We start from the raw sequence: 42,415 nt of genomic DNA on the forward strand, positions 1-42,415 counted from the left end.
GTGTGGGGTTTCCCCATGTGAAAGTAGGTCACTGCCAGGCTTCGAATCAGACCCTGTCCGAATGGACGGGGTTTTTTACATCCTGCTCAGGTGGTCATAAATTTATTTAAAAGTTTATGCCTGGTGGCCATAGCGCTGTGGAACCACCTGATACCATGTCGAACTCAGACGTGAAACGCAGTTGCGCTGATGATAGTGTGGAGTTTCTCCATGTGAAAGTAAGACACCGCCAGGCTTCTATTGAGAACCCCTATCCGATGGATAGGGGTTTTTTTATGCCTATAGATCCCTTCTTAAGCATTTTAACTAGTTAGTTAACTTGTTCTTTTATCTATTCATAATTGTTGAAAAATATAAGTTAAATTTATATTTATTGTTCATCAATGCACTTATTTATTGCGATTTGTTCAATTTTGAACCATATAATTTACTCTTTTTTCATTCATTCCCTGCCTTAGTAACGAAACAGCCTCAATATGAGTATTTGGTATGTGTCTTGCTCTTGTTATTGCCAATGGAAATTATGATGAGCTCGCAGCTGTTTAAATTTTCTGGATTTATTTCAGTCGATTAACTTTTGTAAGTTCGTCGTTGGTTTGTTGGCTCAACAGCGAGGATGTCCAGATGAAATCAATATGTATTGCGAGCATTTCGATGCAAGCGGTCTATGACAAAGAGCAAAACTGCGCAGCAATTCTAAGCAGATTGGATGAGGCAAAGGACAAAGGTGCGCAACTGGTGGTTTTCCCTGAGCAGATCTTGCAAGGGTATCTCACTGATACATTATCGCTTAATTTTGATAATGTGCGTTGGCAATTTGAGCAAGCTGAAGTGATATCTAATGGTTCTGCTATTACGCAAATCACTGAACGTGTCAAAACGCTTGGTCTGTACTGTGTAGTTGGTTTGACTGAGCGTCACCCTGATTACCCACAGGTGCTGTTTAATAGCGTCGTCCTATTGGGGCCAGAGGGGGAAGTGGGCCGCTATCGTAAGGTCCATCAGCCTGGTGATGAAAAGCACGTCTATTACCCTGGCGATAATTTCCCGGTGTTTGATACGCCCTTAGGCCGTATCGGCATGTTGATCTGTTATGACAAGGTCTTTCCAGAGAGCACGCGTGAATTAGCCCTCAAAGGGGCTGAGATCATGATTATGCCAACGGCTTGGGCGCTCGCCCGTGACAGTGACGACCCTAACGAGGATTCAATGGTGGATAGTTACACCTTGTTTGGTCGCGTAAGGGCTCTGGAAAATCAGTGCTGGATGGTTGAGTCAAATCACTTTGGCCATCACGGCAATCTCGACTATCACGGTCACAGCCGCATTATTAATCCGCTAGGTAAGATTGTCGCATGCACCGGATATAGCGAAGGGATGGCACTGGCTGAAGTCAATATTCGCCAAGCTATCACACAAGCGCGAAGCACCGACTATATCGGATACAACTTTCTCAAAGATTATGTGCCAGTTCAGGCTCATCCCTCGGTACTCACCGTACGTTCACATCACGCAAAACAATATGGAGAGCAATATGACGAAGGTGCTTGAAGCGATTAACATCCACAAAAGCTATGACGCGGATACGGGGCCGGTAAATGTTTTAAAAGGGCTAAATTTTCATGCTGATACAAATGAATTTATCTCGTTTGTAGGCCCTAGTGGCTGTGGTAAATCAACGCTGTTTAATATTATCACAGGTCTCTTGAGCCCCGATGAAGGCCATGTTCTGATTAATAATCGCGAAACTACCGGCTCCCCTAGTGAACATCTCGGCTATGTTCTGCAAAAAGACTTGTTGTTTCCGTGGCGCAGCGTGATGGAGAACGTCATTTTAGGGCTTGAAGTTCGCGGCGTCAGTAAAAAGAAGGCGCATGAGCAAGCTGGCGAGCTTTTTAAAACCTATCATCTTGAAGGGTATGAAAATAAATACCCTTCACAGCTTTCTGGTGGAATGAGACAGCGCGTTGCTCTGATGCGCACGATGGTGACCCGCCCGGACATCATTCTGATGGATGAAGCCTATAAAGCGCTGGATTACCCGCTAAAAATCTCTCTTGAAACCGAACTTTTAAAGGTGGTCAAAGAGCAGAAAAAAACCGTAGTTTTCATCACTCATGATATCGAAGAAGCTGTGACGTTGTCTGATCGAGTCTATGTCATGAAAGCCCATCCTGGTGAGATTGTTCAAGAGATCCATATCGATTTACAAACTGATGCGCGAGATATCCCTCAGCGGCGCTTATCGCCTCGATTTAATGAATATTATGAACAGATCTGGCGCAGCATCGGTACTGCGCCATTGCCAGCTGCTTAATTGAAAGGGAGGTTATATGAGCACTATATCCAAGTTAAGTCAGTCGCAGCTAGCGGCAAAAAAGGTAAAAAAACCGCTTTTATACTCACCGAAAACTCGCTTGTATGTGTTGTTGGTGCTGCAAATATCGATTGTGGTGATTTTGCTCGCGGCTTGGGAAATTGGCGTTCGCCAAGGAAGTATCAGCAAGTTTCTATTTGCTAGTCCTAGCATGGTTTGGGATGTGTTAGTGCAGCGTTTTCAATCTGGTGAATTGTTCAGTGATATCTGGATCACTGCCCGCGAAACTATCTACGGATTTTTAATCGGTGCCGTTGGTGGGTCAGCCCTTGGGCTACTGCTGTGGTATTCCAAGTTTATTTCTGATTTATCAGCACCCTTCATTGCGGCCATCGGTTCAATTCCGGTATTGGCGATCGCTCCGATCACCATTATTTGGTTTGGCACAGAGATGACATCAAAAGTCATGATTGTTGCCTTTTCGTGCATCGTTATTTCATTGACGACTTCCTATAAAGGAGCGCTTCGCACGGACCCTGATTTAATTAACCTGCTGCGCTCTTTTGATGCCTCTCGCTCCACTATTTTTCGCAAGCTCGTTGTTCCATCGGCAATGTTATGGGTCATCTCGGGACTGCGACTGAACGTTGGTTTTGCTTTGGTTGGGGCGATTGTCGGGGAATATATCTCCTCTGATGCTGGAGTCGGTCACATGATTCTACTCGGCAGTTCGAACTTTAGTATGAATATCGTATTAGCTGGCGTCATGCTTGTGATGCTGATGATGTTGTTTTTTAACGGACTCGTTGCGCTATTGGAGCGCACGCTTCTCTCTTGGGAAAGGGCAAAAAAATGAACAAAGTGAAATTATTCAAAACAACTGCAATTTGTTTAGCGTTGGGAATTAGTGCCCAATCTCATGGTGCCGAGCTTGCTAAGGTGACGATTAATCAGGCATTTCAATCACTGTTGTATCTTCCTCTTTATGTGGCAAAAGATGAGGGATTTTTTAAACAACAAGGAGTTGACGTCAAAATTAGCACCGGTGGCGGTGGTGCCCAGTCTTGGGCCGCCGTGATTGGTGGGTCAGCGGATTTCTCGATTCAAGACCCAGTGTTTGTGCCTAAATCGCGCGAGATGGGAGCCGATGGTGTAGTGGTCGCTGCGGTGCAAAATGCCCCGACAGTGTTCATTTTTGGTAAAGATGGCACGTCTTTACAAAATAACCTCAAGGCACTTGCAGGTAAACGCGTCGTTACTAGTCCACAGCCAGATACGACTTGGGCATTTATGAGTTATCTGACTAAACAAAAAGGGATTAAAAACGTTAAGTTTGTGCATGTACCAATTGGCAATGAAATTCCCGCTGTCGCAGCTGGGCGCGCTGACTATGCGTTGGCTGTAGAGCCACAGGTTTCTCAAGCTGAAGAGTTAAATAAATTACCGATTGTCTATTCTTTCTCGGCCAATAAAGATTGGTTCCCCTTTGCGTTTTCCAGCTTAACCACCACCAACGGTTATTTGGCTAAGCATCCCAAACGAGCTCAGGCGGTTGTAACAGCGTTTGAGCAAGCATCGCAGTTTATCTATAAAGATACCGATAAAGCGATTGCCATCGCGGATAAATATTTCTCAAATCTGCCTAAAGATATCGTGCGTCAGGCGGTCATGCGAAATGTGAAAGCCAAAGGTTATCCAGAGCATGTGTTGGTGACCAAAGAGTCTTGGGACCACAACATGAATATTGCCGCTTACGCCAAAAATATTAAAGGCTATCCAACCAAAGCAACATCTTGGAAGAACAATGTGAACACTGCTTTAGCTGAAAAAGCTGAGCAAATTGTTGATGGCAAATAAGCTGAGGCGGGAATACCCGCCTTTTTTATAGAAGGCAAAAATGATGGATATCAAAACTCGATTGGCAATGATTGATGCTGATGAGCGCTATCAACAAAGTGTTCAGAATGTTCTTGAACAGTGGACGATTCGCTTCGATGCACTCAATAGCTGGGCAAAAGAAAAATTAACGCCAACAGTTGCACCGGTAAGTATTCGTGTTTCGCCGCTAAAAAGCGTTCAGCGGGAGTCGGAAGATGAAAAATAACATCTTAACGCTGTCGATTGCGCAAATAGCCAAAAAGTTGCGAAGCCGAGAGTTAAGCTCAGTCGATGTGGTCAAAGCGTGTCTTGCGCAGGCTGAAAAAACAACTCATCTTAATGCTTGGAATAGCTTGTATAGCGAGCAAGCTCTCTCTCAAGCCAGTGCATGGCAAAGCCTGTTAGATAGTGGCATTGATTTGGGGCCGCTGCAGGGAATACCTATCGGACTCAAAGCAAATATTGATGTTGCAGGTCACACAATGCATGCGGGCAGTCAGTTGCTTAGTGACAATATTGCCTCTGCCAACGCATCTGTTACCACACGTTTGCAACGCGCTGGAGCCATTATTTTAGGCACGACCAATATGCATGAATTTGCTTGGGGTGGAACGACTGATAATCCGCATTATGGCGCAACGAGTAACCCTTGGAATGATGCTCATATTCCCGCAGGTTCCAGTGGTGGCTCTGGCGTTGCCAGTGCTGTTCGCAGTGCCCTTGCGACACTAGGAACGGACACGGGAGGATCGGTTCGTTTACCAGCATCTATGAATGGGGTCACGGGACTTCGTCCTGGCATTGGTCAAATTCCCACCGATGGTGTATTCCCGCTGGCTTGGACAATGGACACAGTCGGCCCATTGGCTCCTTCTGCACAAGAGTGTGCGCTTGTTTATTCAGTCTTAAGTGCCAAACAGCCACCGAAACAGGTTAAGCCGTTAAACCAACTCAAAGTTGGATTATTGTCTGGCTATGCAACTGAAGTTTTACAGCCAGATGTTCGCGATGCCTATCAGCTGACCATTCGCCAATGGCAAGCGCTTGGTGCGCAGATGGTTGAGCTTGATCTTGACGGGCTTGATTATGCTGTGGACGCCGCCATTACCATTGATGCTGCTGAACCTTCTGCTATCCATTGGCAATGGGTTAAAGAAAAAGGCGAGCTTTATGGGGATGATGTTCGAGCATTGTTGCTTGCGGGCGGCGGCATTAGCGCCGTGGAATATCTGCAGGCGCAGCGCTATAGAAGTTATCTGCGTGAGCAATTTTTGGCAGCCTTTGCCAAGGTTGATGCTATTTTAATGCCGATGATCCCATTTACTGCACCCGTTAAAGGCGCCACCAGTATTGATGTAGGAAATTCTCAACTGAGTGTACTGAGCGGCAATATGCGCTTTACTAGCTTGCCGAGCATGAGCGCCATGCCGGGCGCGAGTTTCCCGGTGGGTTGTGATAGTGAAGGGCTCCCGATTGGAATGCAATTGATGGGCACTGATCACAGCGAATTTGAGCTATTAGCTTGGATTGGCGAGTATCAAGACGTTCATCCTTACCACCAAGTTCGCCCGGCTGTTGCCCAATTATAGCGCTTAAATACAGCCCGCTTTTTGTAAAATGGCGATTTCATCGATAGTGTCAATTTGCTCGGGAGATAAAAACTCCCGTGCATAATCTAGATAGATTTGCTCTCGTACGAATTGCTCAAAGATATCGCTATCTAAATGCTCATCTGAGACCATCTGCGCCATAATATTGAGCGATTCGCTTAAGTATTTCATGGCGTGATAAGGCCGGTCTTGAGCGGTCAGCGCTTCAAATACATCGGCGATGGCAATCACTCGGTCAGAAATGGTGAGTCGTTCAGCGGATAATTTGCGTGGATATCCTTGTCCATTTACTTTTTCATGATGATTTCCTGCTAAATCAGGAACTCTTTCCAGCTCCTGTGGCAATGGCAGCGAGCTGAGCATCACAATGGTTTGGACAATGTGGTTATTAATCAAAAAGCGCTCTTCTTCACTGAGTGTTCCCCTTTGAATAGCAAGGTTATGCAGCTCTCCTAAGTTGTAGCGATAACGGGGCAGTTGCATATCGAATCCCCAGTGATTTTCTGGATTATCTTTTTCTACTGGTGGAATTTGAGTTCCCCATTCAATTAAATCTTGTGGACGGTCCATCAGTAACTGCTCCACCGCTGGCAGTGATTGTGGTTGCTCATCCATTCGTGCGCGTTCAATTTCGGATAATCCCAACTGATTATCAAAATGACGCAGCCAAGTTTGTTGGGCGATAGCGTCAAGTTTAGAAAGTTTGTGGGGGTCTAACTGCTCTTGGCCTAAATTGAGTGTGGCAATGAGGGCAAATTGCTCTTGTAGCTCTTTTTGGCGGGTAATGAGCTGCTGTGTCAGTGTTGCTTGTGACTCCGTTTGATAATAAAGCTGTTGCCAATAGCGAAGCTGCGCATCTTGATAAAGCACCTCAAAGCGGGTGCGGACTTCATGAATTCGGTTATAAATTGTCTCCAATTTAGTCGCTTTATCAACGACATGTTCGGGAATGGTGATTTTGCCGCAGTCATGCAACCATGCTGCAATCTGAAACTCACGTTGCTGGGTTTCAGTTAGTTTAAATGGGGCAAATACGCCCTGATCGCTTTGTTCTAGTTTGGTTAAAATCATCTGCGAGAGCATTGGCACCCGGCGACAATGGCCGCCGGTATAAGGCGATTTGGTATCAATGGCTTGTGCTAGCAGCTGAATAATGGCATCGATTAATTTGCTCTGACTTTCAACGTGCATTTGGGTTTCAATAGCCAGTGCCGCAGCGGCAGAAGTCTGCTCAATAAAGTGTTTTAAGGCCTGATAATGCTGCGCTTTTAGGGGTGGAAATTGCAGAATAAAGTACCCTAGCAGTTGTCCTTGTCGTCCCATCAAAGCGGTGGTGATAAGTTGCGAGTCTTGCTTTGCAAACAAAGCCGTTAACTGCTCAGTGATCTGTTCAGTTTGTTGGCTATTTAGAACAATTTTTTCTGGAGCAGATGACGTGGTTTGTTCAGCAAGTTCCAAGGCACTTTGAGCTTTGTTATAGCGATAGACAATGGTGGCTTGAGTGTTGAGCATCTGGCTCAGATCTTGGGTGACGTGATGAAGCAAATTCTGATAGTTTTTCTCGGTCGCCAAGGTTTGGGCAATCAGCTGAAAATGACGAATCGCATTGGTCATTTTATTAATCAAAGTGGCAAGTTCGGAAAATTCGGCAATTGGCGAATGAGTGGGCAACGGAGTGCTAAAATCAAACGTTCGCAAAGCATCGATTCTCAGTGCTAACTGTTGCAACGGTTTTACAACCCATTGCCCCAAAAGCCATCCCAGCCAGATTAATAGCAAAGCTAACGCAATAGAGATCCACAACTGAACTTGCATCTGCTCCATCGTGCCCGCCAAAATGACCTGTTTAGGCTGAATAAATAGCAGTGACCAGTGGCTAAATAGGTGGGGAGTCATCTTAAGTTTCAAACCATACCAGCTCTGATTGGCAATTTTTTGGGTAACGAACTGATTCTCTGGCGTAGTGGCAGCGGCTAATTGGGTTAAGAACTTATCCTGTGGTGACTGATTCACTATTTTATAGCGATTGCTTTGATTGGAGAGCCCTAAAAATCGATGATGCTGGTCAATCAATGCCAGCTGCGTTTGGTCATTAGGCCGCAGTTCGCGCAGCGATTGTGAGAGTAGCGATAGAGACTCGTCGGCGGCAATGATGGCGCCACTTGGAGTTTTGAGTGCGAAGGTCACTCCGAGCTCTTTGGTCGTATAAAATGTATAAGGCTCAGTAATAACAAACTGCTGGCTTTTTTGCGCTTGAGTAAACCAATTACGAGTGCGCGGATCAAAGCGATAATCAGGCATCGGTCGTTTGGCTTGCCAGAGCGTTTGTGGGTCGTAATCTTGCCAATAACTTTGTTCAATCGCGTTATCTTTGCGCTCAATGACCTGCAGGCGTAGACAACCGACTTTATGCTCAGCGCATAAACGGCGCAGCATAATAAAATCGCCATTGGGGTAGCCGATATAAAATGAGCTGGCCAGTGGGTTATTATCAAGTGCCTGCACTAAGCTTTTGACACGTTCTAAGCGTTTATCCATGGGTAAATCTGATTGAATCGGATCAAGGCTGAGCAGACGCAATGTATTCATCAACATCTGATTGTGTTGTTCAAATGTTCCGGTGATGGTTTGCGCAATGAGCTGAGCTCGTTGCTGCGCGGTTATTAAAGCGCGGGAGCTTTGCGAAAAATAGCTTTGGCTAATCAAAATGGCTGAGAGCAACACCATCGATAATGAGATAACCAGGCTAACCAATGTTTGTAGCCGAATGGTACGTGGTTTATTCATAGATTTCGCTTGATATTGGAAAAGGGCTATTAACGACCGATATCTATAAGCATAGTCAGAGTTAACTTATTCTGATAACTATAATTTTGCCGAATTTGTGGCATATGCTGCGATTGCTAAGGAGCTGATCTGTACAGTTATCCTTTTAGCGTGCTGATGTCTTCTTTATACTGGCATTAGAGAAATTATTTTGAGGTGACAATGGACGATTATATTGACTTGATTCGAGCCGCTCATTTGGCTAGCGCTTATCCTCGAGAGCTGCCTAGCGACGATCAAATCGTTGAAGTCGAAGAGCAGGTTTTAATGCCACTTCCGGACGACTTGCGCGCTTTTTTATTGACTGTGAGTGATGTGATTTGTGGGGCATTAGAGCCTGTAACCGCGGCCGATCCGAATGAAAATACCTATCTGCCAGAGGTCGCGGCAATTGCTTGGGATCAAGGATTGCCTCGTTTCTTGCTGCCAATTTGCGCTTATGCGGGTGGCTATTATTACATCGACCCTGATGGTGGTGTAGGATGTTGGAGTGAGGGAGAGCCTGAAGAAGGTGAAGTGCAGTGGCCAAATATCTGGGAATGGGCCACTGAAATCTGGGTGAACAGTTAAACTTAGCTTCTTCACAACACTAATTAAAATGCCGCAATCTAGGGGGTGTTGATCTTTGGTGGTTGAATTTTGTTCAAATTAAATGCATTTTGAACGCGGCGCATTTTGTGTCGCTTAATGAGTTAAGCAAGCAGGGTGCAACAAAGTTCAGGATGCGTTTAAATGAACCCGAAGGGCAGTATCTGAGAGGAATTTATCCAGCGTTAAACGTTTTTTGTGCAGACCTACACGGCACAACGTTTATCTGCCTAAATTCCTCTCAGATTGCTGCAAAACTAATCACAAAAGGTTAACAGCCCCTGGTAACAAGCCGCGGCTTCAAAATAAATCATTCTGGGGTTTTCTATGACTAAACGCATTTTAGCGTTGCTGTTAGTCACAATGACGTTGTTGTGTGTCTCAACGAGCGCAAGTGCTCGCAAATTTGGCGGCGGCCACTCTTGGGGACACAGTTATCATACCAGCCGTTCTTATGGGCATTCTTATTCTGGCTCTTCTTCCAGTTATGGCTCTCGTAGCCGACTGGGATTTGGCCATGGTTTCTTAGGTGGGATGGTCACGGGTGGAATTTTAGGGTCACTCTTTGGTCATCACGGTTATGGCTATGGTGGTGGCGGATTCGGCTTTGGCAGCTTAATTCTGTGGGCGCTAATTATTTGGCTTGCTTGGCGATTTTTCCGCAAGCGAAGTGGGCAATCTGGCTCTGTGGGGTCGATGTTTAATTCTCGCTCTCAGTCATCAGCTAGCTTTGATCTGCCGCCAGGGTTTGATGTAAATAACTTTTTAGAAGGGGCGAAACACCACTATCATGTGATTCAGACGGCGTGGAACCATAATGACTTGGCCACATTGCGCCAATATTTAATTCCTGAGCTGTATCAGCAGATGGCTAACGAGCGAGCCAAATTTGGCACTGCGCCAATGAATGATCGGATTTTGTACGTTGATGCAACACTGGTCAGAGCTGAGCAGCCTGCGAACATGCAGCAGTTAAGTGTTCATTTTGCTGGCCAATATGTAACTGATGATGGTCGCCAAGCTAAGATTGATGAAATCTGGCACCTGTGTCTTGACACGTCTCGACCTAACAACAATTGGTTGATTGAAGGGATTGATGAGCGAAGCGAGCAATAGCCAAGCGCAATCAAAGAGTGAACATTACCGCCAGAAGTTTTATCTGGTCATCAATAGTATTCCACAAGGCAAAGTGCTCACCTATGGGCAGGTTGCGCAAATGGCTGGTTACCCGCGGATGGCGCGCGCGGTCGGACGCGCTTTAAAAGAGCTGCCTAAGGGCAGCCAATTGCCTTGGTTTCGGGTCATTAATGCCAAAGGGGAGCTCTCTTTTGCGTTGCAAAGCGCTTCTTATCAGCGCCAGCGTCAAGCGCTTGAAGCCGAAGGCGTGGTGTTCATTGGCCATAAAATTTCCCTTAAAGACTATCGCTGGAATGGCGATTAACCTCACAAATTTCGAATATTAAAAGTTGTATTTTCGGTTTTCCCGATGATCATTGAAGAAAGTGCCGAATTGAGCTTTTGCTGGATCCTCCTAAACTTAGTGTGACTATCTCTTTTAGGTGGAAAACTTGATGACCCTCAAACGTATTTCAAGCCTGTTTATCATTGCATTGGCAGTGCTGACGTTATCTTTGGATGCGAGCGCTCGTAAATTTGGCGGCGGAAAGTCGTTTGGTAAAAGCTATCGCACGGCCCCTCAGCAAACTCTCTCTCAACGTCAGAGTACGCAGCAACCTGGCCAAACGGCAGCCAATAGCCCTCGCCGTACGGGCATGATGGGCGGCTTATTGGGCGGTTTGCTCGCAGGTGGTTTATTTGCGTGGTTGCTCGGCAGCGGTGCTTTTCAAGGGCTGCAGATGATGGATGTGTTGATCCTAGCGGTGATAGCGTTCATCGGGTTTCGAATTTTGCGTGGCATCATGCAAGCTAAAGCGATGAATACCGCACAAAGCCCTGCGAATGCTCAATATCGACAAAATTCACAGCCGTTTGAAAATGCAACAAGCACAGGGCATAGTCAAAAGAGTTCCAATCAGGCTGAGAATGATGCTGATTTTGTTCCTTTTGATCTTCCCCAAGGGTTTGATGTTAGTGAATTTTTAGAAGGTGCGCGCGGGCATTACAACATTTTGCAAACCGCTTGGAACCAGAACGATCTGGCTAAAATTCGCGAATACATGGCCCCTGAATTGTATCGGGAGCTGGTGGATGAGCGCGCCAAATTAGGCTCAGAGGTGCTTAATAATCAGGTCTTGTATGTCGATGCGAGCTTGGTTCGTGCTCAGCACAATGCCAATGTTACTCAGGTGAGTGTCCATTTCAGAGGAAAATACAGCGATACCCAAAATCATGAGCATTTGATTGATGAGATCTGGCATTTGCGCCGGGATCTCGATACAGTCAATGCAGACTGGTTGATTGAAGGTATTGAAGAGCGCGGTGACTGATACGTTATCACCAACTTGGTCAGTGTATCTGATTCGGACGGTAAGCAATTCACTTTATACCGGCGTGACCACCGATGTGGCTCGCCGGTTTGTTGAGCATCAAAATGGCCGCAGTGGCGCTAAATATTTGCGCGGTAAAGGCCCTCTCACTCTGGTTTATCATGCCCCTTGTCAAAGCAAGCGGCGCGCTTTTCAATGGGAATTTTTCATTAAGCGCTGGCCGAAATCAACCAAAGAGGCTCTGGTGAGCAGTCAGCTCCCTTTAGCCGTTTTTGCAAGTCAATTTGGCCTGTCAATGAAGTTTTCATGAGCGCTTTGTTATAAACTGATAGACAGGCTTAATTATTAGGTGTTTGTCATGTTAGAACTAGCGCAGTGGGAATCTCAGTTTGAGGCATTTGTTGCAGCCCAAGTCAAAGCTGATCCTGGCCATGATCTATCGCATATCCGGCGAGTTGTCGCGACCACAAAACAGTTATCTGAACGTGCTGATGCGGATATGAATATTGCTCTGCCAGCAGCTTGGCTACATGATTGTGTGGTGGTGGGTAAATCTGACCCATTGCGAGCGCAAGCATCTCGATTATCTGCGCAGCGTGCGCGAGCCCAGCTCATCAGCTGGTATTATCCAAGCCAATACATTGAGCCGATTTGCCATGCAATTGAAGCGCATAGCTTTAGTGCCAATATCGAGCCTGTGACGCTTGAGGCGAAAATAGTTCAAGACGCCGACCGACTCGATGCCCTAGGCGCTATTGGTATTGCACGTTGTTTTGCCGTCGGTGGTAGCTTGCAGCGGCCTATTTATATTGAGTCAGACCCTTTTTGTGAAAACCGTAAAGCCAATGATCAGCAAGCTAGCCTCGACCATTTTTACCAAAAATTACTGAATTTACCGCAAACTTTATCCAGTGAAGTTGGGCGTCAGGAAGGTCTGAGACGAGTTAAATTTATGCGCGTCTTTTTAGAACAACTGCGCGCGGAGCTTGCCAATGAGCAGGTAGCAGCAACATCGAATCAGTTCAGCGGTCATCAATAGTAACCAGTTACGAGGATTTATGTGGTTTCAAACAGAAATTCAGCTTAAACCCCGTCATCGGGGATGCCATTTAATTACCAGTGAAGTGATAGAGCAATTGCCACTTCATAACATTAAGGTTGGTTTAGTTCATTTATTGCTGCAACACACATCCGCTGGATTAACGTTAAATGAAAATGCTGACCCAACGGTGCGCTCAGACTTTGAGACAGTCATGAATCATCTGGTACCGGAAGGTGAGGCTTATTATCAGCACACTCTGGAAGGGGATGATGATATGCCCGCACATATTAAAAGCAGCTTATTTGGTGTGAGTTTGACGCTTCCTATCGGTAATGGCCGTCTGCTGCTTGGCACTTGGCAGGGTATTTATTTAGGCGAGTTTCGCAATTATGGTGGCGCCCGACGTATTATGGCCACGGTTCAGGGCGAGCCTGACTAACTTCGAATGATTCATAAGATGAATACCAGATCTGGCTATTTATCATAGGTTAATTACTGTGCAATCTGTTATTATCAAAACCATCTGCGTAAGAGCGCTATATCAGGTTATGTTGATGTCTAGAAAAGGATGGGGTGATGAATAAACCGCGAGTGTTGTTGACTGAAGACTCTGCATCACTGGCGGCAATGTATCAGGCCTATCTGCGTGATGAGCTCATTGAGCTGGAGCATGTTGATTCTGGTGCTAAAACGCTCGACTACTTGGGGCGTCAATGGCCGGATGTATTGTTGCTGGATCTGATGCTGCCTGATATGGATGGCATGGACATTCTCCAGCAGATTTATGAGCAAGGGCTCAACTGCTCGGTGGTGATCATTACCGCCCATGGCTCGGTTGATAAAGCCGTGGATGCAATGCGCTTTGGCGCGAGCGATTTTCTCTCCAAACCATTTGATGCCAAACGCCTGAAGGTGACTCTAGCCAATACCTTAAAAATGCGCCGTTTGAATCAACTGGTGCATGGCGCGCACGAAAATGACAGGGAAAATTACTTTGATTTTGTTGGCAACAGTTTAGCCATGCAGCGTGTTTATCGCGTTATTGAAAGTGCTGCTAATAGTAAGGCGACTATTTTTATAACCGGCGAAAGTGGCACCGGTAAAGAGCTTTGTGCGAGCGCCGTGCATCAAGCGAGTGGCCGCAAAGATGCTCCATTTATCGCGCTAAACTGTGCGGCAATTCCAAAAGAGCTGATGGAAAGCGAGATTTTCGGTCATCTTAAAGGCGCTTTTACGGGTGCGGTAAGCGATCGCAAAGGTGCGGCGCGTTTAGCAGATTCCGGTACGCTATTTTTAGATGAAGTCTGCGAAATGGATTTAGAGCTGCAAAGTAAATTGCTGCGTTTTATCCAAACCGGGTCATTTCAGCCAGTCGGCAGCAGCCAGACAGAAAAAGTCGATGTGCGATTTATCTGCGCGACCAATCGTGACCCACTAGAAGAGGTTCGCCAAGGGCGTTTTCGTGAAGATCTCTACTATCGACTGCATGTTATTCCCATCTCTTTGCCACCGCTTCGCGAACGTGATGATGATGTATTGCTGATCGCTGAATACTTGCTCTCTCGGGTTAGCAAGGAAGAAGGGCGGCATTTTCGCGGATTTGATAAAAAAGCCCAACAAACGCTGCGCAATTATGAATGGCCCGGTAATGTTCGCCAGCTTGAAAACGTTATTCGCAACACGGTGGTGTTAAATGAAGGCGAATGGGTCAGCCGAGCCATGTTGCCCCCGCCGTTGAATGATTTGCAGCCGATGCTCAATACCTTTAAACACTCAGAGCAACCGGCCGAACCAATCACTGCTATCGAGCCTCTGTGGAAGCAGGAGCGGCATGCCATCGAACAGGCTATCGAATTTTGTAATGGTAATATACCCAAAGCTGCTTCGTTACTGGAAGTTAGCCCATCAACTTTGTACCGTAAATTACAAAGTTGGGAAAATCAGGTGTGAATATTGCTTAGATTGCCTCTTTAGGCTTCAAATGGATTTTTTATGCAGCCATTACTTTGTGAAAAAACTCTGCAACAGTTAGCTGATGATATTGGCTCTGAATTGTTGCCCGAACTATTTAATGTCTTTATTGAAGAAAATTCACCGCAACTGGCATCGCTTAAAAGTGATAGTAACAGCTGGGATTTATCACAACTGCAATCGCTCTCCCATACCCTTAAAAGCAGTGCCGCCAGTTATGGCGGATTGCGCCTAGCCGAGCTTGCCACGCAGCTTGATCTGGCCTGTAAATTATCTGATAAAGCAGCTGCACAATCTCTATTACCCGAGTTTATCGACGTCTATACTCAGACTTTGGAAGTCATTAAACAGCGTTACTGAGTATGCCAGAAATGAAAATAGCAACGGCCTTTTCGGTTGCCAATCAGACTCAAAAGGCCTGTTGTGAAGTTATTACCTCCCTGAAACAACAGCTTTGTGGCCCTGCTGACTTTATTGTCTGTTACTATTCTGCAAGTTATCAATATTCGCAAATTGCGAAAAATTTGCAATTTGCATTTTTATCAATACCGATTATTGCTTGTAGTAGTTGCCGTGGTGTTTTTACGCAAGCCGGATTTCATAGTAATGACGGGGCTGGTCTGGCTTTATGGGCAATTAACGATAAATCTGGCAGTTATGGCACGGGTCTTGAATATATAGAAAAAGACAGTGATACAGCGTCGATTCGCCAAGCGAGTCAAAAAGCATTATTACAAGCACTCGATGACGCAAATCGTCCTGGGGAGTTACCTGAGCTAATTTGGCTGCATTCATCTCCAGGATATGAAGAACAAACGATTGCTGCGCTAGAAGAGCTTGTCGGTGGACAAGTGCCAATCGTTGGAGGAAGCGCAGCGGATCAGTCTAATTCGGGACATTGGAGTTTGTTTACTCAAACTGCAATGGCCACACAGGGTGTAGCAGTGGCGGCACTGTTTCCAGGGGGGGAGATCGGCTATTCGTTTCATAGTGGGTATGTAACGAGTCGAGCCCTGGGAATAGTGACCGCCAGCCATCGTCGCACGATCCAGTCTATCGATTCTCGGCCAGCAGCTGATGTTTATTTTGAAGCAATTGGGGCTGACCCTCACCAGGTAGATTCAAGCTCAATACTTCAATTAAGTGCTTTTTATCCGATTGGCCGTTTAGCCGGACATTTGGACAATTTGCCATTTTATCAACTTGCTCACCCAAGCGCAGTCACGGATGATGGTGGCCTTAAGTTATTCGCAGACGTTCATTGCGGCGATCAGCTTTTCCTGATGCAAGGCTCGAAAGAAAGTTTAATTCGCCGTGGTGGGCGAGTCACTCAAATGAGTCTAACGGAACCTTTTTCGCGTCAGAAGCCGATTGGTGCGTTAATTATTTATTGTGCTGGGTGCATGCTCGCTATTGAGCACGATATTGAGGAAGTGGTGGCCAGTGTTCGCAGCTCACTAGGTGAGCAATTACCGTTTATCGGTGCGTTTACATATGGTGAACAGGGACATTTTATTACCGGTAAAAATGGTCATGGTAATCTAATGAGTTCAGCGGTGGTTTTTTATCAGCGAGAGCGCACATGAATGAGCATCCTTTCTTAGAAGAAAATATGCGAGAGTCGCTTGAGACGTTAACCCAAAAGACGCAGCAAGAACGACAAAGACGTATCGATACTGAGCTGATTTTACAGGGAAATCATCGCCTTTCTTTGGCTAAAGAGCCTGCTCAAGCCTGGCAAATCTTTCTTAAATTATTACGCCAATTCTTTGATTATCAGCATGCTTTTATCTGGCGCTGTTCAAAAGAAGGTTCATGGCAGTTATTTTGGCATGATCTTCCTGAGCCGCATCTTGCTCAAACACTGAGTTGGCAACCGCATAAGTGGACGCAGCGGCTGCTTGATGGTGAAGTGAGTGTGATGTTTGCACCAGGCCAAGTCTGTGAATTTCGTGAACTTCCTGAGTCACTTCATGTGCATTTTACTTCAGCATTAGGCTGCGCCCTGCAAGGGGAAGTCAATCATTGGTTATTAGTGCTGGGGGACTCGCATCATGGCCAGTTCGGGCCTTATCACCGTCAACTTCTCAAAAGGTTGCGCCCACTGCTGCGCCAACAGCTTGTTAATCTTGAGTATCAAGCACATTTAAAGGCAATGGTCGCCCAGCGAACGGAAGCATTGCTGCGCTCCGAGCAGCGGTTTAAAAGTTTCGCTCAAACCGCATCTGACTGGTTTTGGGAAACTGATGAACAGCTGCGTTTTATCTATATTTCTTCAGGGTTAGGCGCTGAAAGTCAGCCAATTTATAGTTACTTGCTTGGCCAATCGTTGTTATCCCTAAATATTGCTGCCGCATCGAAGACTTGCCCTGTGCGGCTCAATCAGCAACTCAATCGACGAGAACCTATTCACAATGTCGATTTTGCGATTACTGATGATGCGAAAGAACCGTTCTGGGGGGCGCTAAGTGGTGAACCCTATTATGATGCGCAGGGTGTTTTTATGGGATATCGAGGAAGCGTTCGCGATATTACCCAAGAGCGAGCCGACCGCATTGCGCTGCGTACAGCCAAAGAAGATGCGGAAAAAGCCAACCATGCAAAATCTGACTTTCTAGCGATGATGAGCCATGAGATTCGCACTCCCATGAATGCTATTGTGGGGATGGTTGAGTTATTGCGTGAAGAACACATTTCAGAGCAATCGCAAACGCTACTTAACAATGCGCACAATGCGTCACGCCTGTTATTAAATGTGATTAGCGATGTGTTGGATATCTCTAAACTTGAAGCAGGGCGCTTGGAGCTTGAGCAACAGAGCTTTTTGTTTCGCCAGGTGATTGAACAGGTTTATGGCCAATTGTTGCCCAGTGCCGACGCTAAACAGATTAGTCTTCGCTATGAGACCGATGAATGTGTCGACCACTATCTAGTTGGCGATCCGCATCGATTGGCGCAGATATTGATGAATCTTGTCGCCAATGGTATTAAATTTACCGAAAAAGGTTATGTTTTAATTCGCCTACATGATGTTGGTTGTGATGAGCAAACGTGCCAATTACAACTTGAGGTGAATGATACTGGGATTGGCATTGATGAAACTGATTTTTCGGTGTTATTTGAACCGTTTCGCCAGTTGAGTCAGAGCCACGCTCGCCAATTCGGTGGCACTGGCTTAGGACTATCAATTGTTAAGCGGCTGGTGGATGCGATGCAAGGGCAAATTGAGGTCGATAGCCGTCTCGGTGAGGGAACTTCATTTCGGATCCGCTTAGCGCTACCCAAAGCACCAGCAAAGAGCTATTTTGATGAGCAAAACCCGGCATTATCACAAGTCCGTAAACTGAATATTCTGGTAATTGAAGATAGCCCTTCTAATCAATTGGTTATTCGGCTGATGCTGGAGAAACTTGGTCATCAAGTGTGGATAGCCGATGACGGCCATCAGGCTTTAAATGTGCCGGATATTGAAAATATAAACCTGATTTTCATGGACTTGCAAATGCCTGGTATTGATGGCTATCAGACCACACAGTTGCTGCGCCAGCGTCATATTGACTGTCCTATTATTGCTTTGACCGCTAATGTTCAAGAGCGTGAACGTTGTTTGGCCTGTGGGATGAATGAGTTGTTAAGTAAACCTGTTCGTCGCCAAGAATTAGCCGAACTGCTCCACCAATTCTTTTAAAACCATCCACATTAAGTTGCATGCTCGGCTTGTGGATGGGCCGAATCCTTCATTTACATTAAAATGTTAATTTTATGTAAAGTTAATAAATTCCCCTTCTAACTTCTGCTTGCCATTAATGACCTAAAAAATCGTTAGAGCTTAAAAAAGTCCTGGTAAGTCGGCTCGTTCTGAAAATATTAACTAAACTGTTACTAATATCTGTTGTTTGTCTGTTGATCTGGATAAATGCTTAGCCCAACGCAAACGAAGGGATCCTATCTGTACCCGTCCAATGTGTTTTTAATGCTTATTTTTTAGTCAATTATCCAACCTGAAATTTATATAATACTTTTTGTTTTAATTAATTGAGCTGTAAATATTTAAGCCGTTAAATAACTGTGATTTGATTGTTTGTTTTTGTATTTTTTGGCTGATTTTTGCAAGTTTAAATGTGAAATATATTGAATTATCGGCATTTTGAAAAAGGTGCTTATTTTTTGAAAACTTGCAATTAAACTAAAAAATAATTAGAGTACTAATCATAAAGGTGTTCATGACGGCCCTTATCCCGTATTAACTTGTCGAGTTCAGTAGGATTTATGACAGTAAAACTAGAAGTAAAGAACCTATTTAAGGTTTTTGGCGATGACCCCAAACGCGCCTTTCCGCTCATTGAGCAGGGAAAAAATAAAGACGAAATTTTTCAAAAAACTGGCTTAACTGTCGGGGTGAACGATGCGTCTTTGTCAATCAATGAAGGGGAAATCTTCGTAATCATGGGCCTCTCTGGTTCTGGTAAATCAACGTTGGTTCGTTTGCTAAACCGATTGATTACACCAACCAGTGGGCATGTCTTATTAAACGGTCGTGATATTTCTGCGATTAGCGATGCGGAACTGCGTAAAGTTCGCCGTCATTCCATCTCAATGGTCTTTCAGTCATTTGCACTGATGCCGCATCTGAACATTATCGATAACACTTCATTTGGTTTGGAGTTAGCCGGGGTTGAGCGAGAAGAGCGTTACGCCGTTGCTCGTAAAGCACTGGAGCGAGTGGGCCTAGGACCATATACCGAATCATACCCAGATGAACTCTCTGGTGGGATGCAGCAACGTGTCGGTCTGGCTCGCGCACTGACCAATGACCCTGAAATTTTGTTGATGGATGAAGCTTTCTCAGCGCTTGACCCATTGATTCGTACCGAAATGCAGGATGAGCTACTGCGTCTGCAAAATGATGACCAACGAACCATCGTGTTTATTTCTCATGACTTGGATGAAGCCATGCGTATTGGGGATCGTATTGCCATTATGCAAGGTGGTGAAGTGGTGCAAGTCGGTACCCCAGACGACATTTTACATAATCCAGCCAATGATTATGTTTCTTCATTTTTCAAAGGGGTGGATGTTTCTAACGTCTTTGGCGCGAAAGATATTGCTCGGCGCAATGTGCCCACGGTGATCCGCAAAAGTGAACAAGACGGTGCCAGCGCTGCGTTGCAGCTTATTGACGACAGTGACTGGGATTATGGCGTGGTGCTTGATAGAGCCGACCGATATCTCGGAATGGTGACACTGTCATCACTGCAAAAAGCATCTCGTGAACGTGCCACGCTCATGAGCGCTCTTGATACACGAGCAACGACACTTGCTCCTGACACTCTGCTCAGTGACATCCTCACTGATGTGGCTAGCGAAGCCAATGCAGTTCCCGTCGTTGATGAGCAAGGCAAATATTACGGTGTGATCACCAAAGCCCGTCTGTTGAAAGCTTTAGATAGAGAGATTTAATAACCATTATGAGTAATGCATCACAAGATCCATGGGGCGCAGCTCCAGCAAATACTGACGCCAGTTGGTTACATGCTCCGGCTCAACACGCGCAGACTTTCGACTGGTGGCACCCTTTTCAGCACAAATTAATTCCGTTTGCCCACTGGGTAGAAACGGCGCTGAACTGGTTAGTTGCTAACTTTCGACCCGCTTTTAAGGCGATTAGTTTACCAATTGATTATATCTTAACCTTATTCCAGACCATTTTGCAGGCACTTCCTGCTCCGGTCATGATTGTATTGGCTTTTTTAATTGCCTGGCAGGTCGCAGGGCTTCGTCTTGGTATTGCTGCTGCTGTTTCGCTCGTTATTATCGGTGCGATTGGTGCTTGGAGCCAAGCGATGGTGACACTGGCACTGGTTTTAACCGCCGTATTGTTCTGTATGGTTATCGGTTTGCCGATTGGGATCTGGCTGGCACGTAGTGAACGGGCTGCCAAAATTATTAGGCCATTTTTGGATGCAATGCAGACGACTCCCGCATTCGTTTATTTGGTTCCTATCGTAATGTTGTTCGGGATTGGTAATGTCCCGGGTGTTGTTGTAACCATTATTTTCGCTCTGCCGCCGATTATTCGTTTGACGATTCTGGGGATCCGCCAGGTACCAGCTGAACTTATCGAAGCCGGCAACTCATTTGGTGCAAGTCCAAGTCAATTATTGTTTAAAGTGCAATTGCCTTTAGCGATGCCAACCATTATGGCTGGTGTTAACCAAACTCTGATGCTGTCATTGTCGATGGTTGTTATCGCCTCGATGATCGCCGTGGGTGGTTTAGGTCAGATGGTATTGCGTGGTATTGGCCGATTGGATATGGGACTTGCTGCCACAGGTGGTTTAGGCATCGTCGTGATGGCGATTGTATTGGACCGTCTGACTCAGTCCATGGGACGAGATGCTCGTTCTAAAGCTGCACGACATTGGTATCAAACTGGACCAGTCGGAGCCGTGATGAAGCTGGTCAGTAAAAAATAAGACTAGCGCGTGCAGTTGGGTTGAGTGATTCATCATCCGCTTAAACGGATAAAATCTATCAAAGGAGAGACACGACCATGAAAATGACTTTGAAACACCTAAGCCTTGCAACCTCTTGTGGAATTGCTTTGGCATTAAGTGCTCAAGCCACTGCGGCGCCTCTCCCTGGCAAAGGTGTGAGTGCACAACCTGTGTACACCGTCCAAGAAGAGATGTTTCAAACTCTGATTGTAGACCAAGCGCTAAAACAGCTAGGGTACACCGTTAAAAAACCGAAAATGGTTGACTATAACGTGGGCTATACATCCATCGCGAACGGCGATACCACGTTTATGACAACCAACTGGGATCCACTGCACAACAGCAAATATGAAAAAGCCGGTGGTGATAAAGCTTTTTATCGCAAAGGCTATTACATCACTGGTGCAGCCCAAGGTTATTTAATTGATAAAAAAACGGCTGATAAGTACCACATCACGAATATTTCTCAGCTTAAAGACCCCAAAATTGCCAAGTTATTTGACTCAGATGGTGATGGTAAAGCCGATATTACTGGCTGTAATCCTGGTTGGGGATGTTACAACGTGACCAACTACCATCTTAAAAAATACGGGCTCACTAAAACCGCTGAGCTTAAAGAGGGGAACTATTCGGCAATTATTGCCGACACCATCGCTCGTTACCGTAATGGTAAACCAGTGATCTATTACACTTGGACGCCAAACTGGGTGGGTGGTGTGTTAGTCCCTGGTAAAGATGTGGTTTGGCTGGAAGTTCCATTTACCGCAATTCCTGATGATCCTAAAGCTGATACCACCATGTCCAATGGTAAAAATTATGGCTTTAACATGAATAGCGAACGCATTGTGGCCAATAAAAAATGGGCCCAACAGAACCCTGCTGCCGCCAAGCTATTCTCAATCATGAAACTCAGCGTTAATGATGTGAGCGCCGAAAACTTGATGATGCGTAAAGGCGAAAATTCAGATGAAGATATTGCAGCCCATGCCAAAGCTTGGATTAAAGCGCATCAAAGTCAGTTTGATAGCTGGATTAAACAGGCAAAAGCTGCTGCTAAATAATCAGTACTAGCCTGATTGAAAAGCCATGTTTTACGTGGCTTTTTTATTACCATCCCGGCATTTTGTCGGGGGTTTCTAAAGTGTAATCGTTTGTTTTATAAGCGTTGTCGCAAACACTTACAAAGCCTCAACAGGCTATTTATTGGATTAATCAACATTTAAGAGGATTTAAATGAAATTGACATCCCCCCTCACTTGGTTTGGACTTGGTTTGTGTGTCGCTAGCATGCAAGTGAATGCTGCATCGCTACCTGGTGCTGGGAAAACAGTTCAGCCCATTCAAAGTTCCATTCAAGAAGAAACGTTTCAGACTTTGATTGTAAGCCGAGCGCTGGAAAAGCTTGGCTATGATGTGAAACCAGTTAAACAGGTTTCTTATAACGTCGCTTTTACCTCGGTTGCCAATGGCGATGCGACCTTTATGGCCGATAGCTGGGAGCCAAATCAGGTCGCAAAATATAAAGCGGCAGGTGGTGACAAAGTCTTTTATCGCAAAGGCGTTTATATCGCAAACTCTGCTCAGGGTTACATGATCGATAAAAAAACCGCCGATAAATATCACATTACCAATATCCAGCAGCTTAAAGACCCAAAAATTGCCAAGCTATTTGACCAAGATGGCGATGGTAAAGCGGATTTAACCAGTTGTGATCCCGGTTGGGCATGTAGCGACATCATCAAGTATCAGATGAAAAAGTTTGGTATTAGCCAGACAGTGAAACCGCAAAGCGGTAACTACGCGGCCATCATCGCCAACACCATTGCTCGTTATAAAGAGGGCAAACCCGTTATTTATTATGCGTGGACGCCTTACTGGGTAAGTGGTGTGTTGGTTCCAGGCAAAGATGTCGTTTGGTTGCAGGTGCCATTCTCTGCGATTCCTAATGATCCCAAAGCGGATACCTCAGTGGGTAACGGTAAAAATTATGGTTTCCCAATGAATAATCAGCGTATTGTAGCCAATAAAAAGTGGGCGAAGGAAAACCCAGCCGCTGCGAAGTTATTCGCGATTATGAAATTGAGCGTGAATGATGTGAGCGCTGAGAACTTGATGATGCGTAATGGTCAGAGCAGCGAAGAAGATATTCAGCATCATGCTGATAATTGGATTAAAGCCCATCAAAAAACATTTAATCACTGGATTGCTGTTGCTAAACAAGCTGCGCAATAAATGATACTAGTCAGTTATTTTTCGAATTTTTTCAAGGAGGTAATGTAGTAATGAAAATGAAAAAATTGCTCAGTCAATCGGTTGCTGCACTAGCCGTAGCTTCTGCAACATTAACGGTGAATGCTCAGGATTTACCTGGTAAGGGAAAAACGGTACAACCGATTCAAAGTACCATTCAAGAAGAAAGCTTTCAGACAGTGATTGTGGATCGCGCTCTTGAAAAGCTGGGTTATACCGTAAAACCTATTAAGCAGGTGGCTTATAACGTTGCATTTACCTCCGTTGCCAATGGCGATGCCACCTTTATGGCTGACAGTTGGCAACCTCTGCAGAATGACAAGTATGCAGCTGCAGGTGGTGACAAAGCTTTTTATCGTAAAGGTGTGTATATCGCCAATTCTGCTCAGGGTTACATGATCGATAAAAAAACAGCAGAAAAATATCACATCAACAATATCAAGCAGCTAAAAGATCCCAAAATTGCCAAACTGTTTGATCAAGATGGCGATGGTAAAGCGGACTTAGCCAGCTGTGATCCTGGTTGGAGTTGTAACGATATTGTGAACTACCAGATGAAAAAATTTGGTTTAAGCAAAACGATTAAAACACAAAGTGGTAATTATGCCGCCATTATTGCCAATACTATTGCCCGTTATAAAGAGGGTAAACCCATTGTCTATTTTACGTGGATGCCATATTGGGTAAGTGGGGTATTGGTTAATGGTAAAGATGTGGTTTGGTTGCAGGTGCCATTTTCTGCAATTCCCGGACAACCTAATGCTGATACAACTTTACCTAATGGTAAAAACTACGGATTTAGGATGAATAATCAGCGGATTTTAGCAAATAAAGCGTGGGCTAAAGCAAATCCTGCCGCGGCTAAATTATTCGCGATTATGAAGCTAAACGTTAATGATGTGAGCGCTGAAAACTTAATGATGCGCCAAGGACAAAGCAGCGACTCGGATATTCAGGCGCATGCCGATGGTTGGATTAAAGCCCATCAAAAAACATTTAATCACTGGATTGCAGTTGCTAAACAAGCAGCTTTGAAGTGATGAAATATAAAGGACCAGGGGTGTCTCTGGTGTTTCAATTAATAGTGGCTTGTTCATAGATCAAGCGCATGGAGGAAATATGAAATTACGTTGGACAGCTATTGCGCTGGCAGTTGTTGCCGCTGGCTCTTCTTTGAGCGTTAACGCCGCTGACTTGCCGGGAGCGGGTAAAACGGTACAGCCTATTCAAAGTACCATTCAAGAAGAGATGTTTCAGACTGTGATCGTGGATCAAGCCCTGAAAAAACTCGGTTACGATATCAAACCAATTAAGCAAGTTGACTATAATGTTGCTTACACTGCAATCGCAAACGGTGATGCAACCTTCATGGCTGTAAACTGGCAACCACTGCATGATCAGAAATATAAAGCTGCTGGTGGCGATAAAGTCTTTTATCGTAAAGGTCATTATGTGACAGGCGCTGCTCAGGGTTATCTGATTGATAAGAAAACGGCCGATAAATATCACATCACCAATATTGAACAGTTAAAAGATCCTAAAATCGCCAAACTGTTTGATAGCAATGGCGATGGCAAAGCCAATATGACAGGTTGTAACCCAGGTTGGGGTTGTGAAACAGCAACGAACTATCAGGTTAAAAAATATGGCCTATCTGATACTGTCGATATCGATGAAGGGAATTACTCAGCCCTGATGGCAGATACCATTACCCGTTACAAAGAAGGTAAACCAGTATTTTATTATACTTGGGTTCCATATTGGGTGAGTGGTGTATTGGTCCCAGGTAAAGATGTGGTTTGGTTACAGGTTCCATTCTCTGCGGTTCCAGATAAACCAAATGCCAGCACTAAATTACCAAATGGTAAAGACTACGGCTTTGGTATGAATAGTATGAACATCGTTGCGAATAAAAAATGGGCGAAACAAAACCCAGCAGCAGCAAAATTGTTCTCTGTTATGAAACTGAGCGTGAACGATATCAGTGCTGAAAACTTAATGATGCGTAAAGGCCAGGCGAGCGAAGATGATATTCGCGGCCATGCAACCGCGTGGATCCAGGCCCACCAAACAGAATTTAATCAGTGGATTAAAGAAGCCAAAGCGGCCGCTAAATAAGTCGGTTGTTCAGGCTATCTACCTGATTGATGCAATAGTTAAAAACCAGTCGAGCAATCGGCTGGTTTTTTATTTAGATACCGGAGCGGGATAATTTTTCGACCAGATAATCAATGAATACTTTTATCTTGGTTGGCTGATAGCGGTTCGGTGGATAGATAAGCCAAGCGGCGCCAGTATAGCCAGTTAGAAAATGCCAGTCAGGTAGTACTTGAACCAGCTCGCCTTTTTGCAATGCATCGTGCGCGGTAAAATATGGCAAGCTAGTAATTCCTAAACCTTGTTTGGCAGCATCTAAGCGAACCTGAGTATGGTTGACGGCATAACGGCCGGTTACCTCAATGGTTATCTTTTGGGTTTGCTTGTGAAAGGTCCATTGCCGGTCTTTGGGCTGCTCACTTAAATAGATACAGCTGTGTTCACGCAATTGCCGTGGGTGTTCAATCTCTTCAAAACGAGCTAAATAGTCAGGACTTGCACAGATAATATGTTCGACATTGAGTAGTTTTCGGCCAACCATGCCGACCGGTGGATCGTCGGTAATGCGAATCGCTAAATCCATTCTGTCATCAATCAGGTCAATATAACGGTCTTCGAGCAACATCTGTACATTTACTTTGGGATAACGATTGAGAAACTCCGGCATGAGTGGATGGATCAATAGATGGCCGATTGCTTTAGGAATGCTAATACGCAACGTCCCTTGTGGTAGGGGATTCGATTGCCCGCTAACATCCAGCACGGCATCTGCAGCGCTACGCATATCTTTGCAGCGCTGGTAGACGGCTTGGCCCTGTTCGTTTAAACGCAATTTTCGAGTGGTTCGCTCTAATAGTCGACAGTTCAATTGCTCTTCTAAACGGTTAATACTGCGGCTAACCGATGAGGGGGAAACACCTAGAATTTTGGCGGCCGCCGAGAAACTGTCTGCTTCAACAACCGTTGCAAATACAGCCATTTCATATAGCAAACCAATGGAATTATTTGTGCGTTTCATGCAAGAGTTTGTTCCTTTTTTACAGAATTATCCCAGCAGATTGCTAATTTATAATTATCTTTGTGAAAGATGCAAGACATTCGCACTTTTATCTTTATCAGTGATAGCAATGGCAAAGTTGCTTTTGCTGAGGAGAATTTTTTGCAAATGTGACCAACCTGCAAGCAAAGAATTCAACGGTATGCTGAGCATTCTGTTAAAATTCTAGCGAGAAAATTTGACCATTGATTATAAAATTATCTAATTATTAGGGTTCTAATTATAGTCCTCTAAACAATAATAGGATAGAATAAATCATAGTCTTTAGTGAAAGCCCTTAATATACAGAGTATATGGGATGAAACAACCACTTCCCTATTGCTTGTTTTGACAATGACTTTCACTTTTTCCTCTTAAAAAAGGATTAGAAGGCTAATTATAGTCGTTGAGTGTAGGCTAATCTAACAGTCGGTGTTAAACAGGCCCTCAATTGGAACTATTTTTTTTAGATTTTGAGATTTAGGTGGGCTCATAATGGAAAGACATGAAGAGGTTTTAGTGGCTATTCGGCAGATCATTCGAGCGATTGATTTGCACTCGAGTCGTCTGAGCAAAGAGGTCGGCCTAACTGGGCCTCAGCTGGTGTTGATGCGAGAAATTAGAGACTCTGCAGAAGAGACGATTCGCCAGATGGCTAAAAATACCAATATGAGTCAGGCAACTGCCACGACGATTCTTGATCGCCTCGAAAAACGCGGACTGGTTGTTCGTCTTCGTAGTCAGCTCGACAAGCGCAAAGTTCACGCCCACTTGACCGAAGCGGGTAAAGAAGTGCTCAGTAAAGCGCCGCTGCCTCTACAAGATAGCTTTGTTTCGCGGTTTCAGCGTTTAGAAGAGTGGGAGCAATTATTACTGCTCTCTAGCGTACAGCGAATTTCAGCTATGATGAATGCCGAGCATCTTGATGCTGCGCCACTATTAGTTGCTGGTGGAATGGCTGACGATCATCCGCATTCTTAAAGATAGCTATTTGTGCCTATTGCTTGTAAGAAATATCTCACAAACATGTCAGAAAAATAACTGTTTTTTGTGAGCGAAATTTAAAAAATATATTTATTTCAATAAGTTATTAGATTTAACAAAATATTTAACTTATTTTTATCTCCTCTTCGATGATCTCCAAAGAGCCTCTTTCGCTATTATTAATCGCGTAGGGAGACAAACTTTTCCAAGAAGGAAAAGCACTAAGGATAGTGGCAGGAACTTCTCTAGGATGAGAAAAGGGACACCTCCAGGAAGGAGAGAGCAGCAAGTACGGATAGCTTGTTATGCCAATGAAGGCTAAGGGACATGCAACGGAATTGTGAAGCGGAAATAAATAGGGACTATTGTTTAAGTCATTGGGATTGCAGGGAGCAACACAGGTTCACGGATATCGAGCCATATGACTACCGAGGCGGCACTTTTAGTGTCGCCTCAACTTTTTGTGCGTTTGTAAAATCTTCCTACCTTGCTCATCTCACTTTTTACCCATGAACTTTGTTGCCTTCTATTTAGTGAACCCATTAACGGTGCAAACTGCAGTGGGTCAAAATTCGTTTAATCTAAATAACATCTCGTCACCAAAGCTCAACAGCCCTGAAGATACAAAAAACCGCACTGTGTGTGCGAGATATCTTTCAAACGTGCCATCTTTTTTGCAAAAAAACTGCCCGCGAAATTTTAATAAAACAGTAAAATCAATTAGATAAATAAAATTAAGGATCTTTACCTGTTTTTTCTTTGCGTTTTCCCCGGTGATTAAAAATCCGATTACAGTAGACTTCTAAGCGTAGGGACAAATAGAGCAGATAGGAAATCACGCTCGCCAGGAAGGCTAGGGAAATTGTTGGACACCTCCCGGGAAGGAGATGCGCATCAAAGGATGACGATGCATAACCATTGATGGTGGGACATGCCCGCGATAAGGATTAGGAATAGTTCTTTTGCTGGTGAAAAGGAACGCAATGGATAGCGATGCAAAGGGATGGTGCAGGGAGCTAGATTAGGTTAGGGAACGTACCTGTAGTACTTTCGGGCAGCCCATGTGGCTGCCCTCTCTGTTATGTCAGTAGGATCAAAGATGATCTTTTGATTAATATCGATCTAATGGTCGCATCACGTCCATTTTATCGGTATGCTATGTACTGCTCTTTTGACTCGTCTTAAGAGTATGTAGATTGTTTAATGATAACATTTTTATCATTAAGCAGGACACATGTTTAGTTACTTTTTTTAGGGCCACTATTTCTCCCAATTAGTGGCCCCTTTTTTCCACCTCTTGATCTCTTCCAAATTTTTTTGGCACGTCTATTGCTTGTCTTACGATGGAACCACCATCGAGGATAATGTAATGACTCAGGAAAAACTTAACTATTTACAAATGATTAAAGCGATGGAAGTGGAAGTCGAGCAAGGATTATTGGAAGTCATGCTACCTGATGATTTGCCGCAGATGAACCGTTATGGTGCAAATCGAATCACCAAGCGTCGTCGTGGCTCACAGGATATGACCTATTCGATGGCACCACGCTCGTAAATTTAAATTTCTCTCAGCCGCCGTATTCTTCGGCGGCTGTGAACCCCCTCTTTTTACCCCTCAAGCTTGCTTTTTACCCGGTTCGGACCATGCTTAAGTAGATAACATACAACCGCTTATAACAATAACGTTAGGGACAGGGAACGATGTTAAAAACGCGAGCAGGGCGCAGCTATCCATTGGGGGCTTGTCTTGAAAGACACGGTATCAATTTTAGTCTGTATAGCAAATCTGCTCAAAGTGTGACACTTCTGCTGTTCGATGAGGTTAATAGTCGCTCGCCTTGTGAGCGGATTGTGCTGGATAGACAAACCAATCGTACCGATAACTACTGGCACATCTTTGTTGAAGGACTCACCGCTGGCACCTTGTACGGTTTTCAAGTCGAAGGCCCATTTGATTTAGCCAAGGGGATGCGTTTTGATGCATCTAAAGTGCTTTGCGACCCGTATGCCAAAGAGATCCGCTTTCCCAATAATTACTCACGTAAACTCTATAGTGAATATGGCCAATCTACTGAGCATTGTGCGTTAAAGTCCGTGGTGCTTGAGCGGCGTAATTTTGATTGGAAAGGTACCAAGCCGATTCATCGACCATTGGCCGATACGATTATTTATGAGATGCATGTCGGCGGTTTTACCCGTCATCCCAGCTCAGGGGTGACTGAAAGTAAACGTGGAACTTACGCAGGTGTTGTCGAGAAAATCCCTTATCTAAAACAGCTGGGGGTCACGGCGGTCGAGCTAATGCCGGTTGCTCAGTTTGATAGCTCCGATGCCGCACAAGGAAAAACCAACTACTGGGGATATTGTCCGGTTGGCTTTTTTGCGCCCCATACCCAATACAGCGCCAATCAAAATTTAGGTGGGCCGTTTGATGAATTTCGGTTGATGGTGCGTGAATTACATGCCGCAGGCATTGAGGTTATTGTTGACGTGGTGTTTAACCACACCAGTGAAGGCAATGAAAATGGCCCAACACTAAGCCTGCGTGGCTTGCAAAATGATACCTACTATATTTTAGAACAGTCCGACCAGCGTTATTACAGCAACTATAGTGGTTGCGGTAATACCTGCAACACCAATAATTCGGTGATGCGTCGCATGATCCGTGATGTGTTGACGTTTTGGGTTACACAGATGCATGTTGATGGGTTTCGCTTTGATTTGGCCTCAGTTCTGATGCGTGACTCACAAGGGCAGGTCCTCAATGATCCACCGCTACTGTGGTCTATCGATTCGGATCCTATTCTCGCAGGAACCAAGATCATTGCCGAAGCCTGGGATGCTGGAGGGTTGTATCAGGTTGGACAGTTTGTTGGTGATCGCTGGAACGAATGGAATGGATTGTTTCGTGATGACGTGCGTGCTTTTTTGCGCGGTGATAATCATCGGGTTGGGGCGTTTGCGAACCGGTTAATGGGCAGCCCAGATCTCTATTATGACGATCACCGCACGCCTCATCGCTCTATTAATTTTGTTACCGCGCATGATGGTTTTACGCTGCGCGATTTAGTCAGTTACAACCATAAACATAACGCGGCTAACGGCGAAGATAACCGTGATGGCGATAATCATAATTTAAGCTTTAACTTCGGAGTTGAAGGGCCAACCAACAATCGACAGATTCGACAGATTCGTGAACGGCAGATCAAAAACTTTTTCACCATCATGCTGATGTCGCTAGGTACGCCGATGATCAATATGGGCGATGAGATAGGTCGTACCCAGTGGGGCAATAACAACGCATATTGCCAAGACACACCTAATAATTGGTTAGATTGGTCGCTGGTTAAACAAAATGCCGGATTATTACGATTTGTTCGCCAGCTCATTGAGTTTCGTTTTCTGACCCCCGCGCTCGATCAATATATTCATCACCCGTTAAGCTCAATTTTAAACGATAGCCAGATCAAATGGCATGGTGTCAAAGCTAACCAGCCTGACTGGTCAGACGACTCTCATACCATTGCCCTGAGCTATAACTTGCCGTATCGCGAAGAAAATCTCTATTTAGCGGTGAATGCCTATTGGGAACCGCTAGATTTTGAACTGCCACAGCTTAGCACTGGCAAGCACTGGCGACAGGTGATTAATACCGCCTTGGCACCACCGGATGACATCTATAGCTATCAGAGCGCCAAATGTGTTGAGTCTAATGTGATGCATTTAGCCCCTCGTTCAGTTTTAGTGCTCATTGCTTCCCAGTCACTTGAAACTCCGAGCAAAGCCAAAAACGCTCGTAATAGAGCTAAAAAAGACCAAGCTGCGCGCTAATAATGGCATCGAAATCGAGTCCAACCAATGGCAATAGTGCATCGGCAACGGGTTTAAGCTGCTTGTCGATGTAGTGCTGATAATCAATCGGTGCATCATGATACTCGAGCGCCTGCGGGCCATTGACCGTAATGAGGTACTGGATCCAGCCACGGTTTTGATAGCGCAGAGATTTCCCATTAGCTTGATTGCGGGCATCGGCATCGCGGGCAGCACGCACTTGCGGTGGAATATTTTTGCTGTACTCATCTAGATCACGGCGCAGCCGTTTGCGATAGATAAGTTGATTGTCGCGTATACCTTGGCGCGTTTCATCGACTAATGAGCGAATCATCTCGCTGGGATTTTGGTCATGAAAGACCAGCTGATAGAGCTGGCTTTGAAACTGTTTGGCCAGTTCGGTCCAGTCGCTGCGAACATTTTCTAGCCCCTTAAAGACAATTTGTCCCTGCGGCGTAATCCCTGCATAGCGCTTTTTACTTCCCGCTTGAGAGCCGCGAATAGTCGGCATATGAAAACGCTGATAGTGAGTTTCAAATTCAATTTCTAGTGCACATTCAAGCGCAAATTGCTGTTGGATTTGTGCACGCCATTGCGCGTTAATATCATCTTGTAACTGCTGGCCGGTTGTCTGTGCCTGCTCAGGGCTAAAGCCTTCGCCAAGTAGGACAAAAGTTGAGTCGGTATCACCATAAATCACATCAAATCCCGCATCGCGGATCCACTGAGCAGTTTGCTGCATAATTTGGTGGCCACGCATAGTGATGGAGCTTGCTAGGCGTTGATCATAAAATCGACAGCCACCTGAGCCGAGCACCCCATAGAAACTATTCATGATAATTTTTATCGCCTGAGAGCGCGGTTTATCTTGATGCTGTTTGGCAATATCGCGCTGGTGCCAGAGGTCGCTAATAATCGCAGGTAAAAAGTGCTCAGTACGAGAAAACTTAGCGCCAAGAAAACCATCTATTGCATCATCTGGTTGCGCAAGTCCTTCAATAAGCCCCATTGGATCAATTTTAAAGGTGCGAATAATCGAGGGGTACAGACTCTTAAAATCGAGAACCAACACATTCTGATACAAGCCCGGTTTGGAATCCATGACATAACCACCCGGGCTTGCCAGACCACCATCGGCTGGTAAATTAGGCGCGATGTAGTTTGCTCGGTGCAACTTGGGCATATACAGATTGCTAAATGCCGCGACACTACCCCCTTGGCGGTCCAATTCAAGGCCGGTAAGTTGGCTGCGCAAGGCTAAAAATTCAATGAGATGAGTTTGGCTAAAAATTTCTTCAACTAGTTGGCAATCTTCAAGGTTATAAGCGGCGAGGGTGGGTTTGTCATGGTGAAAATTGTGCTCAATTTCGGCCATGCGATGGTCTGGATCTTCAGTAAGTTTCCCACGCCCAAGTAGCGCTTGAGAGACTGATTCTAAGCTAAAGCTGTCAAATGAATAAGTTGCAGTTTTAAGTGCATCAATGCCATCAATAACCACTCTGCCTGGGATGATAAACGCACCTTGGCGCGACTGCGTCCCCTCTTTAAAGCGAGCTAATGTTTTAGCGCGCCCTAAACGCAACTCCACTCGATTTATTTGGGCGCGTTTGGCAAGCAATTGGCAGTCAAATTGCACCACATTCCAACCGATTAAAAGGTCGGGGTCTAGCTGCTGCACCCAATCGATAAAACGGCTAATCAGAGCCTTTTCATCACTGAGCCATTCAATATCAGTTGTTGCAGGCGTTGGCGAACCAATCATTAACACTTTGGCACATCCACAACCGCTTAAGCCGATACTATAAAGTTCGCCATGGCGTGAGCATTCAAGGTCAAAGGACAGTGTTTTAAGTTCAGGAATCGGCGCTTCTATCCCGCGCAATTTGACTTGATGATATTGCGTATAGCCATCTTTGACGCTGGCAATGCCATAAAATTCCACCATTGCATAGGCAAAACGCTCCATTAAATAACGCTCGTGCAGGCGAATATCCGCTTCAAAATGGCTGATCCCCGCGTGCTCAAGCAGCTCGCGAGAGCGATAAAAATGTTCTAATGAGGCAAAATAAAGACCAGTGACACGCTGGTGGTCAAAGGTTTGATGGGACAAGCTCTGAGCATGCCATGAAAGCGAGTGTAAGGCATTTTGAGCAGCTTCCAGCTGGTCCGAGGCAATAAATAATAGCGGCTGCTGGTCGTCAATCCATAATCGCACTGGCCCGGTGGCTGTGGCTAGCCACAAGTCGATGACAGGACGTTCGCGGCTGTCATAACTGGCTCGATTAAGTAAAACTCCTTGTCCTGCTTGCACCCAAAAATTCGCCCAGTCGTCATTATCATGTTCCCATTATATAAAAATTTGTTATCAAACCGAGTAGCAAAGGACTGTTTGATGCTATTTTCTGGTCATAACTAAAAGAATTTGCTTAAAAAACGACCGAGCAATTTCTTGCTCGCTGGGCAACTTCTTGCTCGATCTGGGCAACTTCTTGCTCAGCATCTGCGATGAGATTTTTCTGTAAAATTGAATTTTTAATTAAAACAATTAGTTACACTTTTGAAAAAGCTGGCATGGATGTTGACTTACTTTTTATGTTTTCATCAATAAAAAGATAAGAGGAATACATCCATGCCAACTCCTTGTTATATTTCCATCGAAGGAAAAACTCAAGGCAATATTACTGCCGGTGCATTTACCGCTGACTCTGTCGGCAACATCTATGTGGAAGGCCACGAAGATGAAATGCTGGTCCAGGAATTTAAACACATTGTCACCGTGCCAACTGACCCTCAATCCGGTCAGCCTTCTGGCCAACGGGTGCACAAACCGTTTAAATTTACCGTGGCTCTGAATAAAGCCGTCCCACTGCTGTACAACGCCCTGGCGTCTGGGGAAATGCTCACCACAGTGACCTTAAACTGGTATCGCACATCTGTGGAAGGTAAACAGGAACATTTCTTCACCACCACTCTGACTGACTCCACCATCGTCAATATCGATGCCCAGATGCCACATTGTCAGGACCCTGCAAAAACAGATTTCACGCAGCTGATTGAAGTCTCCCTGTCGTATCGCAAAATCGATTGGTCACACGATATTGCAGGCACATCAGGCTCAGATGACTGGCGCGCACCGCTGGAATCTTAAGTACTGTTTCATCACGCCAAGGTCAACCAGCGATGGCTGGCCTTTTAAGGAGAGCACAATGAATACAGTCATACGGATTTTGCTTGGGGTAATGGGCGTCTTTTTTGGCATCTTTGCCGCACTCGGATTTGTTTTTAGTGGAATGTTCTCCGCTTATTTCGGCGCTGGAACAGCCGGATTAATGGCATTTTATCAGTTTGCGACCATTGCTTTGACCATCTTAGGATTGTGGTCAGCCTTCACAGGTAATCGCGTGTGTGAATGGGCATTCTCTTTCATTTTGCTGCCGCTGTGGTATGTAGGAACCATTATCGGGGCCATTTGCATTGTGTTGTTAATCATGGTTCAGCAAGGCGATTCAGACGCGCAATCATCAACGGTTCACTAACCGTATATTGAGTTACTTGCGTCTAAGGCGCAGCACAATTTCAAATCCAAATAACGACATAATAAATTGATATGTATCGTTATTTGGATATCTATTACCGGCGATCAAGGCTTTTTTGTCGATCTTGTTGGGGGCGGTAGCGTGGCCTTTTCCCATCTTTATATCGCTTTTATGGCACGTTGCAGCAACTTCTCTCACTTGGAATTTGATTATGGCAGAGCAAAGCGGATTACAATTTACCCTGAGTATCGAAGGGCTCAGTGACACTAGTTTGCAGGTCATCGCCTTTGACGGCCAGGAGGCCTTAAGCTCCCCCTTTGCCTTTACCCTGGAACTGGCCAGCCGCAATGACCAACTGGATGCCACCACCATTATCGACCAGAATGCCTCACTCACACTTTGGCAAGATGGCGAAGCGCAGCAATGCTGGTATGGCATTGTCAGCGCCTTCACCCAGGGGGATACCGGCTTTCATCACACCCGCTACCAACTGACCCTGGTGCCCGCGCTCAAACGCCTTACCCTGCGCCAGAACAGCCGGATTTTCCAGCAGTACAATGCCCAGCAGATTATCTCGATTTTACTTCAGGAAATGGGCATTACCGATTACGCCTTTGCCATCACTGACACCCACCTCACCCGCGAATACTGCGTGCAGTACCGGGAGAGTGATTTAGCCTTCATCGAACGGCTGGCCGCCGAAGAGGGCATGTATTATTACTTTGTCCATCAGGATGGCAAACACACCGTGGTGTTTACCGACAACACCCAGCAGGCGCCTCAGTTGGGAGTGACGTTAGAATACAATGCCACCGCCGGCGGCTATCAACGCAATCCGTTTGTGCGGGCCTTTCGTCGCCACTATCAAACGGCTCCAACCAGCGCACAGCTCAAAGATTACAGCTTTAAAAAGCCTGCCTACAGCTTTTTACAGACCGCCGACAGTGGCCTGGACCCGGCCAGCTATGAACACTACGACTACCCGGGGCGTTACAAAACGGATAGTCAGGGCAAACCGTTCAGTCAATACCGGTTAGACGCCCTGCGCCGCAACAGCCAAACCGGCGAAGGGGACAGCACCATCCCCCAACTGGTCAGTGGTTACACCGCCACCATGACTGACCATCTGGATGAGCAGTGCAATCGCAGCTGGTTACTGGTCAGTGTGCACCATCAGGGCCAACAACCCCAGGCATTGGAAGAAGCCGGCGGGGATGGCGCCACCACCTACACCAACCAGTTTCAGGTATTGGCCAGCAACCTGCCCTGGCGGCCAACCCCCAACCCAAAACCACGGGTGGATGGCCCGCAAATCGCCACCGTGGTTGGCCCGTCTGATGAAAAAATATACTGCGATAACTATGGCCGGGTGAAAGTGCAATTTCCCTGGGACCGCTATGGCAATGGGGATGACCAAAGCTCCTGCTGGATACGAGTCTCGCAAGGATGGGCGGGCAGCCAATATGGGATGGTGGCCATTCCCCGGATTGGCCATGAAGTGATTGTCAGTTTCTTAGAAGGTGACCCGGACCAACCGATTATCACCGGGCGAACCTACCATGCCACCAACCTACCGCCCTATGAATTACCGGCGAATAAGACCCGCACCGTGCTGCGTACCGAAACCCATCAGGGCAGCGGGTACAATGAACTGCGCTTTGAAGATCAGGCGGACCATGAAGAAATCTTTATCCATGCGCAAAAAGACTTCAACAGCAACATCGAGAATGACCGCAAGACCGAAATTGGCGAAGACGACCACTTGACCGTGACCCGCAACCAGTTTCAGCGGGTGAAGGGCGATGCCCATCAGACTGTCGATGGGGAGAGCCGAGTGCATGTCAAAGGCCAGCAGACGCAGTATGTGGAGAAAACCCTGCATATGAAAGCAGGATCTTGGCTTGATAAAACCAGCAGAGAGATCCACTTAAACGGCGGAATTAAAATTACGTGTGAGGCCTCATCGTCACTGACCCTAAAAGTCGGAGGAAACTTTGTCACTATTGATAGCTCAGGTGTGACGGTTGGTGGAGCGAAAGTAAAACTAAATTCTGGCGGCAGTGCTAGCAGTGGTACCGCTTATGGTGGAATCTTGGCAAAACTTCCTGGGGATGTTGAAGCAGCGACTGAACTAGAACCTCAGCTTGTGGCGCCGACACTGCCAACCATGGCCAGCCGTTTACCTGCGTTGGCGCAACTAGACCTCGCTGCCGTAGAGGTTTGCCAGTTTATGACCGATAACACTTGTAAGTTAGCCAATTGCCCATGTCTGAAAGCTTAAAAAAAATCCATTATGTAATGGTGCTGGATCAACTCCGCATTAATGACTGTAAAGCTTGGCTTGCCGCTCATAATTATGAAGTACTGCCTCTCTACCTTGATACGGAGTGGGCACCACAATTAGAAAATTCACCGCTGTTAATTACGTTAGAAAAACTAGACCCATTATGGATGCAGTGGGAAGAAGATATGAATTGGGCATCTAGCGGCATTGTTTACCAACTGCGAGATCCGATGACGCTGGATGACTTAGCCGTTCAACTACGTAAAAACATTACCATTAAATCTCAAAATGGGAAGTTATGGCTTTGGCGTTTTTATTCGCCCAAAATCTGGAAGCAATTATCTCAATTGCTAACGTCTCAGCAGTTACAGCTCATACAAGGGTGCGCTAGTGCCGTCCATCTTTCACCACTGGTTTCTCCTGCTCATAATGCCTTGGTTTATCCCAATAACCCCGTAATGACATCTCATCAACTGATTCTGCCAGATACAATGATAGAGGAACTTATCGCGTGACAACTAAATACGAAATCCAGCCGGGTGATACACTTTTAGAACTTGCTGAAAAATTAAATATTCCACAAGATAAGTTAATGGAGCTAAATTCGGATCAAATTAAAGATCCGAACCTTATATACGCGGGCAATGAGTTAAATGTACCAGGTGAAGGCCGCGTTAAGGTAGTTGAGGCCAGTGTTAAACCAGAAGAGCCGTCTGATACTGAGTTAAAAAAGGCTGTTTGTGCCCCAAAAGATTTTGTCGATTCGTTATATATTCCCAAACATCCGGACACGGGAAGCCACATTGTTATCTTGTTAACGCAAGAAGCTCAGACACTTGTTAAAAATGAGATGAAGTTGTGTGCAGAGGCGATTAAATGCGATGGCATGAAAGGCAAAGCAAAAACACAGAAGGTCCTCTCTGGCTTAAAAAAATTGGGTGTGTTATCACCATTTGAGAGTTACGGATATGAAGTATTCCTTAGTGAAGATGATGCTAAAATATATAAAGATATATTGTTTATGATCGTCGATGTAGAAGGAAAACTGGGCTATGGAGGAAATGCTAAACAATATATACTCCCTGCCTCATATGATAATAAAATGACTCTTCCAAAAGAGTTGAAAGAAATTAAGAGTGGGTTGTTTGGCTATGGAAATTTATATGATACGTTCAGTATATTATTAAATGAAAAATATGATATATATGAAAGGAATATAGTTGACGATAAAAAATTTAACCAACAGTACAATCTGAAATTCAAAGACGCTCGGTATGAGGTACTGACAGAAACTCTTTCACATGATATAAAAATGATACTGAAAGATTTGCTCAGTGAATTGAATAAGCATAAGCATGCTTATGAAGAAAAAGCAATAAGAAAAGCAGAAAGAACGACTTTTGTAGATAAAAATAATCAAGAAGATACATATCGATTAAGCACTACTAATAAATTCTTCACTAGTAATAGCGAATATAATGCATCTATAGCTATAGAGCAATTAATCAAACATAAAAGTAATCTAGATATACCATGTGATTTTTCAAAATTAAGAGATGTCAAAGGGAACTTTGACATTCCTGATTTACATGATATTTATAGCGATTATCAGCGAGTTTTAAATCTATATTTGCCAGCTAATGTTGAGAGATTTTTTGAAATTTCACTTATAAAAAAAAGCAAATGGGATAAATGGTATTATTCTGTTGATGTTGATGCCGCAGACACCTATATGGCTACATTGGTTCAGTTAAACTTGAGTGGCTATATATTAAAAGAACAAGTTTTATCTAAAGATGAAATGTTTGGGATGTGGCATGACGTATATGATCTTGATATAGGATCTATTTCTATAGATACAGTGACAGATAGATTATCTAAATTTAAAGAATCTTTAACAGACAAAAAAGGTATCGGATTATATAGTGCTTATGTGTTATATCTTAAAGTCGTCAAGGAATTTTACCATCGGTTGAATGATTTTAAAGAGCTTTTTTCAAATAAAAACAAAGCATTAAATGAGGATTATTCAAGTTATATTAGTCCGATCCTTTGGTATATTTCAAAAGCTTATGATTTATGCATATTCTATAAAACTAAAGCAGAAAATATAGTTAAGAATTTGAAAGGTGATTTTAGTCAGCTAAATTTATTTTATTTACCTGATGAAGAACTCGAAGTTTATAAAAGTGACGTTCAATTCATTCTTTTGTGGAACGAAAAGAGTTGGCGACCTAAAAATTTAAAAAATCAGATCTATGCATCAGTAGGCAATAGTAAAGGCGAAAGTTTTCATCATACCTTTATCGTTGAAGGCTCACTTGCTAGTGATTCAGAAAACGTTGGGTTTATGCGGTCAAACCTCTCTGTATTATCACTTGATGAAGTAAAAAATAAACATCAGACCTTTGGCATTGACTTAAAAACGATAGCATTTGATCCTTCCCTCAAGGCAAGTAAAGACCGATCAATATGGTCCAAAAGTTTTGCCAAAACCTATAAAGGTGCAAAAGATCGAAAAGTTGGACGGTTTGAGAAACAGTTGCAAAATGCAACTTTTACCGCCGCTTCTCAGCCCAAAACTAAATTATCAGCGGTTAGTGATAAGTATATAACGCCATGGTTTATCGACAAAAAAAATATCTTTGGCGTTCCGGGACGATGGGAGAGTGGGACTCAGGCGCAGTTTTTCCGTTTTATTACATCCGCTTCCTCTGGTAAGGCAATTAAGGGCACTGGAGTAACATCTTATAAAGCGACTGCTTCTGTTAATGTCATTGTGGCTCAAGGGGCTTACACCTTTGATTATCAAATTCCTGATAGCCCAAATAGCAGTAAGCCATTTAAATTAAATATTCGATATTATGATCAGAATAAAAAGTTACAATCAGGTAGCGTTACGGTTGGTTACTACCAGTTGACTTTTTATGGTGGTGTCAGTGGTTTTGTAGGTGCTGCTGCGTCAATATCGGGTTCGTTTCAACTAGGGTATAACCGCAATGGAGAATTTGGCGTGAATAGCGAGATCGTTCATGATACTTCCCCTATTGCACCGCTAAATAAAGAGGCTAAAGCCTATGGCCCCGGTTTGGTTGGAGATGCTGGGGTTTCAGCCAATGCTTTTGTTGGTATACAGGTTGGGGCTAGTTGTGGCGGTCGGGTTTGTTGGAGCCGCAAAAAATCTACCGGAAAATTACCACTCTTAGGTGAGCTATCCGGTGGCTTGAAAGCCAATTTAGGGGCTGGGGTGTCGGGTGAGTTTCACTTTTTATATAAAAACGGATGTTTTTATATCCTTGGAAATGCTGGTGCGACTTTAGGCTTGGGATTTTCTGGAACGTATGCTTTTTCTATTAATGCCGATGCAGCTGACGATATTTTTGAAACGATTCTTGATTTAGCGAAAAGTACCAATTTCGCGTATATTGAGTTCAGTGATGGTGAGGATGATGACTTAACATTTGAAATGCTCAATCGATATTGGACAATGCGCTTGATGTTAGATGTGTCGATGGGACATCTTCTTTGCCTACCATTCAAAGAATTTGAGAAGATGGAGTATGAGTCTTTAAAAGAGGATAATGCCCCATTTATAGCAAGCTATCTAAAAGATAAAAAGCCCGATAGTGATATTGCTCGGATTTTTAGAAAAGCGTTACCAGAAACAATTGCAAAATTTTTGGGAATCCTAACTTATAAAAACCTCGAAACGTGGGGCGAACTTTTTACTAATGATGATGAGCGACGAATAATAGCAAACCGTAATCAGCGATATGCGATTGAAAATATTTTTCAGTGGACAGTTGGACAGCGAGCCAAACAGTCAATCAATCAAATGGAAAATGCCATTCAACGGATGTATTTGAAAAAAGATGAAGTTTTTAACAATAAGAAAAAAATGTTTTTTTATCAAAAAGACTTATTAAAAATAATAGAACTTTTTCAGTTTACTTCTATTCAATATATAGATGACAAGGATAGGGATAATTTACAAGGAGTAATTTACCGTAATAATGAGATATTTATATCATATTTGGTATGGCTACTAAAAGGTTATGATTTATATTATTCTATCGGAAGTAATTTTCAAAAAAGCTTAGAATATGATTATAGTAGAAAAGGATTTATTGATATAAAATGGATTGCCCATATTGATATTGTTGAAAAAGGTAATCCTAAATTTAGTAGCGCATATAGACCTCTGCTTTTGAGTAAGCTATTACCTATGCCTGTAGAATAAAGGTTAAATAATGAAGAAAATAATATTTTTTATATTCACTTTTTTATTGTCTATGGCTCCTTGCTCAGCAGAAACTCAACGTGGAGTTGAATTGTTGAATCAAGGAAATTATCAAGCTGCTGAACAATACTTTAAATCCGAAGCCGATAAAGGCGATGTACACGCGCGTTATTGGCAGGCTAACGCAATGTTTCTGCAGCGAGGGGAAAAGGCGTTTGCCGCAGGGCAAATTATGTTACAAGCAGCTAAAAAAGGCGATCCTTGGGCGATGAACCGTCTTGATCCAAGTAATAACGAGTCGCCTTGCGGCATGTTTGGTTGGCCTTGTGATTCTAAATGGCTGGATAAAGCCTTGGCTACTTGGAAAAAACAAGCGAAGCAGGGTGATGGTAATGCGGAGCTTGCGCTTCTGTTACGTGATCGACCTTGGTATATGAGTTTTATCCCTGTATTGGGTAAAAAAATGTATGCAGATAAATTAATTGATGCATTTAAAAATGGATCAGATTATGCAGCTTTTAAAATTCTACATACTGATATTGATAATCCATATAAATATATTAAAAAACTAGCTATTAAAGGAAATTGTGAAGCAATGTACGATTATGGTAGTCAGTTTTCTGTTGATAATCCAGCCTATTTAGATTGGATGAAAAAAGCTACTAAGTGTGGTTATAAGAATGCAGCTATTTCTGCGGGGATAGTTTTTAATAAAATGAAAAAATATGAGAAAGCATATTTTTATTCATATATTGCGGTATATCTTGGCGATAATCCCACAGCAATAGATCCTCGGTGGATTAAATGGGTAAAAGATATCCCTCAAGGTAAGATAGATGAACTCAAGAGTTATGCTGATAATTATATAAATGAAAATAATATTAAACCAAATAAAAACTATAGCGAATTTAGTGAAGAGTTCTTTGGTATTTATTAGCCGCTATTTTAATGTTTAATTTTATTAAGAATGAGAAAGGAGCT

General features: G+C 44.4%; 35 protein-coding genes and 1 rRNA gene. 33 read left to right on the forward strand and 3 right to left on the reverse strand.

From position 1 onward, the window contains the following. The first annotated feature begins 119 nt into the window (after positions 1–119). From rrf to ABTQ23_RS19620, 7 genes are all read left to right on the forward strand, one after another. A 5S ribosomal RNA gene (rrf, locus tag ABTQ23_RS19590) occupies positions 120–235 on the forward strand. 389 nt (positions 236–624) lie between these two features. Continuing rightward, complete coding sequence (locus ABTQ23_RS19595; protein ID WP_408617452.1) at positions 625–1,551, forward strand: carbon-nitrogen hydrolase family protein; 927 nt, start codon at positions 625–627, stop codon at positions 1,549–1,551. Then, complete coding sequence (locus ABTQ23_RS19600; RefSeq protein WP_408617453.1) at positions 1,535–2,317, forward strand: ABC transporter ATP-binding protein; 783 nt, start codon at positions 1,535–1,537, stop codon at positions 2,315–2,317. Before ABTQ23_RS19595 ends, ABTQ23_RS19600 begins: the two co-directional genes overlap by 17 nt. Before the next feature lie 16 nt (positions 2,318–2,333). Next, complete coding sequence (locus ABTQ23_RS19605) at positions 2,334–3,173, forward strand: ABC transporter permease (RefSeq protein WP_408617454.1); 840 nt, start codon at positions 2,334–2,336, stop codon at positions 3,171–3,173. Further along, positions 3,170–4,174, forward strand: coding sequence for an ABC transporter substrate-binding protein (locus ABTQ23_RS19610; RefSeq protein WP_408617455.1), 1,005 nt, complete (start codon positions 3,170–3,172; stop codon positions 4,172–4,174). The genes ABTQ23_RS19605 and ABTQ23_RS19610 overlap by 4 nt, the downstream gene beginning before the upstream one ends. 40 nt (positions 4,175–4,214) lie before the next feature. Beyond that, on the forward strand, positions 4,215–4,421 hold the full coding sequence (locus ABTQ23_RS19615) for a hypothetical protein (RefSeq protein ID WP_408617456.1): 207 nt from the start codon (positions 4,215–4,217) through the stop codon (positions 4,419–4,421). Next, the gene (locus ABTQ23_RS19620; RefSeq protein WP_408617457.1) at positions 4,411–5,784 is read left to right on the forward strand and encodes an amidase; all 1,374 of its coding nucleotides are present in this window, start codon (positions 4,411–4,413) and stop codon (positions 5,782–5,784) included. Before ABTQ23_RS19615 ends, ABTQ23_RS19620 begins: the two co-directional genes overlap by 11 nt. A 3-nt stretch (positions 5,785–5,787) precedes the next feature. Here the strand turns inward: ABTQ23_RS19620 and ABTQ23_RS19625 are convergent, their stop codons facing one another. Next, positions 5,788–8,592: an HD domain-containing phosphohydrolase gene (locus tag ABTQ23_RS19625; protein ID WP_408617458.1), complete on the reverse strand. Its 2,805-nt coding sequence runs from the start codon at positions 8,590–8,592 to the stop codon at positions 5,788–5,790. 201 nt (positions 8,593–8,793) lie between these two features. On the opposite strand from ABTQ23_RS19625, the gene ABTQ23_RS19630 reads away from it, so the two are divergent. From ABTQ23_RS19630 to proX (ABTQ23_RS19710), 17 genes are all read left to right on the forward strand, one after another. After that, a complete protein-coding gene (locus tag ABTQ23_RS19630; protein ID WP_408617459.1) occupies positions 8,794–9,201 on the forward strand; it encodes an SMI1/KNR4 family protein in 408 nt (135 codons plus the stop codon). Between the two features lie 345 nt (positions 9,202–9,546). After that, positions 9,547–10,335 (forward strand): Tim44 domain-containing protein, encoded by a 789-nt coding sequence (locus ABTQ23_RS19635; RefSeq protein ID WP_408617460.1) that lies wholly within the window; start codon positions 9,547–9,549, stop codon positions 10,333–10,335. Further along, complete coding sequence (locus ABTQ23_RS19640) at positions 10,316–10,660, forward strand: MGMT family protein (RefSeq protein ID WP_408617461.1); 345 nt, start codon at positions 10,316–10,318, stop codon at positions 10,658–10,660. Before ABTQ23_RS19635 ends, ABTQ23_RS19640 begins: the two co-directional genes overlap by 20 nt. Positions 10,661–10,790: 130 nt before the next feature. Beyond that, a complete protein-coding gene (locus ABTQ23_RS19645) occupies positions 10,791–11,666 on the forward strand; it encodes a Tim44 domain-containing protein (protein WP_408617462.1) in 876 nt (291 codons plus the stop codon). Further along, positions 11,659–11,976 carry a GIY-YIG nuclease family protein gene (locus ABTQ23_RS19650; RefSeq protein ID WP_408617463.1) on the forward strand — a complete coding sequence of 106 codons (318 nt, stop codon included), beginning with the start codon at positions 11,659–11,661 and terminating at the stop codon, positions 11,974–11,976. Before ABTQ23_RS19645 ends, ABTQ23_RS19650 begins: the two co-directional genes overlap by 8 nt. 48 nt (positions 11,977–12,024) lie before the next feature. Beyond that, on the forward strand, positions 12,025–12,705 hold the full coding sequence (locus ABTQ23_RS19655; RefSeq protein ID WP_408617464.1) for an HD domain-containing protein: 681 nt from the start codon (positions 12,025–12,027) through the stop codon (positions 12,703–12,705). A 19-nt stretch (positions 12,706–12,724) separates the two neighbouring features. After that, positions 12,725–13,147 (forward strand): secondary thiamine-phosphate synthase enzyme YjbQ, encoded by a 423-nt coding sequence (locus tag ABTQ23_RS19660; protein ID WP_408617465.1) that lies wholly within the window; start codon positions 12,725–12,727, stop codon positions 13,145–13,147. Between the two features lie 137 nt (positions 13,148–13,284). After that, positions 13,285–14,658 (forward strand): sigma-54-dependent transcriptional regulator, encoded by a 1,374-nt coding sequence (locus ABTQ23_RS19665; protein ID WP_408617466.1) that lies wholly within the window; start codon positions 13,285–13,287, stop codon positions 14,656–14,658. 42 nt (positions 14,659–14,700) lie between these two features. Continuing rightward, positions 14,701–15,039 carry an Hpt domain-containing protein gene (locus ABTQ23_RS19670; RefSeq protein ID WP_408617467.1) on the forward strand — a complete coding sequence of 113 codons (339 nt, stop codon included), beginning with the start codon at positions 14,701–14,703 and terminating at the stop codon, positions 15,037–15,039. An 11-nt stretch (positions 15,040–15,050) separates the two neighbouring features. Further along, positions 15,051–16,265, forward strand: coding sequence for an FIST signal transduction protein (locus tag ABTQ23_RS19675; RefSeq protein ID WP_408617468.1), 1,215 nt, complete (start codon positions 15,051–15,053; stop codon positions 16,263–16,265). Next, complete coding sequence (locus ABTQ23_RS19680) at positions 16,262–18,367, forward strand: ATP-binding protein (RefSeq protein ID WP_408617469.1); 2,106 nt, start codon at positions 16,262–16,264, stop codon at positions 18,365–18,367. The genes ABTQ23_RS19675 and ABTQ23_RS19680 overlap by 4 nt, the downstream gene beginning before the upstream one ends. 581 nt (positions 18,368–18,948) lie before the next feature. Then, complete coding sequence (gene proV / locus ABTQ23_RS19685; protein WP_408617470.1) at positions 18,949–20,139, forward strand: glycine betaine/L-proline ABC transporter ATP-binding protein ProV; 1,191 nt, start codon at positions 18,949–18,951, stop codon at positions 20,137–20,139. Positions 20,140–20,147: 8 nt separating this feature from the next. Then, entirely contained in the window at positions 20,148–21,155 is a 1,008-nt protein-coding gene (gene proW, locus ABTQ23_RS19690; protein WP_408617471.1) for a glycine betaine/L-proline ABC transporter permease ProW, read from the forward strand. Positions 21,156–21,238: 83 nt separating this feature from the next. Further along, a complete protein-coding gene (gene proX, locus ABTQ23_RS19695; protein ID WP_408617485.1) occupies positions 21,239–22,237 on the forward strand; it encodes a glycine betaine/L-proline ABC transporter substrate-binding protein ProX in 999 nt (332 codons plus the stop codon). Between the two features lie 172 nt (positions 22,238–22,409). After that, positions 22,410–23,408 (forward strand): glycine betaine/L-proline ABC transporter substrate-binding protein ProX, encoded by a 999-nt coding sequence (proX, locus tag ABTQ23_RS19700; RefSeq protein WP_408617472.1) that lies wholly within the window; start codon positions 22,410–22,412, stop codon positions 23,406–23,408. Between the two features lie 56 nt (positions 23,409–23,464). Further along, positions 23,465–24,466 (forward strand): glycine betaine/L-proline ABC transporter substrate-binding protein ProX, encoded by a 1,002-nt coding sequence (gene proX / locus ABTQ23_RS19705; protein WP_408617486.1) that lies wholly within the window; start codon positions 23,465–23,467, stop codon positions 24,464–24,466. 79 nt (positions 24,467–24,545) lie between these two features. Next, positions 24,546–25,544 carry a glycine betaine/L-proline ABC transporter substrate-binding protein ProX gene (gene proX / locus ABTQ23_RS19710; RefSeq protein ID WP_408617473.1) on the forward strand — a complete coding sequence of 333 codons (999 nt, stop codon included), beginning with the start codon at positions 24,546–24,548 and terminating at the stop codon, positions 25,542–25,544. A gap of 73 nt (positions 25,545–25,617) precedes the next feature. Here proX (ABTQ23_RS19710) and ABTQ23_RS19715 read toward each other — a convergent pair whose 3' ends face one another. Next, positions 25,618–26,541: a LysR family transcriptional regulator gene (locus ABTQ23_RS19715; protein WP_408617474.1), complete on the reverse strand. Its 924-nt coding sequence runs from the start codon at positions 26,539–26,541 to the stop codon at positions 25,618–25,620. A 513-nt stretch (positions 26,542–27,054) separates the two neighbouring features. Here ABTQ23_RS19715 and ABTQ23_RS19720 point away from each other — a divergent pair. From ABTQ23_RS19720 to glgX, 3 genes are all read left to right on the forward strand, one after another. Next, on the forward strand, positions 27,055–27,540 hold the full coding sequence (locus tag ABTQ23_RS19720) for a MarR family winged helix-turn-helix transcriptional regulator (protein WP_408617475.1): 486 nt from the start codon (positions 27,055–27,057) through the stop codon (positions 27,538–27,540). A gap of 1,372 nt (positions 27,541–28,912) precedes the next feature. Then, positions 28,913–29,098, forward strand: a complete 186-nt coding sequence (locus ABTQ23_RS19725) for a hypothetical protein (protein WP_408617476.1) — start codon at positions 28,913–28,915, stop codon at positions 29,096–29,098. 146 nt (positions 29,099–29,244) lie between these two features. Then, complete coding sequence (gene glgX, locus ABTQ23_RS19730) at positions 29,245–31,374, forward strand: glycogen debranching protein GlgX (RefSeq protein ID WP_408617477.1); 2,130 nt, start codon at positions 29,245–29,247, stop codon at positions 31,372–31,374. Here glgX and ABTQ23_RS19735 read toward each other — a convergent pair. Beyond that, positions 31,349–33,685 (reverse strand): DNA polymerase II, encoded by a 2,337-nt coding sequence (locus tag ABTQ23_RS19735; protein ID WP_408617478.1) that lies wholly within the window; start codon positions 33,683–33,685, stop codon positions 31,349–31,351. The genes glgX and ABTQ23_RS19735 overlap by 26 nt on opposite strands. Positions 33,686–34,003: 318 nt before the next feature. Here ABTQ23_RS19735 and ABTQ23_RS19740 point away from each other — a divergent pair, with 318 nt between their 5' ends. The 6 genes from ABTQ23_RS19740 (at position 34,004) to ABTQ23_RS19765 (ending at position 42,371) form a co-directional block, all read left to right on the forward strand. Next, on the forward strand, positions 34,004–34,522 hold the full coding sequence (locus ABTQ23_RS19740) for an Hcp family type VI secretion system effector (protein WP_408617479.1): 519 nt from the start codon (positions 34,004–34,006) through the stop codon (positions 34,520–34,522). Positions 34,523–34,580: 58 nt separating this feature from the next. Continuing rightward, the gene (locus tag ABTQ23_RS19745) at positions 34,581–34,910 is read left to right on the forward strand and encodes a hypothetical protein (protein ID WP_408617480.1); all 330 of its coding nucleotides are present in this window, start codon (positions 34,581–34,583) and stop codon (positions 34,908–34,910) included. A gap of 211 nt (positions 34,911–35,121) precedes the next feature. Continuing rightward, on the forward strand, positions 35,122–37,191 hold the full coding sequence (locus ABTQ23_RS19750) for a type VI secretion system Vgr family protein (protein ID WP_408617481.1): 2,070 nt from the start codon (positions 35,122–35,124) through the stop codon (positions 37,189–37,191). Further along, positions 37,176–37,709 (forward strand): DUF4123 domain-containing protein, encoded by a 534-nt coding sequence (locus ABTQ23_RS19755; RefSeq protein WP_408617482.1) that lies wholly within the window; start codon positions 37,176–37,178, stop codon positions 37,707–37,709. The genes ABTQ23_RS19750 and ABTQ23_RS19755 overlap by 16 nt, the downstream gene beginning before the upstream one ends. Next, on the forward strand, positions 37,706–41,434 hold the full coding sequence (locus tag ABTQ23_RS19760) for a LysM peptidoglycan-binding domain-containing protein (protein ID WP_408617483.1): 3,729 nt from the start codon (positions 37,706–37,708) through the stop codon (positions 41,432–41,434). Before ABTQ23_RS19755 ends, ABTQ23_RS19760 begins: the two co-directional genes overlap by 4 nt. 10 nt (positions 41,435–41,444) lie before the next feature. Beyond that, the gene (locus ABTQ23_RS19765; protein ID WP_408617484.1) at positions 41,445–42,371 is read left to right on the forward strand and encodes a tetratricopeptide repeat protein; all 927 of its coding nucleotides are present in this window, start codon (positions 41,445–41,447) and stop codon (positions 42,369–42,371) included. The last annotated feature ends 44 nt before the right edge of the window (positions 42,372–42,415 follow it).

Origin of the sequence: Celerinatantimonas sediminis (assembly GCF_046054195.1) — a bacterium.
Lineage (GTDB): Bacteria > Pseudomonadota > Gammaproteobacteria > Enterobacterales > Celerinatantimonadaceae > Celerinatantimonas.

Coding starts and splice junctions, on each gene's coding strand:
- ABTQ23_RS19745 (WP_408617480.1), top strand. CDS start 34,581: ATGAATACAGTCATACGGATTTTGCTTGGGGTAATGGGCGTCTTTTTT.
- ABTQ23_RS19645 (WP_408617462.1), top strand. CDS start 10,791: ATGACCCTCAAACGTATTTCAAGCCTGTTTATCATTGCATTGGCAGTG.
- ABTQ23_RS19595 (WP_408617452.1), top strand. CDS start 625: ATGAAATCAATATGTATTGCGAGCATTTCGATGCAAGCGGTCTATGAC.
- ABTQ23_RS19740 (WP_408617479.1), top strand. CDS start 34,004: ATGCCAACTCCTTGTTATATTTCCATCGAAGGAAAAACTCAAGGCAAT.
- proX (WP_408617486.1), top strand. CDS start 23,465: ATGAAAAAATTGCTCAGTCAATCGGTTGCTGCACTAGCCGTAGCTTCT.
- ABTQ23_RS19605 (WP_408617454.1), top strand. CDS start 2,334: ATGAGCACTATATCCAAGTTAAGTCAGTCGCAGCTAGCGGCAAAAAAG.
- ABTQ23_RS19670 (WP_408617467.1), top strand. CDS start 14,701: ATGCAGCCATTACTTTGTGAAAAAACTCTGCAACAGTTAGCTGATGAT.
- glgX (WP_408617477.1), top strand. CDS start 29,245: ATGTTAAAAACGCGAGCAGGGCGCAGCTATCCATTGGGGGCTTGTCTT.
- proX (WP_408617473.1), top strand. CDS start 24,546: ATGAAATTACGTTGGACAGCTATTGCGCTGGCAGTTGTTGCCGCTGGC.
- ABTQ23_RS19640 (WP_408617461.1), top strand. CDS start 10,316: ATGAGCGAAGCGAGCAATAGCCAAGCGCAATCAAAGAGTGAACATTAC.
- ABTQ23_RS19680 (WP_408617469.1), top strand. CDS start 16,262: ATGAATGAGCATCCTTTCTTAGAAGAAAATATGCGAGAGTCGCTTGAG.
- ABTQ23_RS19750 (WP_408617481.1), top strand. CDS start 35,122: ATGGCAGAGCAAAGCGGATTACAATTTACCCTGAGTATCGAAGGGCTC.
- proX (WP_408617472.1), top strand. CDS start 22,410: ATGAAATTGACATCCCCCCTCACTTGGTTTGGACTTGGTTTGTGTGTC.
- ABTQ23_RS19720 (WP_408617475.1), top strand. CDS start 27,055: ATGGAAAGACATGAAGAGGTTTTAGTGGCTATTCGGCAGATCATTCGA.
- ABTQ23_RS19625 (WP_408617458.1), bottom strand. CDS start 8,592: ATGAATAAACCACGTACCATTCGGCTACAAACATTGGTTAGCCTGGTT.
- proV (WP_408617470.1), top strand. CDS start 18,949: ATGACAGTAAAACTAGAAGTAAAGAACCTATTTAAGGTTTTTGGCGAT.
- ABTQ23_RS19600 (WP_408617453.1), top strand. CDS start 1,535: ATGACGAAGGTGCTTGAAGCGATTAACATCCACAAAAGCTATGACGCG.
- ABTQ23_RS19715 (WP_408617474.1), bottom strand. CDS start 26,541: ATGAAACGCACAAATAATTCCATTGGTTTGCTATATGAAATGGCTGTA.
- ABTQ23_RS19765 (WP_408617484.1), top strand. CDS start 41,445: ATGAAGAAAATAATATTTTTTATATTCACTTTTTTATTGTCTATGGCT.
- proX (WP_408617485.1), top strand. CDS start 21,239: ATGACTTTGAAACACCTAAGCCTTGCAACCTCTTGTGGAATTGCTTTG.
- ABTQ23_RS19755 (WP_408617482.1), top strand. CDS start 37,176: ATGTCTGAAAGCTTAAAAAAAATCCATTATGTAATGGTGCTGGATCAA.
- ABTQ23_RS19660 (WP_408617465.1), top strand. CDS start 12,725: ATGTGGTTTCAAACAGAAATTCAGCTTAAACCCCGTCATCGGGGATGC.
- ABTQ23_RS19610 (WP_408617455.1), top strand. CDS start 3,170: ATGAACAAAGTGAAATTATTCAAAACAACTGCAATTTGTTTAGCGTTG.
- ABTQ23_RS19675 (WP_408617468.1), top strand. CDS start 15,051: ATGAAAATAGCAACGGCCTTTTCGGTTGCCAATCAGACTCAAAAGGCC.
- proW (WP_408617471.1), top strand. CDS start 20,148: ATGAGTAATGCATCACAAGATCCATGGGGCGCAGCTCCAGCAAATACT.
- ABTQ23_RS19725 (WP_408617476.1), top strand. CDS start 28,913: ATGACTCAGGAAAAACTTAACTATTTACAAATGATTAAAGCGATGGAA.
- ABTQ23_RS19620 (WP_408617457.1), top strand. CDS start 4,411: ATGAAAAATAACATCTTAACGCTGTCGATTGCGCAAATAGCCAAAAAG.
- ABTQ23_RS19615 (WP_408617456.1), top strand. CDS start 4,215: ATGATGGATATCAAAACTCGATTGGCAATGATTGATGCTGATGAGCGC.
- ABTQ23_RS19635 (WP_408617460.1), top strand. CDS start 9,547: ATGACTAAACGCATTTTAGCGTTGCTGTTAGTCACAATGACGTTGTTG.
- ABTQ23_RS19665 (WP_408617466.1), top strand. CDS start 13,285: ATGAATAAACCGCGAGTGTTGTTGACTGAAGACTCTGCATCACTGGCG.
- ABTQ23_RS19630 (WP_408617459.1), top strand. CDS start 8,794: ATGGACGATTATATTGACTTGATTCGAGCCGCTCATTTGGCTAGCGCT.
- ABTQ23_RS19655 (WP_408617464.1), top strand. CDS start 12,025: ATGTTAGAACTAGCGCAGTGGGAATCTCAGTTTGAGGCATTTGTTGCA.